At 70.6% G+C, this 56,333-nt stretch carries 50 protein-coding genes, 1 tRNA gene and 2 pseudogenes (2 of these 53 cut by a window edge); 24 read left to right on the top strand and 29 right to left on the bottom strand.

Annotation, left to right across the window (positions count from 1 at the left end; translation table 11 throughout):
- A protein-coding gene (locus tag DXZ73_RS35830; RefSeq protein ID WP_116215085.1) for a DeoR/GlpR family DNA-binding transcription regulator crosses the window boundary here: on the top strand, positions 1 to 538 show its 3' portion. The gene continues 308 nt to the left of window position 1, outside the view; 538 of the gene's 846 nt are visible here — the last part of the coding sequence; the start codon falls outside the window, past its left edge; the stop codon is at positions 536 to 538.
- A gap of 87 nt (positions 539 to 625) precedes the next feature.
- Positions 626 to 1,120, top strand: coding sequence for an SRPBCC family protein (locus tag DXZ73_RS35825; protein ID WP_116215084.1), 495 nt, complete (start codon positions 626 to 628; stop codon positions 1,118 to 1,120).
- 33 nt (positions 1,121 to 1,153) lie between these two features.
- On the opposite strand, the gene DXZ73_RS35820 is transcribed toward DXZ73_RS35825, so the two are convergent.
- Positions 1,154 to 2,302 carry a PLP-dependent cysteine synthase family protein gene (locus tag DXZ73_RS35820; RefSeq protein WP_275898624.1) on the bottom strand — a complete coding sequence of 383 codons (1,149 nt, stop codon included), beginning with the start codon at positions 2,300 to 2,302 and terminating at the stop codon, positions 1,154 to 1,156.
- A 147-nt stretch (positions 2,303 to 2,449) separates the two neighbouring features.
- Here DXZ73_RS35820 and DXZ73_RS35815 point away from each other — a divergent pair, with 147 nt between their 5' ends.
- Both DXZ73_RS35815 and DXZ73_RS35810 read left to right on the top strand, forming a co-directional pair.
- Positions 2,450 to 2,776, top strand: coding sequence for a hypothetical protein (locus DXZ73_RS35815; RefSeq protein ID WP_116215082.1), 327 nt, complete (start codon positions 2,450 to 2,452; stop codon positions 2,774 to 2,776).
- Between the two features lie 197 nt (positions 2,777 to 2,973).
- Positions 2,974 to 3,540 carry an ATP-binding protein gene (locus tag DXZ73_RS35810; RefSeq protein ID WP_116215081.1) on the top strand — a complete coding sequence of 189 codons (567 nt, stop codon included), beginning with the start codon at positions 2,974 to 2,976 and terminating at the stop codon, positions 3,538 to 3,540.
- 101 nt (positions 3,541 to 3,641) lie between these two features.
- Here DXZ73_RS35810 and DXZ73_RS35805 read toward each other — a convergent pair whose 3' ends face one another.
- Positions 3,642 to 3,932 (bottom strand): SHOCT domain-containing protein, encoded by a 291-nt coding sequence (locus DXZ73_RS35805; protein ID WP_116215080.1) that lies wholly within the window; start codon positions 3,930 to 3,932, stop codon positions 3,642 to 3,644.
- Positions 3,933 to 4,123: 191 nt separating this feature from the next.
- Positions 4,124 to 5,347, bottom strand: coding sequence for an ROK family protein (locus DXZ73_RS35800; protein ID WP_116215079.1), 1,224 nt, complete (start codon positions 5,345 to 5,347; stop codon positions 4,124 to 4,126).
- A 17-nt stretch (positions 5,348 to 5,364) separates the two neighbouring features.
- Between DXZ73_RS35800 and DXZ73_RS35795 the strand changes: the two are divergent.
- Together DXZ73_RS35795 and DXZ73_RS35790 are read left to right on the top strand one after the other, a co-directional pair.
- Positions 5,365 to 6,590, top strand: a pseudogene (locus DXZ73_RS35795) (MFS transporter).
- A 133-nt stretch (positions 6,591 to 6,723) separates the two neighbouring features.
- Entirely contained in the window at positions 6,724 to 7,617 is an 894-nt protein-coding gene (locus DXZ73_RS35790) for a DUF2797 domain-containing protein (protein ID WP_116216098.1), read from the top strand.
- A gap of 28 nt (positions 7,618 to 7,645) precedes the next feature.
- On the opposite strand, the pseudogene DXZ73_RS35785 reads toward DXZ73_RS35790, so the two are convergent.
- Positions 7,646 to 7,924 (bottom strand): annotated as a pseudogene (locus DXZ73_RS35785) (response regulator transcription factor); the annotation flags it as partial.
- A gap of 461 nt (positions 7,925 to 8,385) precedes the next feature.
- A complete protein-coding gene (locus DXZ73_RS35780; protein WP_116215078.1) occupies positions 8,386 to 9,117 on the bottom strand; it encodes a TetR/AcrR family transcriptional regulator in 732 nt (243 codons plus the stop codon).
- 136 nt (positions 9,118 to 9,253) lie between these two features.
- Between DXZ73_RS35780 and DXZ73_RS35775 the strand changes: the two genes are divergently transcribed.
- On the top strand, positions 9,254 to 9,718 hold the full coding sequence (locus DXZ73_RS35775) for a nitroreductase family deazaflavin-dependent oxidoreductase (protein ID WP_116215077.1): 465 nt from the start codon (positions 9,254 to 9,256) through the stop codon (positions 9,716 to 9,718).
- 106 nt (positions 9,719 to 9,824) lie between these two features.
- Here the strand turns inward: DXZ73_RS35775 and DXZ73_RS35770 are convergent, their stop codons facing one another.
- The gene (locus tag DXZ73_RS35770; RefSeq protein WP_205519297.1) at positions 9,825 to 11,072 is read right to left on the bottom strand and encodes a geranylgeranyl reductase family protein; all 1,248 of its coding nucleotides are present in this window, start codon (positions 11,070 to 11,072) and stop codon (positions 9,825 to 9,827) included.
- A gap of 175 nt (positions 11,073 to 11,247) precedes the next feature.
- Here DXZ73_RS35770 and DXZ73_RS35765 point away from each other — a divergent pair, with 175 nt between their 5' ends.
- Positions 11,248 to 12,639, top strand: a complete 1,392-nt coding sequence (locus tag DXZ73_RS35765; RefSeq protein ID WP_116215075.1) for a dipeptidase — start codon at positions 11,248 to 11,250, stop codon at positions 12,637 to 12,639.
- Positions 12,640 to 12,661: 22 nt separating this feature from the next.
- Here DXZ73_RS35765 and DXZ73_RS35760 read toward each other — a convergent pair whose 3' ends face one another.
- Positions 12,662 to 13,699: an NUDIX hydrolase gene (locus tag DXZ73_RS35760; protein WP_116215074.1), complete on the bottom strand. Its 1,038-nt coding sequence runs from the start codon at positions 13,697 to 13,699 to the stop codon at positions 12,662 to 12,664.
- Positions 13,700 to 13,981: 282 nt separating this feature from the next.
- Positions 13,982 to 14,947 (bottom strand): ROK family protein, encoded by a 966-nt coding sequence (locus tag DXZ73_RS35755; protein ID WP_116215073.1) that lies wholly within the window; start codon positions 14,945 to 14,947, stop codon positions 13,982 to 13,984.
- 190 nt (positions 14,948 to 15,137) lie between these two features.
- Between DXZ73_RS35755 and DXZ73_RS35750 the strand changes: the two genes are divergently transcribed.
- Entirely contained in the window at positions 15,138 to 16,127 is a 990-nt protein-coding gene (locus tag DXZ73_RS35750) for a LacI family DNA-binding transcriptional regulator (RefSeq protein WP_116216097.1), read from the top strand.
- 3 nt (positions 16,128 to 16,130) lie between these two features.
- On the opposite strand, the gene DXZ73_RS35745 is transcribed toward DXZ73_RS35750, so the two are convergent.
- The 6 genes from DXZ73_RS35745 to DXZ73_RS35725 all read right to left on the bottom strand — a co-directional run bounded on the left by DXZ73_RS35745 (position 16,131) and on the right by DXZ73_RS35725 (position 20,639).
- On the bottom strand, positions 16,131 to 17,405 hold the full coding sequence (locus tag DXZ73_RS35745; protein WP_116215072.1) for a DUF6986 family protein: 1,275 nt from the start codon (positions 17,403 to 17,405) through the stop codon (positions 16,131 to 16,133).
- A 160-nt stretch (positions 17,406 to 17,565) separates the two neighbouring features.
- Positions 17,566 to 18,528 carry an electron transfer flavoprotein subunit alpha/FixB family protein gene (locus DXZ73_RS35740; RefSeq protein WP_116215071.1) on the bottom strand — a complete coding sequence of 321 codons (963 nt, stop codon included), beginning with the start codon at positions 18,526 to 18,528 and terminating at the stop codon, positions 17,566 to 17,568.
- A gap of 118 nt (positions 18,529 to 18,646) precedes the next feature.
- Entirely contained in the window at positions 18,647 to 19,432 is a 786-nt protein-coding gene (locus tag DXZ73_RS35735) for an electron transfer flavoprotein subunit beta/FixA family protein (protein ID WP_116215070.1), read from the bottom strand.
- A 189-nt stretch (positions 19,433 to 19,621) separates the two neighbouring features.
- Positions 19,622 to 20,128, bottom strand: coding sequence for a flavin reductase family protein (locus tag DXZ73_RS35730; RefSeq protein ID WP_116215069.1), 507 nt, complete (start codon positions 20,126 to 20,128; stop codon positions 19,622 to 19,624).
- A 52-nt stretch (positions 20,129 to 20,180) separates the two neighbouring features.
- Complete coding sequence (locus DXZ73_RS40325; protein ID WP_338059166.1) at positions 20,181 to 20,261, bottom strand: putative leader peptide; 81 nt, start codon at positions 20,259 to 20,261, stop codon at positions 20,181 to 20,183.
- Positions 20,262 to 20,333: 72 nt separating this feature from the next.
- Positions 20,334 to 20,639 carry a TlpA family protein disulfide reductase gene (locus DXZ73_RS35725; RefSeq protein WP_116216096.1) on the bottom strand — a complete coding sequence of 102 codons (306 nt, stop codon included), beginning with the start codon at positions 20,637 to 20,639 and terminating at the stop codon, positions 20,334 to 20,336.
- Positions 20,640 to 21,012: 373 nt separating this feature from the next.
- On the opposite strand from DXZ73_RS35725, the gene DXZ73_RS35720 reads away from it, so the two are divergent.
- Entirely contained in the window at positions 21,013 to 21,741 is a 729-nt protein-coding gene (locus DXZ73_RS35720; RefSeq protein WP_116215068.1) for a lysophospholipid acyltransferase family protein, read from the top strand.
- A 117-nt stretch (positions 21,742 to 21,858) separates the two neighbouring features.
- Here DXZ73_RS35720 and DXZ73_RS35715 read toward each other — a convergent pair whose 3' ends face one another.
- Genes DXZ73_RS35715 through DXZ73_RS35705 form a run of 3 tightly spaced genes read right to left on the bottom strand, consistent with a single transcriptional unit; the run spans position 21,859 to position 25,114 of the window.
- Positions 21,859 to 22,950: a threonine aldolase family protein gene (locus DXZ73_RS35715; RefSeq protein ID WP_116215067.1), complete on the bottom strand. Its 1,092-nt coding sequence runs from the start codon at positions 22,948 to 22,950 to the stop codon at positions 21,859 to 21,861.
- The gene (locus DXZ73_RS35710) at positions 22,929 to 23,690 is read right to left on the bottom strand and encodes an SDR family oxidoreductase (protein ID WP_116216095.1); all 762 of its coding nucleotides are present in this window, start codon (positions 23,688 to 23,690) and stop codon (positions 22,929 to 22,931) included. Before DXZ73_RS35710 ends, DXZ73_RS35715 begins: the two co-directional genes overlap by 22 nt.
- Positions 23,691 to 23,716: 26 nt before the next feature.
- On the bottom strand, positions 23,717 to 25,114 hold the full coding sequence (locus DXZ73_RS35705) for a DUF6421 family protein (protein WP_116215066.1): 1,398 nt from the start codon (positions 25,112 to 25,114) through the stop codon (positions 23,717 to 23,719).
- Positions 25,115 to 25,453: 339 nt separating this feature from the next.
- Between DXZ73_RS35705 and DXZ73_RS35700 the strand changes: the two genes are divergently transcribed.
- Genes DXZ73_RS35700 through DXZ73_RS35690 form a run of 3 tightly spaced genes read left to right on the top strand, consistent with a single transcriptional unit; the run spans position 25,454 to position 28,127 of the window.
- Positions 25,454 to 26,425 (top strand): ABC transporter substrate-binding protein, encoded by a 972-nt coding sequence (locus tag DXZ73_RS35700; RefSeq protein ID WP_116215065.1) that lies wholly within the window; start codon positions 25,454 to 25,456, stop codon positions 26,423 to 26,425.
- 38 nt (positions 26,426 to 26,463) lie between these two features.
- Positions 26,464 to 27,366 (top strand): amino acid ABC transporter permease, encoded by a 903-nt coding sequence (locus DXZ73_RS35695; RefSeq protein WP_116216094.1) that lies wholly within the window; start codon positions 26,464 to 26,466, stop codon positions 27,364 to 27,366.
- Entirely contained in the window at positions 27,363 to 28,127 is a 765-nt protein-coding gene (locus DXZ73_RS35690) for an amino acid ABC transporter ATP-binding protein (protein WP_116215064.1), read from the top strand. Before DXZ73_RS35695 ends, DXZ73_RS35690 begins: the two co-directional genes overlap by 4 nt.
- Before the next feature lie 68 nt (positions 28,128 to 28,195).
- Here DXZ73_RS35690 and DXZ73_RS35685 read toward each other — a convergent pair whose 3' ends face one another.
- Positions 28,196 to 28,744: a GNAT family N-acetyltransferase gene (locus DXZ73_RS35685; RefSeq protein WP_116215063.1), complete on the bottom strand. Its 549-nt coding sequence runs from the start codon at positions 28,742 to 28,744 to the stop codon at positions 28,196 to 28,198.
- Positions 28,745 to 28,822: 78 nt separating this feature from the next.
- Here DXZ73_RS35685 and DXZ73_RS35680 point away from each other — a divergent pair, with 78 nt between their 5' ends.
- Together DXZ73_RS35680 and DXZ73_RS35675 are read left to right on the top strand one after the other, a co-directional pair.
- Positions 28,823 to 29,215, top strand: a complete 393-nt coding sequence (locus DXZ73_RS35680; RefSeq protein ID WP_116215062.1) for a VOC family protein — start codon at positions 28,823 to 28,825, stop codon at positions 29,213 to 29,215.
- Between the two features lie 723 nt (positions 29,216 to 29,938).
- Positions 29,939 to 30,292, top strand: a complete 354-nt coding sequence (locus tag DXZ73_RS35675) for a DUF805 domain-containing protein (protein ID WP_116215061.1) — start codon at positions 29,939 to 29,941, stop codon at positions 30,290 to 30,292.
- Positions 30,293 to 30,484: 192 nt separating this feature from the next.
- Here DXZ73_RS35675 and DXZ73_RS40720 read toward each other — a convergent pair whose 3' ends face one another.
- The 3 genes from DXZ73_RS40720 to DXZ73_RS35665 form a co-directional block, all read right to left on the bottom strand.
- Positions 30,485 to 30,754 (bottom strand): DUF6355 family natural product biosynthesis protein, encoded by a 270-nt coding sequence (locus tag DXZ73_RS40720; protein ID WP_425315894.1) that lies wholly within the window; start codon positions 30,752 to 30,754, stop codon positions 30,485 to 30,487.
- Positions 30,755 to 30,918: 164 nt separating this feature from the next.
- A complete protein-coding gene (locus DXZ73_RS35670; RefSeq protein WP_162890461.1) occupies positions 30,919 to 31,968 on the bottom strand; it encodes an AraC family transcriptional regulator in 1,050 nt (349 codons plus the stop codon).
- A 153-nt stretch (positions 31,969 to 32,121) separates the two neighbouring features.
- Positions 32,122 to 32,195 (bottom strand) — tRNA-Trp (locus DXZ73_RS35665).
- A gap of 247 nt (positions 32,196 to 32,442) precedes the next feature.
- On the opposite strand from DXZ73_RS35665, the gene DXZ73_RS35660 reads away from it, so the two are divergent.
- The 4 genes from DXZ73_RS35660 to DXZ73_RS35645 all read left to right on the top strand — a co-directional run bounded on the left by DXZ73_RS35660 (position 32,443) and on the right by DXZ73_RS35645 (position 35,306).
- Entirely contained in the window at positions 32,443 to 33,036 is a 594-nt protein-coding gene (locus tag DXZ73_RS35660; RefSeq protein WP_116215059.1) for a DUF5134 domain-containing protein, read from the top strand.
- A gap of 125 nt (positions 33,037 to 33,161) precedes the next feature.
- Positions 33,162 to 34,100 (top strand): M56 family metallopeptidase, encoded by a 939-nt coding sequence (locus DXZ73_RS35655; protein ID WP_116215058.1) that lies wholly within the window; start codon positions 33,162 to 33,164, stop codon positions 34,098 to 34,100.
- 69 nt (positions 34,101 to 34,169) lie between these two features.
- A complete protein-coding gene (locus DXZ73_RS35650) occupies positions 34,170 to 34,889 on the top strand; it encodes a phosphatase PAP2 family protein (protein ID WP_116215057.1) in 720 nt (239 codons plus the stop codon).
- 42 nt (positions 34,890 to 34,931) lie between these two features.
- Positions 34,932 to 35,306 (top strand): tetratricopeptide repeat protein, encoded by a 375-nt coding sequence (locus DXZ73_RS35645; RefSeq protein WP_116215056.1) that lies wholly within the window; start codon positions 34,932 to 34,934, stop codon positions 35,304 to 35,306.
- Here the strand turns inward: DXZ73_RS35645 and DXZ73_RS35640 are convergent.
- The gene (locus DXZ73_RS35640; protein ID WP_162890460.1) at positions 35,303 to 35,785 is read right to left on the bottom strand and encodes a secondary thiamine-phosphate synthase enzyme YjbQ; all 483 of its coding nucleotides are present in this window, start codon (positions 35,783 to 35,785) and stop codon (positions 35,303 to 35,305) included. The genes DXZ73_RS35645 and DXZ73_RS35640 overlap by 4 nt on opposite strands.
- 617 nt (positions 35,786 to 36,402) lie before the next feature.
- Between DXZ73_RS35640 and DXZ73_RS35635 the strand changes: the two genes are divergently transcribed.
- Positions 36,403 to 36,912, top strand: a complete 510-nt coding sequence (locus DXZ73_RS35635) for a hypothetical protein (protein WP_116215054.1) — start codon at positions 36,403 to 36,405, stop codon at positions 36,910 to 36,912.
- Positions 36,913 to 37,030: 118 nt separating this feature from the next.
- Positions 37,031 to 37,930 carry a hypothetical protein gene (locus DXZ73_RS35630; protein ID WP_116215053.1) on the top strand — a complete coding sequence of 300 codons (900 nt, stop codon included), beginning with the start codon at positions 37,031 to 37,033 and terminating at the stop codon, positions 37,928 to 37,930.
- On the opposite strand, the gene DXZ73_RS40185 is transcribed toward DXZ73_RS35630, so the two are convergent.
- The 4 genes from DXZ73_RS40185 to DXZ73_RS35605 all read right to left on the bottom strand — a co-directional run bounded on the left by DXZ73_RS40185 (position 37,927) and on the right by DXZ73_RS35605 (position 41,782).
- Complete coding sequence (locus DXZ73_RS40185) at positions 37,927 to 38,298, bottom strand: transposase (RefSeq protein WP_425315893.1); 372 nt, start codon at positions 38,296 to 38,298, stop codon at positions 37,927 to 37,929. The genes DXZ73_RS35630 and DXZ73_RS40185 overlap by 4 nt on opposite strands.
- A gap of 128 nt (positions 38,299 to 38,426) precedes the next feature.
- The gene (locus tag DXZ73_RS35615) at positions 38,427 to 38,795 is read right to left on the bottom strand and encodes a helix-turn-helix domain-containing protein (RefSeq protein ID WP_162890459.1); all 369 of its coding nucleotides are present in this window, start codon (positions 38,793 to 38,795) and stop codon (positions 38,427 to 38,429) included.
- Positions 38,796 to 38,946: 151 nt separating this feature from the next.
- A complete protein-coding gene (locus DXZ73_RS35610) occupies positions 38,947 to 39,483 on the bottom strand; it encodes a DUF4878 domain-containing protein (RefSeq protein ID WP_162890458.1) in 537 nt (178 codons plus the stop codon).
- Between the two features lie 196 nt (positions 39,484 to 39,679).
- Positions 39,680 to 41,782, bottom strand: a complete 2,103-nt coding sequence (locus tag DXZ73_RS35605; protein WP_116215050.1) for a tachylectin-related carbohydrate-binding protein — start codon at positions 41,780 to 41,782, stop codon at positions 39,680 to 39,682.
- Positions 41,783 to 42,220: 438 nt separating this feature from the next.
- On the opposite strand from DXZ73_RS35605, the gene DXZ73_RS35600 reads away from it, so the two are divergent.
- Both DXZ73_RS35600 and DXZ73_RS35595 read left to right on the top strand, forming a co-directional pair.
- The gene (locus DXZ73_RS35600; RefSeq protein WP_162890457.1) at positions 42,221 to 51,991 is read left to right on the top strand and encodes a DNRLRE domain-containing protein; all 9,771 of its coding nucleotides are present in this window, start codon (positions 42,221 to 42,223) and stop codon (positions 51,989 to 51,991) included.
- Positions 51,988 to 52,530 (top strand): HEAT repeat domain-containing protein, encoded by a 543-nt coding sequence (locus DXZ73_RS35595; protein WP_162890456.1) that lies wholly within the window; start codon positions 51,988 to 51,990, stop codon positions 52,528 to 52,530. The genes DXZ73_RS35600 and DXZ73_RS35595 overlap by 4 nt, the downstream gene beginning before the upstream one ends.
- A 138-nt stretch (positions 52,531 to 52,668) precedes the next feature.
- On the opposite strand, the gene DXZ73_RS38900 is transcribed toward DXZ73_RS35595, so the two are convergent.
- Complete coding sequence (locus DXZ73_RS38900; protein ID WP_205519296.1) at positions 52,669 to 53,007, bottom strand: hypothetical protein; 339 nt, start codon at positions 53,005 to 53,007, stop codon at positions 52,669 to 52,671.
- A gap of 206 nt (positions 53,008 to 53,213) precedes the next feature.
- Entirely contained in the window at positions 53,214 to 53,381 is a 168-nt protein-coding gene (locus DXZ73_RS40715) for a helix-turn-helix domain-containing protein (protein ID WP_425315939.1), read from the bottom strand.
- 602 nt (positions 53,382 to 53,983) lie between these two features.
- Between DXZ73_RS40715 and DXZ73_RS35580 the strand changes: the two genes are divergently transcribed.
- A complete protein-coding gene (locus tag DXZ73_RS35580) occupies positions 53,984 to 55,375 on the top strand; it encodes an IS1380 family transposase (RefSeq protein ID WP_116209103.1) in 1,392 nt (463 codons plus the stop codon).
- A 318-nt stretch (positions 55,376 to 55,693) separates the two neighbouring features.
- Here the strand turns inward: DXZ73_RS35580 and DXZ73_RS35575 are convergent, their stop codons facing one another.
- Positions 55,694 to 56,333, bottom strand: partial view of a pirin family protein gene (locus DXZ73_RS35575; RefSeq protein ID WP_116216093.1) — the 3' portion only. 326 nt of this gene lie beyond the right edge of the window; only the last 640 of its 966 coding nucleotides appear in the window; its start codon lies beyond the right edge, outside the window; its stop codon occupies positions 55,694 to 55,696.

Below are 56,333 nucleotides of genomic sequence, written 5' to 3'. Positions count from 1 at the left end.
AGCCCTGGCGGGCGGGACGACGGTGTTCGCCCTGGCCCAGCAGTTGGTGGAGGTCCCGGATCTGACGGTGGTGACGAATTCGGTGCGGGCGGCCGATGTGTTCCACAGCGCCCAGCGCACGATGACGGCCGCGGGGCCCTCGCCGCGTCCGGGTGCGGCGACGGTGGTGCTGACGGGCGGGGTCCGTACGCCGTCGGACACGCTGGTGGGGCCGGTGGCGGACGCGGCGATCCGCTCGCTGCACTTCGATGTGCTGTTCATCGGGGTGCACGGCATATCCGTGGAGGCGGGGCTGTCGACGCCGAATCTCGCGGAGGCGGAGACGAACCGGCACTTCGTGCGCTCCGCCCGGCGTGTCGTGGTGGTCGCGGACCACACCAAGTGGGGCACGGTGGGCCTGAGTTCCTTCGCCTCGCTGGAGGAGGTGGACGCGTTGGTCACGGACGCGGGGCTTCCCGCGGGGGCCCGTCGGGAGATCGCCGAGCGGCTGCCGGAGCTGGTGGTGGCCGAGAGTTCGCGGGGCAGCGCGGAGGCCTGAGGCCGGGCGGGGGGCGGCGCAGACATCCGGGGCCGCGGGGGTTAGGGTGTGCGGCGCGGTGGGCCGGTCGATCCGATGAGGTGCACGATGGCGCGCAGACTCCGCCCTGTGGGGCTCGACTTCGTGGCGGCAGCGCCGTTGCGGCTGGTGTTCGTCGCGCGCATGGCGGCGCCGCCCGAGCGGGTCCATGCCGCGCTGGCCGGGGATGTGCCGGGCTGGGCGCGGTGGTTCCGCGCGGTGACGGTGGCGCGGCGGGTGGAGCGGGCCGGGGGCGACGGCCGGGAGATCCGGCTGCTGGGTGGTGCGCGGTTCCTGGAGACGGTCCTGGCCGACGAGCCGTCCCGGCGTTACGCGTACCGCGTCGACGTCACGAACGCGCCGGGTGTCCGGGCCCTGCTGGAGGACTGGCAGTTGCTCCCCGCCGGTACGGGCACGGTCGTCCGGTGGATGGTGGCGGTAGACGGTCCCGCTCCGGTGCGTCTGGCGGTCGCGCTGGGGAGGCCGGGCCTCGGGCATGCGTTCCGTGACGCGGTGCGCAGCCTCGACCGGCGTCTCGCAGCCATGCACGGTGGTCGCACCTGAGCCCGGGCGCGGCCGCCGGGGCCGGTGTCCGGCTCAGTCCGGCCAGTGGCCGGAGCTCAGGAAGGTGTCGATGGCCCGGGCGTACGGGGTGATGTCCAGGCCCTGTTCGGCGAGCCAGGCGTCGGAGTAGTACTTGTCGAGGTAGCGCTCGCCGGGGTCGCAGATGAGGGTGACGACGCTGCCCCGCCGGCCCTGGTCCGCCATCTCGGCGACGATCTTGAGTGCGCTCCACAGCCCGGTGCCGGTGGAGCCGCCCGCCTTGCGGCCGATGGCCCGGTCGAGGGCGCGTACGGCGGCGACGCTCGCGGCGTCGGGGACCTTCATCATCCGGTCGATGGCGCCGGCCACGAAGCTGGGTTCCATGCGCGGCCGGCCGATGCCCTCGATGCGGGAGCCGCGGTCGCTGGTGGCGTGGGGGTCGCGGTTCTTCCAGCCGTCGAAGAAGCAGGAGTTCTCGGGGTCGGCGACGCAGATGCGGGTGTCGTGCTGCATGTAGCGCACATAGCGGGCGATGGTCGCGGAGGTGCCGCCGGTGCCCGCGGTGGCCACGATCCAGGTGGGCACAGGGTGGCGTTCGAGCCGGAGCTGGCTGTAGACGGATTCGGCGATGTTGTTGTTGCCGCGCCAGTCGGTGGCCCGTTCGGCGTAGGTGAACTGGTCCATGTAGTGGCCGCCGGTCTGCTCGGCGAGGGCGGCCGCTTCCTCGTACATCTTCCGCGGGTCGTCGACGAAGTGGCACCGCGCGCCGTGGAACTCGATCAGCCGGCACTTCTCGCGGCTGGTGGTGCGGGGCATGACGGCGATGAACGGGACGCCGACGAGCCCGGCGAAGTACGCCTCGGACACGGCCGTGGAGCCGCTGGACGCCTCGATGACGGGGGCCTCGGGGCGGATCCAGCCGTTGCACAGCCCGTAGAGGAAAAGGGATCGGGCGAGGCGGTGTTTGAGGCTGCCGGTGGGGTGGGTGGATTCGTCCTTCAGGTAGAGGTCGATCCCCCATTCGGGCGGCAGCGGGAAGCGCAGCAGGTGGGTGTCGGCGGAACGGTTCGCGTCGGCCTGGACCTTGCGGACGGCCTCGTTGAGCCAGGCGCGGTGGACGGGGTCGCTGCGGTCCACGTCGAGGGTGGGGGTGGGGGTGGGGGTGGCGGAACCGGGATCCGCGCCCGTCGCCCCGGGTTGCACGGTGCTGTTCACGGCGCTCCTCACGCAGTTCATCCGGGCCCATGCGGAGCACTCGGACGTTTCGATCATAATTGGGCACTGGTGCGTGAGCCGCCTCACAGGCAGACTGCCCACTGGGCACACGATTCAGCCGGGGAGGCGGTTGCCGTGGCGGAGCCGGAGTTCAACGCGACCGGGGTGCGGATCGAGCGCTCCCTGCGCTCTCTCACCCGGGCCGGCCAGGTGAAGATCAAGGACGGCAGGCTCGAATTGCTGACGAGCCATGGCAGGGAGATAGACAGCGCCCCCGTGGACTCGGTCCAGGCGGGCCGCCCGTGGTTCGCCCGGGACCGGGCGCGGGCGCGGGTGAACGGGACGCGTTACGTCCTGAGGCTGGGCGGCCGGGACCAGGCCGCCGAGGAGTCGGGGCCGTCCGCGGTGCGCCGCTTCCTGGAGGCGGTCCGCTCCGCCCGGGGTAGTGACGCGGGGGACTGACGGTCCAGAAGTTGCGCAAGTGACCGCCAGAGCCGACCCTTGACTCGTACCGGCATCACCGAGGGTTCATGGCCCGTTACGCTGTGGATCCTCACTGTCGATCGGTCCGGCAGCCGCCTTCGCCGGCCCGGCGCCCAGCGCGTTTCAGAACGCCTATCTGCATCAGGCTAGCCCTACTTCTTCAGGGAGTCGCAGCCGTGATCAGCCGACCGAACAAGCACTGCACCGTAGAGCTACAGGCTCTCCCGACGCGGATCGGCCAGGTCCGCAGAATCGTATCTGCGCAATTGCGCTACTGGCATCTCGACCCGCTCATCGACCCCGCCGCGCTCGGCGTCACCGAGCTGCTCACCAACGTTCACCAGCACGCGGAGCCGGACAAGCGCTGCACGGTCGAGATCGACCTCGTGCTGGACCAGCTGACGGTCTCGGTGCGCGACCACGACCCCCGGCTGCCGCGCATCGGCAGCGCGGACCCCGCCAGCACCCATGGCCGGGGCCTCGCCCTGATCGCAGCGGTCAGTGCCAGCTGGGGCGTGCAGGAACGTCACGACGGCGGCAAGGTCGTGTGGTTCACGCTCCCCGTGCCCGGCACCCCCGCGACCCGGCCGGTGCAGTCGGACCGGACGACGATCGCCTTCGAGCAGCCCGTCCTCGAACTGCCCGCGCTCCAGGCCCCGGTGCACCGGGAACCCGCCTTCGACGAGTCCCTGGTGGCCGTCCGGACGGTGCCGCTGCACGACCGCTCTCCCGTCCCCGGCTGACAGGACACAGACACTCACCCCAGCGGGAGCGGCAACTCGCTCGTCACCACGGAGATGGGCCGACCCGCCGCAGGAGGCGGCCGGACGCGTTCGCGCGGCCATCATGGTGTGCCGGACTTCCCACCGATGCCGAAGTGTTCCTCCAGGACGGACATCCGGCGCCAGTATTCGTCCTCGTCGATGTCCCCTGCCGCGAACCGGCGGCCCAGGACGGCCGTCGGCGAGTTCTCGGCCGCTGTCGGCCGGACGTGCCAGGGGGCGCGGCGGGCGCGCCACACGGTGCGGCGCAGCAGGGTGACGACGCCGACCACGACGACGGCCCAGACCAGCGGGAAGAAGAGGATCCAGGGGCCGGGCCCGCCGTCGGCCCAGGATTGCGCGAGGTTGTTCATGAGGGTTCAGCTCCTCGGTGGTGACGGTTCCTTGTCACCACCGAGCCTGCTCGCGGCGGGCGCGCGCGTCGTCGTACGGCCGACGGCCGCCGGCCTGCCTCGGGGGGAGTACGGGCGGCGGGCCGCGTACTCCCCCCGTTCGCGTTTTCGACCCTCCACGCGTGCGCGCACGCGCGTGGTCGTGCACAGGGTCAGTCGAGCGCCGCCAGGGGGTCGTCCAGCACGGGCTGCCAGGCCGCTTCCGCCGCGCCGATGAGGCTGTTGTGGTCGAGGGTGCAGGGCAGGATGGGCACGCTGCCGCTGCGGCCCCACAGGCTGCGGTCGGCGACGACGGCGCGGAGGCGCTCGGGGTCGGCGTCGAGGAGTTCGCGGTGGAGTCCGCCGAGGATGACGCGGTCGGGGTTGAGGATGTTGACCAGTCCGGCGAGCCCGAGGCCGAGCCGGTCGATGAGGAGCTCGGCGGCGGCGCGTACGGACGGGTCGGCGTACTCCGTGCGGAGCAGCTCGCGGGACTGCTGGAGCAGGGAGACCTCGGGGCCGGGCGCGCGGCCGGCCGCGGTGAGGAAGGCGAGCGGGTCCGCCTCGACGTCGAGGCAGCCTCGGCTGCCGCAGTGGCAGGGCATGCCAGCGGGGTTGACGGTGAGGTGGCCGACCTCCAGGGCGAGGCCCGAACTACCGGTGTGCAGCCGTCCGTCGAGGACGAGGGCGCCTCCGACACCGCGGTGGCCGGTGGCGACGCACAGCAGGTGCTCGGCGCCACGGCCGGCTCCGTGGCGGTGTTCGGCGAGGGCGGCGAGGTTGACGTCGTTGCCGGTGACACCGGTGGCGGGGGCTGATCCGGCGCCGGGGACGCCCGCCTTGGCGAGGGCCTCGGTGAAGAGGGTGCGGACCGGGGCGCCGGCCGGCCAGGACAGGTGCAGCGGGTTGAGTGCCGTGCCCTCCGGTTCTGCGACGGCCGAAGGGACGGCGAGTCCGGCGCCGAGGCAGCGGCGGCCCGTCGCGCGCAGCAGTCCGGCACCGGCCTCGACGACGGCGTCGATGATGTGCGACGGATCCGCGGGCACGGTCATGCAGCCGGGAGCGGTGGCGATCATCCGGCCGCCGAGCCCGACGAGGGCGGCCCGGAAGCCGTCGGCGTGGATCTGCGCGGCGAGGACGACGGGGCCGCCGGGGGCGATGGCGAGCCGGTGCGAGGGCCGCCCCTGGGAACCGGCGGCCGCGCCGGGCCGCGCGTCGACCTGGATCAGGCCGAGGGCCTCCAGCTCGGCGGCGACGGCGCCGGCGGTCGCGCGGGTCACGCCGAGTTCGGCGGTGAGGACGGCGCGCGTGGGGGCGCGGCCGGTGTGCACGAGCTCCAAGGCCGGGCCGAGGGCGCCGCGGCCCCGTTCCAAACGTGTTGTCCGAGTCTGGGTCACGCCCCTATTCTGACTTTGTGCCGACGCTGAACAAAATACGGACGGCCATTCGGGGCCGACAGGACCCGATACCCGTCGATCCCGCCCTCCGCAGCCTGCGTACCGCCCTGACCCTTTTCTTCGCCCTCGACGGCCTGCTCTTCGCCGGCTGGGTGGTCCGCATCCCCGCGATCAAGGAGCAGACCGGCGCTTCCGCGGGCGACCTCGGACTGGCCCTGCTCGGGGTGTCCGCCGGTGCGGTCGCCACCATGACCGTGACAGGCCGGCTGGGCTGTGCCACCGGTTCGGCAGCCACCCGGTGACGGTCGCCGCCGGGGTGCTCTTGTCCCTGGGGATCGCCCTGCCGCCGCTCACCCACTCGGCGCTCGCACTCGGGCTGGTGCTCCTCGTCTTCGGCGCGGCCTACGGCGGCATCAACGTCGCCATGAACAGCGCGGCCGTCGACCTCGTCGCGGCACTCCGCAGGCCCGTGATGCCCAGCTTCCACGCCGCGTTCAGCCTCGGCGGGATGCTGGGCGCGGGCCTGGGCGGGCTGGTCGCGGGGCAGCTGTCCGCCACCAGCCACCTGTTGCTCCTGACCGTGATCGGGCTGGTCGTCAGCGCGGCGGCGGGCCGTGCTCTCCTCGCTCACCCGGCACCGCGCGCCGAGCGGCGTGCCCCGGCGTCCGCGCCCGGCTCCGGCGCGGGGCGCGGACGCCGGCTGGTCGCCGTCTTCGGACTGATCGCGCTGTGCGACGCCTACGGCGAGGGCGCGCTCGCGGACTGGGGCGCGCTCCACCTCCAGCAGGACCTCGGCGCCCGGGCCGGCCTCGCGGCCGTCGGCTACTCCGTCTTCGCGCTCACCATGGCCCTCGGACGCCTCACGGGCACCGTGCTCCTCGAACGCCTCGGCCAGACCAGGACATTGGTCGCGGGGGGCGCGGCCGCCGCCGTGGGCATGCTGCTCGGCTCGCTGGCCCCGACGGTCTGGGCCGCCCTCGTGGGGTTCGCCGTCACCGGGTTCGGCCTCGCCAACATCTTCCCGGTCGCGATCGGCCGGGCCGGGGAACTGGCCGGTCCCGGCGGGGTCGCCACCGCCTCCACATTCGGCTACGGCGGCATGCTGCTCGGCCCTCCGGCGATCGGCTTCCTCGCGGACACCTGGTCCCTGCCGCTCGCCCTGACCACGGTCGCGGGCCTCGCGGGCACGGCGGCGGTGATCGCGTACGGGACGCGGAACGTGGTGCGGGCCGCCGCGCGGTAGCGGCGCGGGGCGTTGTCAGTGGTCGCTGACACAATCCGAAAGAGAGACATCCGGGCGCGCCGGACGGGTCTCGGAGGGTGCGGATGCCGTCAGGGAGCGACGTCCGCCCGGGAACGGAAAGGGCGGGGTGGGCATGGGCGAGGTGCGTGACGAGTGGCGGTGCGCCGGGCTGCGCTGGGCACCGTCCGGACCCTCGCTGGCCTGGCTGCATCCGGTCCATGGGATGCGCTCCTCGCCCCTGCCGCCCGGACGGCCGCTGGCGTTCACGACGGGCGGTGCGCGGCGGTGCGTCGGCGTGCGCAGAGGCGGTCGGCGCACCCCGTGCCCGACGGACGCGGAGGTGCCCGGCGCGGCGGTCTCGGCGCAGTGCCCGCAGTGCGCGCGGCTGGACCGTTCGCACTCCGTGGCCGCCGACACGGCCGTCGACGATCCCCGGCCGTACGACGTCTATCTGGCGTGGTTCGGGCCGCGGCTGATCAAGGTCGGTATCACCGCCGCCGAGCGCGAAGGCGTCCGGCTGCTCGAACAGGCCGCGCTGTCCTACGCGCTGCTCGGGCGCGGCCCGTTGATGGCCGCCCGCCGGGCGGAGGCCGTGCTGGGCGCGGCGCTCGCGGTACCTGACCGCTTTCCGTACGCGGCCAAGCGCGCCGCCCGCCACCCGGTGCCACCGCGCGAGCAGCGGACCGCGGAGCTGGCCGCGCTGCACGAGCGGGCGTGCGGTCTCGGCACCCTGCCGGAGTCCCTGGCCGTACGGGCCTTCGCGCCGGTGCACCACGACGAGGCGTTCCACCTGGACCGGATCGGCCCGGGTCACTGCCTGGTGGAGCTGTCCGCGGGGCGCACGATGACGGGCACGGTCGCCGCGGTGGCCGGACCGGATGTGTATCTGGAGGCGGCGGACGGACGGCTCCTGCTGGTGGATGCCCGGCAGCTCGCGGGCTGGCCGCTGCTGGCGGCGGCACCGGGGGCGAGGACGACGGTGTCGGTGCGCATACCGGATCCGGCCGGCCCGGAGTCGCTGTTCTGACGCCCGCCCGGCGTGCCCCACGGGCCGTTCAGCCCAGCCAGCCGGGGCGGACCAGTCCGGACTCATAGGCGAGAACGACCAATTGGGCCCGGTCCCGCGCCCCGAGCTTGACCATGGCGCGGCTGACGTGGGTCTTGGCGGTGAGGGGGCTGACGACGAGGCGGCGGGCGATCTCGTCATTGGACAGACCGATGCCGACGAGCGTCATCACCTCGCGCTCGCGGTCGGTCAGCTCCGACAGGCCGACGGCGGCCGAGGGTTCCTTGGAGCGGGCGGCGAATTCGGCGATGAGGCGGCGCGTCACGCCCCCAGTGGGCGATGAGGAGATGACCGGCCCACAGCAGGCCGACCGCGTACCAGGCGGCGCGGCGGTGACCGGCGACGATCGCGGTGAAGCAGGCGATGACGACACTGGCGAAGACGGGACCGTAGGGGTAGCCGCCACCGAGATGGAGCAGGGTGACGAGGGAGGTGCCGAAGACGGCGACGCGTGGGTGGCGGTGACGGATCAGCAGGAAGGCGGGCCCGGCGGTGAGCAGGACCCGGGCGAGGGAGTCGAGCGGCACCCTGCCGGGCTGGTCCAGCGCGGCGTAGTGCCCGCCGATCTGCTGGAGGGCCGCGACGGCGAGGGTGGAGCGCCAGGGCAGGCGCCGCGTCGAGCGGGCGAACCAGCGCTCCCAGGGCGATCCCGCGCCGCGCTCCCGCGCCCACGGCGCCCGTCCCTCACTGCCCATACGGCCAAGCTGGTCGGCGGTGGGGCGCGCGGCGTCAGCCGCGCGTGGTGACCGCGTCTGCTTCCTGGGGAGTAGTGAGCCCCACCTGGTGGGCCAGACCGCGGACGGCGTGCGCGAAGAACGCGTCGCGGGCCTCGACGACCTGATTGAACTGCCCGAAGAGTTCGAAGCCGATCAGCCCGAAGAGCTGGGCCCAGGCGGCGACGAGCGCGGCCGTCGTCGGCGCGGGGAGCCCCGGGGCGAACTCCGCGGCCAGCCGCTCGACGTCGGTGTGCACGGTGCGGGGCAGGGGGTCGACGGGCGGGACGGCGAGCCTGCCGTCGGCGTGGGCCTCGCGGGCGATGGACAGCAGGGCGAGCGCGACCCGGCCGGCGGGCTCGACGGTGGTCAGGGGGGCGGTGTAGCCGGGGACGGGCGATCCGTAGATCAGCGCGTACTCGTGCGGGTGGGCGAGGGCCCAGGTGCGGACGGCGCGGCAGACGGCCGTCCAGCGGACGGTCGGGTCGTCGCTGTCGGCGGTGGCGAGAGCGGTCTCGGCGGCGGCGCCCACCGCGTTGTACGCGTCGACGATGAGGGCGGTCAGCAGGTCGTCGCGGCTCGGGAAGTAGCGGTAGAGCGCGGAGGAGACCATGCCGAGCTCGCGGGCGACGGCGCGCAGGGACAGCTTGGCCGCGCCGTCCCGTGCGAGCTGGAGGCGCGCCTCGTCCTTGATCGCGGCGGTGATTTCGCTGCGGGCCCGCTCTCTGGCGCCTCTGATCGCACTCATGGGGCCAGTCTGCCAGCCGTCGGGAGCAACAGCCAGAAACGAGAGCAGTGCTCTTGCGCCGATGCGAAGAAGCGCGCACACTGATCTCAAGCGAGAGCACCGCTCTCACAATGGTCCGAGAGACCGGGGGTATCCCATGGCGCACTACATCAAGCCCGGACGGCTGGAAGCACGGCTCGTCAACGGCACCGTCGGCTGGCTGGCACGGCGGGGCCTGAGCCTGGCGGGGTCGGCGGAGCTGTCGGTACGGGGCCGCGGCAGCGGCGAGTGGCGGACGGTCCCGGTCAATCCGCTCGACGCGGAGGGAGGGCGCTTCCTCGTGTCCGCGCGTGGCGACGGGCAGTGGGTGCGCAATCTGCGGGCCGCGGGCGACGGGCGGCTCCGCGTCGGGCGCAGCACCTCGTCCTTCACCGCGGTGGAGGTGCCCGACGAGGAGAAAGTCCCGCTGCTGCGGGCCTACTTGAGCCGCTGGGGCTGGGAGGTCGGCCGGTTCTTCGACGGGGTGACCGCGAAGTCCCCCGACGAGGAGATCCGGCGGATCGCCCCACGGCACCCCGTCTTCCGCATAACGACGACGCCGGGGGTGGGCACACGGGGGTGAGCAGGGGGCGGGGGCGCACCCGGCACGCCGCCACGTGGAGGCGGACCGGTCCCGGTCCGCCGGGCAGACCGCGTCGGCCTGCCCGGCTCACACCCCGCGAGCGTCGTCAGCGGGCGGTCGGGGCCCCGGCGCGGTCGACCGAGGACAGAACGCGTCGCGCCATCGGGTGCGTGCGCACGATCTCGGCGAGCGTGGTCGTGCCACGGGTGATCCTCGCGAACGCCTGCCACGCCGGGCGGAAGCCCGTTATGGCGGCGTGGACGAGCCCGGGGCGCCGCTTGTAGAGGGCGAGCATCCGGCGCCCGACGCCCATCTCCACACCCAGGCCGGCCTTGATGGCGAAGGCGTAGTTGAGCGCCTGGCGACGGGCGTCGACCGCGTCCTGCGCCTCGCCGATGCGGACGGCCCACTCCCCCGCCAGACGGCCAGAGCGCAGGGCGAAGGAGATGCCCTCGCGGGTCCACGGCTCCAGCAGTCCCGCCGCGTCGCCGCACACGATCACCCGGCCGCGGGAGAGCGGCGAGTCGTCCGAGCGGCAGCGGGTCAGATGCCCGGAGGAGATGCTCGGTTCGAAGCCCGCCAGGCCGAGGCGGGCGATGAAGTCCTCCAGATAGCGCTTGGTGCCCGAGCCGTCGCCCCGCTCCGAGATCACACCGACCGTCAGGGTGTCGCCCTTGGGGAAGACCCAGCCGTAACTCCCGGGAATCGGCCCCCAGTCGATGAGCACCCGGCCCGCCCAGTCCTCGGCGACCGTCGGGGGCACCGGGATCTCGGCCTCCAGGCCGAGGTCGACCTGCTCCAGCTCGACCCCGACATGAGCCCCTATCCGCCCGGCGCTTCCGTCGGCGCCGACGACCGCGCGGGCCAGGACGGTCCGCCCGTCGCCGAGCACGACGGCGACGGTGCGCCGGTCGGGCACCGCGGGGCCGTGCTGCTCCACCCGGGAGACGGTCACGCCCGTGCGCACCTCGGCGCCCGCGTTCTTCGCGGCCTCGACCAGGCCGGCGTCGAACTCGGGCCGGTTGATGAGCCCGAAGAGCATCCGCTTGGAACGGCGGGTGCGCGAAAGCTTCCCGTTCAGAGAGAAGGTGACGGCATGCACACGCTCGCGCAGCGGCAGTTCGAAGCCCGGCGGCAGCGCGTCACGCGAGGGGCCGATGATGCCTCCGCCGCAGGTCTTGTAGCGCGGCAGTTCGGCCTTCTCCAGGAGCAGCACGCGGCGGCCCGCGGAAGCTGCCGCGTGGGCCGCCGAAGCCCCCGCGGGCCCCGCGCCCACCACCACGACGTCCCACACCGGCTCCTGGCCCTCGGCTGCGTCCCGCCCCGCGTCCTGGGCTGCGTTGTCGCTGCTCACCTGTGCTGTTACTCCCGCTCGATCACCGGTTACGGCTACCGTCCGCATCCTACGGCCCGCCGCTCGGCCGCCCTGCCGCGGGAAGGCCGCGGGCACGTCCGGCGGTGGCCGTGGGAGGATCAGCAGCGCAATCGCCTGTATGTACGGATAACGCCGCGCCCCCAAGGAGCGTTCCATGGAGCAGCCCTCGACCCGCCAGCACCGGCCGGCCCCGGCCGCGCTGGCGGCGACCGTCGCCTCACTGCAGTCCCGCGCCAGGGCCGAGCTGGCCGAGCTGGTGGCCTTCAAGTCGGTCGCGGACGAGGCCCAGTTCCCCCGCAGCGAGTGCGAGGCCGCGGCGAACTGGGTGGCCGACGCCCTGCGCGCCGAGGGCCTGGAGGATGTGGCCCTCCTCGACACCCCGGACGGCACCCAGTCCGTCTACGGCTGCCTGCCGGGCCCGGCGGGTGCCCCCACCGTGCTGCTCTACGCGCACTACGACGTGCAGCCGCCGCTGAACGAGGCCGCCTGGCTCTCGCCGCCGTTCGAGCTGACCGAGCGCGACGGGCGCTGGTACGGGCGCGGTGCCGCCGACTGCAAGGGCGGCGTGGTCATGCACCTCACCGCACTGCGGGCGCTGAAGGCGCACGGCGGTGTCCCGGTCACCGTGAAGGTGATCGTCGAGGGCTCGGAGGAGCAGGGCACCGGCGGCCTGGAGCGGTACGCGGAGGCGCACCCGGAGCTGCTGGCCGCCGACGCCGTCGTCATCGGCGACGCGGGCAACTTCCGGGTGGGCCTGCCGACCGTCACCGCCACGCTGCGCGGCCTGTCGAACCTGGTGGTCCAGGTCGACACGCTCGAGGGCAATCTGCACTCCGGCCAGTTCGGCGGGGCCGCGCCGGACGCGCTGGCGGCGCTGATCCGCATCCTGGACTCGCTGCGCGCGGAGGACGGCTCGACGGTCATCAACGGCCTGGACGCGGAGGCCCGCTGGGAGGGACTGCAGTATCCGGAAGAGGACTTCCGCAAGGACGCCAAGGTCCTCGACGGTGTACAGCTGATCGGCTCCGGCACGGTGGCCGACCGCGTCTGGGCGCGCCCGGCCGTCACGGTCCTGGGCATCGACTGCCCGTCCGTGGTCGGCGCCACGTCGTCCGTGCAGGCGAGCGCCAAGGCGCTGCTGAACCTGCGGGTCCCGCCGGGCACGGACGAGGCCACGGCCGCGAAGCTGCTGACCGCGCACCTGGTCGCGGCCGCGCCGTGGGGGGTGCGGGTCTCGGTCGAGCAGGTCGGCCACGGCCAGCCGTTCCGCGCCGACACCGAGAGCCCGGCGTACGCGTCGATGGCCGAGGCGATGCGCGTCGCCTACCCGGGCGAGGAGATGCAGATCTCCGGCATGGGCGGCTCGATCCCGCTGTGCAACACCCTCACCTCCCTCTACCCGGAGGCGGAGATGCTGCTGATCGGGCTGAGCGAGCCGGAGGCCCAGATCCACGCGGTGAACGAGAGCGTCTCCCCGGAGGAGCTGGAGCGGCTCTCCCTGACCGAGGCCCTCTTCCTCGTCAACTACGCGGCCGGCAAGCGCTGACGCCCTGGCGGACCATGGGCCGTCAGCCGACGGGGACGCCCGCTTCGAGATTGAGCGGGCGCCCCTGTTCTCGGGCGCGCAGCGCCCACCGGAGTCTGCTCAGCCGCACGGGCGGCAGCAGGGTCGCCGCCTCGCTCTCGGTGACGAAGCGCCAGCCGCGCAGTTCGGAGCCGGGCAGCAGGAGCCGGTGCGCCTCGGCCGCCGCCAGCCGTCCGCCGTCGAAGAGGAACCGCAGGCCGCCGTAGCCGGGCGGCTTCGGCGGCTCCCAGTCGACGACCAACAGCCTTGGCACCTCGGGGAGTTCGATGCCGATCTCCTCGGCCACCTCGCGCATCCCGGCGCGGGCGGGCGCCTCGCCCGGTTCGACCACCCCGCCGGGGAATTCCCAGCCCGGTTTGTAGGTGGGGTCGACGAGGAGCACCCGGTCCTCCTCGTCGAAGAGCAGCACCCCGGCGGCGAGGGTCTCGGCCGTGGGTTCAGGGGTCTGGACGATCTCGCAGGCGGCGGCGCTGCCGCCGCGTACGGCCTCCGCGACCTGCTCGGCGACCTGGCGCGGTGTCAGCCCGCCGGTGTCCACGGCGAAGGCGTCGGCGCGGAGCCAGGGCAGCGCCGCGTGGTAGGGGGCGATGTGGTCCAGCGCCCAGCGCCGGACGCTCTCGCTGCGCTCCGGGTCGTCCTCGTACTCCTCACGGTTCGCGATACGCGCCCGAAGTATCGTTTCGTCAACCGTCAGCAGCACATGCCGAACAGAGATGCGACGAGAGGCGAGGGCTCCGAAGATCTCATCCCGGTACTCCTGTCGCAGCAGGGTCATGGGGACCACGAGCACCCCGCCGACCTCGGCGAGCAGGGCCGCCGCCGCGTCCACGACCAGCCGCCGCCAGATCGGCAGGTCCTGGTAGTCGCCGACCTCGCCCATCCTCTTCGGCGGCACCAGATGGCGCAGGGCTCCGCCGATCACCTCAGGGTCGTAGAGGGTGCTGCCGGGAATCAGCTCGGTCAGCTCTCTCGCCGTGCTGGTCTTCCCCGTACTGAACGCGCCGTTCAGCCAGACGATCACGGTTCCCCCTTCTCCGTAGACCCCTGTGAAGTGCCCGGAACACCTTGCCACGGAAACGCGTGCGAGCGGCATGGTGCGGCGCCCGGCCCCCGGTCGGCCACTGAAGGCCGGATTCCGCCCGTTACGCACCCTCGGCCGCGCCGGTCAGTCCGGCCGCAGCCCACCGCCTCCCCGGTGTCACCACCGCGCCGGCCCGGCCGGGTTCACGCTTCGCACGGCCGGCCCGCGTCCCCGGCACCGCTTCCCGCGCATACCCCCGCGCCGGACTTCCACCCCTGGGTGTCAGCCTCTCGTGGGCGGCGTCCAGAGCCCCAGTTCCTGCGCCGCGGCGGCCGCCGCGCCCACCAGCCCCGCGTCGGAGCCGAGCCGGGCCGGGAGCACCTCGACCCCCGACGCGAAGGACAACGTCGCGTAGTCCCGCAGGCGCTCGCGGAGCGGGGCGAAGAGGACGTCCCCGGCCCCCGCGACACCGCCGCCTATGACCGCCACCTCGATCTCGACCAGGGTGGCCGTCGCCGCGATGCCGGCCGCGAGAGCCTGCGCGGCCCGTTCGAAGGAGGCGCGTGCCACCGCGTCCCCCGCGCGGGCGGCCGCCGCGACGGCGGCCGCGCTCCGGTCGCCGCCCGGGTCCGGACGCCAGCCCGTGTCGAGCGCGCGGCGGGCGATGTTGGGGCCGCTGGCGATGCGCTCCACGCAGCCGCGCGCCCCGCAGGGGCAGGCGTCGCCGTCGAGGTCGACGCTGATGTGCCCGATGTGGCCCGCGTTGCCCGTGGGTCCGGTGTGGAGGCGTCCGTTGAGGACCAGACCGCCGCCGACTCCGGTGGACACGACCATGCACAGGGCGTTGGCGCGGCCACGTGCGGCGCCCTGCCAGTGCTCGGCCGCGGTCATGGCGACACCGTCGCCCACCAGCACCACCGGCAGCCCACCCGCCCGCTCGCGCACCTCGGCGACCAGTGGGAAGGCGCGCCAGCCCGGCACGTTGACCGGGCTGACCGTGCCGCGGGAGGCGTCGACGGGGCCCGCGCTGCCGATGCCCACCGCCAGTACCCGCGGCCACTCGGCGGCGCGCACGAGTTCCTCCAGCACCTGCGCCACGGCACCCATCACCGTCGCGGCGTCCTCCCGTGCGGGCGTCGGCCGCTGGGCGCGGACGACCAGGCGCCCGCCGTCGTCCACCAGCGCTCCCGCGATCTTGGTGCCGCCGATGTCGAGAGCCGCGACGAGGCCGGAGCGATCGGTGTGCATTTGGTGCGGTATCTCCTGATCCACAAGCGGCGAAAGGGTGTGCGGACGCCAGTCTCCCCAGAGTTGACAACGTTGTCCAGGCTCTATGCTCGACGTCACCCCCACGCTTCGACGCCAGCCGTGACACACAAAGGAACGAGCCATCGTGGCCCAGACCAGCCCGCAGTACCGCTACGGCAACCGCCCGACCATGAAGGACGTGGCGGCGCGCGCGGGGGTGGGCCTCAAGACCGTCTCCCGGGTGGTGAACGGCGAGCCGGGCGTCACCCCGGACACCGAGCGGCGCGTGCAGGACGCGATCACCGCGCTCGGCTTCCGCCGCAACGACAGCGCCCGCATCCTCCGCAAGGGCCGTACGGCGTCCATCGGACTGGTTCTCGAGGATCTCGCCGACCCCTTCTACGCGCCGCTCAACCGCGCCGTCGAGGAGGTCGCCCGCGCCCACGGCGCCCTCCTCATCAACGGCTCAAGCGCCGAGGACCCCGACCGCGAGCGGGAGTTGGCGCTCGCCTTCTGCGCCCGCCGCGTCGACGGCCTGATCATCATTCCCGCGGGCGACGACCACCGCTATCTGGAACCCGAGATAGCGGCGGGCATCGCCACCGTCTTCGTGGACCGCCCGGCCGGGCGGACGGCCGCGGACGTCGTGCTCTCCGACAGCTTCGGCGGCGCCCGCGACGGCGTCGCCCACCTCGTCGCCCACGGCCACCGCCGCATCGGCTTCATCGGCGACCAGCCGCACATCCACACCGCCACCGAGCGGCTGCGCGGCTACCGCGCCGCCATGGGGGCCGCCGGGCTGCCCGTGGACGAGAGCTGGGTGTCGCTCGGCCCGACCGCCCCCGAGCGCGTCCGGGCGGCGGCGGAGGCCATGCTCTGCGGACCGCGGCCGGTGACCGCCCTGTTCGCGGGCAACAACCGTGTGACGGTCACCGCCGTGCGCGTCATCGCCGCGGCGGCCCGCCCGGTCGCCCTCGTCGGCTTCGACGACTTCGAGCTCGCCGACCTCCTCTCCCCCGGCGTCACCGTCGTCGCCCAGGACGCGGCGCGGCTCGGACGCACCGCGGCGGAGCGGCTGTTCCGCCGGCTGGACGGAGTGGTGGAGGCGCCGCGGCGGGTGGAGCTCCCCACCCGCCTGATCGTGCGCGGCTCCGGCGAACTGCCGCCCGCCGAGAGCTGATCGCTATCCTGCCCGGCCCGCCAGCAGGTCGAGGTCCACGCGCGTCAGCCCGGTCGGCCCGGTGACTTCGGCGCTGTCGATCGCTCCGCAGTCCAGCCCCCGCAGCAGATAGCCGCTGAGTGCCCTGGCCGTGGCGGGTTCATCCAGTACGGAGCCACCCACGCGTTGCATATATGCCGTCAGTCGCGCGGCAGCCTGTGCAAGCCCCTCGCGGTAGAAGGCATACACGGCCGCGTAGCGGGTCGGCAGATGGCCCGGATGCATGTCCCAGCCCTGGTAGTACGCACGCTCCAGTGCCCGGCGTACGAGCCCGTGGTGGAGCCGCCAGGCGTAGTGCACCTGTCGCGTCGGGCCGACGGGCAGGACGTTCGTCGAGCCGTCGGAGAGCCGGACCCCGGTGCCCGCGGCCGCGACCTGCATGACGGCCTTGGCGTGGTCGGCCACCGGGTGGTCGGGCGACTGTTGCGCCGCGCCCACCCCGCAGGAGGCGCTGTAGTCGAACGTGCCGTAGTGCAGCGAGGTCGCGCGGCCCCCGGCGGCGTCGATCATCCGGGCGACGGTGGCCCGGCCGTCGGCGCCCAGGACCGCCTGCGTGGTCTCGATCTGGATCTCGAAGCGGATCCGCCCGGCCGCGAGGCCCCGCGCCTTCTCGAACTCCTCGGCCAGCCGGACCATCGCCGTGACCTGCTCGGCGTAGGCGATCTTGGGGAGGGTGAGCACCAGCCCCGCGGGCAGCCCGCCCGCCTCCATCAGCCCGGTGAGGAAGATGTCGAGGGTGCGGATGCCCCGGTCGCGCACGGCCGCTTCCATGCACTTCATGCGGATGCCCATGTACGGGGCCGCCGTGCCGTTCTCGTACGCCCGCGCCACCAGCCGCGCCGCCCGCGCGGCGGCCGCGTCCTCCTCGGCGTCCGGGCGCGGCCCGTAGCCGTCCTCGAAGTCTATGCGCAGGTCCTCCACGGGCTCGCGCTCCAGCTTGGCCCGTACGCGCTCGTACACGGGTCCGGCGAGGCCGGCGGGTATCCCGAGGACGGCGGCGAGCGCGGCGGCGTCGGGGGCGTGGGCGTCGAGAGCCGCGAGCGCCTGATCGCCCCAGGAACGCACGGTGTCGGGGGCGAAGGCGTCGGCGGGGACATAGACCGTGTGGACGGGCTGACGGGTGCCCGGGTCACCGGGATAGCGGCGCGCGAGGTCGGCGTCGACGTCGGCCAGGGAGGCCCCGATGCGTCCCTTCAGCGCCTCGTCGAAGGTTGTCGCGACCGTCCGGTGCTGCCCCATGCGCCGCCCTCCACATTTCCGCTGACCGGAATTCCCTGTCCGTGCAGCGAAGTTAGCGACGGCCCGGCGGAAGGTCAACAGCCCAGCCGGAGATCTCGGCGCCGGAGACGCCGTGAGGCCCCGTACGCCTGCGCGTACGGGGCCTCACGGGTGGACGGGGTCAGCCCTTGCGGGACTTGACCTCCTCGGTGAGCTGCGGGACGACCTCGAAGAGGTCGCCGACCACGCCGTAGTCGACCAGGTCGAAGATCGGGGCCTCGGCGTCCTTGTTGATGGCGACGATCGTCTTCGAGGTCTGCATGCCGGCCCGGTGCTGGATCGCGCCGGAGATGCCCGCCGCGATGTACAGCTGCGGCGAGACCGACTTGCCGGTCTGGCCGACCTGGTTGGTGTGCGGGTACCAGCCGGCGTCGACGGCGGCGCGCGAGGCGCCGACGGCCGCGCCGAGCGAGTCGGCCAGGCCCTCGATCAGCGAGAAGTTCTCGGCGCCGTTGACACCACGGCCACCGGAGACCACGATCGCGGCCTCGGTCAGCTCGGGGCGGCCGGTCGACTCGCGCGGGGTGCGGGAGACGACCTTGGTGCCGGTCGACTTCTCGCCGAAGGAGACGGCGAGCTGCTCGACCGTACCGGCGGCCGCCGCGGCCTCCGGGGCGGCCGAGTTGGGCTTGACGGTGATGACCGGCGTGCCCTTGGTGACGCGCGACTTGGTGGAGTACGAGGCCGCGAAGACGGACTGCGTGGCCACCGGGCCCTCGGCACCGGCCTCCAGGTCGACGGCGTCGGTGATGATGCCCGAGCCGATGCGGACCGCGAGGCGGGCCGCGATCTCCTTGCCCTCCGCGGAGGACGGGACGAGCACGGCGACCGGGGAGACGGCCTTGTACGCGGCCTCCAGGGCGTCCACCTTGGGCGCGATGAGGTAGTCGGAGAACTCGGACGCGTCGGCCGTGAGGACCTTCACCGCGCCGTACTCGCCGAGCGTCTGCGCGGCGGCGTCGGCACCGGCGCCCAGGTGCACGGCGACGGGCTCGCCGATGCGGCGGGCGAGGGTGAGCAGTTCGAGGGTGGGCTTGCGGACGGCACCGTCCGCGTGGTCGACGTAGACGAGAACTTCAGCCATGGGATGGGACTCCTGCGCAGAAAAAGGGGCGGATGACGGTTCGTACGGGCTGACGGAAGCTCAGCCGCGGTGGGGACCGGGAGCCTTCGCGGACGCGCCGCGGGGTCCGGAGCCGCCGCTAGATGAACTTCTGGCCCGCGAGGAACCCGGCGAGCTGCTTGCCACCCTCGCCCTCGTCCTTGACCACGGTGCCGGCCGTGCGGGCCGGGCGCTCGGTGGCCTCGTCGACCTTGGTCCAGGCGCCTTCGAGACCGACCTCTTCCGCCTCGAGGCCGAGGTCGGTCAGGTCCAGGGACTCCACCGGCTTCTTCTTGGCGGCCATGATGCCCTTGAAGGACGGGTAACGGGCCTCGCCGGACTGGTCGGTGACGGACACGACGGCCGGGAGGGACGCCTCCAGCTGCTCGCTCGCGGCGTCGCCGTCACGGCGGCCGGTCACCTTGCCGTCGGCCACGGCGACCTCGGACAGCAGCGTCACCTGCGGCACGCCCAGGCGCTCGGCGAGCATGGCCGGGACCACGCCCATGCCACCGTCGGTGGAGGCCATGCCGGAGATGACCAGGTCGTAGCCCACGTGCTCGAGAGCCTTGGCCAGCACCAGCGACGTGCCCAGCGCGTCGGTGCCGTGCAGGTCGTCGTCCTCGACGTGGACGGCCTTGTGGGCGCCCATGGACAGCGCCTTGCGCAGCGCGTCCTTGGCGTCCTCGGGGCCCACGGTCAGCACGGTGATCTCGGCGTCGTCCGCCTCGTCGGCGATCTGCAGCGCCTGCTCGACCGCGTACTCGTCGAGCTCCGAGAGCAGGCCGTCCACGTCGTCACGGTCGACGGTCAGGTCTTCGGCGAAGTGCCGGTCGCCGGTGGCGTCGGGCACGTACTTCACACAGACAACGATCCTCAAGCTCACGCCGGCTCTCCTACTGCATCGTCTCTTCGTAGCTGCCTTGTGCAGGCAGCATAGGCGCCTTGTGGGGCGTATCCCGTTCGGACCGGGCAACGCCCCGAACGGAATGTTACTCGTCAGTACACCCAGCGCGTTCCACGAAAGCAAGGCACGTCAACTGTGATCTGGCCAACGCGGTCGAACAGGGACGTCTCAGTCCCGCAGACCGTTGAAGCGCCCCTGGTGGTAGACCAGCGGACGGCCCACTCCTTCGGGGTCGCCCGCGACGGCCTCCGCGAGCACCAGCCGGTGGTCCCCGGCGGGGACCCGGGCGACCACCCGGCACACCAGCCAGGCCAGGACGCCGTCGAGCAGCGGCACCCCTTCGGGGCCCGTCCGCCAGCTGGTGGGCGACGCGAAGCGGTCGGCGCCGCTGCGCGCGAAGGTGCCGGCCAGCTCCCGCTGGTGCTCGCCGAGTATGTGGACGCCGATGTGCTCGGCCTCGGCCAGCACGGGCCAGCTGGAGGAACCGGTGCCGACGCCGAAGGAGACGAGCGGTGGTTCGGCGGCGACGGAGGTGAGCGAGGTGGCGGTGAAGCCGACCGGGTGGGTGCCGTGCGCGGTGATCACGGCGACGCCCGAGGCGTGCCGGCGGAAGACGGAGCGGAGCAGTTCGGGAGTGGCGAGATGGGGCGTGCCGAGTCCGGGCGTGGCCGTCATCGATCTGTCCTTCTGGTGGAGGTCCAACCGGGGGCTGTACGGTCTCGGGTGCTCATCCCCCCGGACAGCGCGCACTGGCAGTCCGCAGCAGATCGACGTGCACGCGTCCGTAGAGAAGCAGTCCAGGCCACATAACGTCACACTGACGATCTGGCGTGTACACCGTCAAGTACGGCCGGGTAGATGGGAGATGGATCACGGTGCGTCATATCGCCGCGCCGAGCGCCACGATGACGTCGGCCTTGCGGGGCTGCCCGGCCGCCCGGCGCACGACTCGGCCGGACGCGTCGAGGACCAGCACGGTCGGGGTGGCGCTGATGCCCAGGGCCCGGACGAGACCGAGTCTCGCCTCCGCGTCGATCTCGACGTGCGCGACGCCCTCGACCATGGCCGCGACCTCCGCCAGAGTGCGCCTGGTCGCCCGGCACGGCTGGCAGAAGGCACTGGAGAACTGCAGGAGAGTGGCCCGCTCCCCCAGCTCCGCACCGAGCTCGGCGGCATCCAGCCGCATCACTTCGTCCCGCACCGGCACGCTCGCCCCTCCGCGGTCGTCCACGTCCACGGGGCCGCTGCGGACCCATGGTATTCCGCCGATTGCAGCGCCGCCGGGGCCGCAGAAATTTCCCGCCGCGCCCTCGAACGCGCCCCCGGCCGGCTCCCGCGGGGGTCTGCCCGGATCTGTCCGGGGTGCGCGGTGTACCTTCGGCGGTACCGGAAAGCGTCCCGCGCCGCGGGCCGACGTGACGAGAATCTCCTGGCCCGCGGGGCGTCCTCGCTGGTCCACGGGCCGGGCGATCAGGCACGATCGGCCGGGAGCCGAGAACCTACGGCCGCGTAACTTCAGCCGGGAGAACCCTCCCCAGGCCCAGAAGGATTTCCCCGATATGGCAGAACTCGTCTACCCCCCGGTGATCGGTGCCGCCCGCTCCATGTTCAAGGCGCTCGATCTGCGCTTCGACATCCAGGGCACCGAGCACGTGCCGCAGCGCGGCGGGGCGGTCCTGGTGAGCAACCACATCGGCTACCTCGACTTCATCTTCTGCGGGCTGGCCGCCCGGCCCGCCAAGCGGCTGGTGCGCTTCATGGCGAAGGAGTCCGTCTTCCGGCACAAGGTGTCGGGGCCGCTGATGCGCGCGATGAAGCACATCCCCGTGGACCGCGCGGCCGGCATGGACGCCTACAAGCACGCGCTGTCCGCGCTGCGCTCGGGCGAGATCATCGGCGTCTTCCCTGAGGCGACGATCTCCCAGTCGTTCACGCTGAAGAACTTCAAGTCGGGCGCGGCCCGGCTCGCCCAGGAGGCGGGCGTGCCGCTGCTCCCGATGGCGCTGTGGGGCACCCAGCGGCTGTGGACCAAGGGCCACAAGCGGGAGCTGGGCCGCAATCACATCCCGATCACCATGCGGGTGGGCGAGCCGATGGCCGCCGATCCGGCCGAGCACGCGGACACCGTCACCGAGCGGGTGCGGGGGCGTGTCCAGGAGCTGCTGGAGGCGGCTCAGCGGGCCTATCCGGTCCGCCCCAAGGGTCCGGACGACACCTGGTGGATCCCCGCCCACCTCGGCGGCACGGCGCCGACCCCGGCGGAGGCCGCGGCCCTCGAGCGGCGCTGACCGGCCGGATCGGGGCTCCCCTCGATCCGCTCCAAGATCGCGAAACGTAATGACGCGTCCGGCCGCGATGTCATTGACATTGCGGCCGGACGCATATCCATACGTGATCCTCTGCGCCTACTTCTGTTTGCCCATCTCCGCCGAGAGCGACGCGACAAAGGCGTCCACGTCGGCCTCGGTGGTGTCGAACGAGCACATCCAGCGGACGTCGCCGGCCGCCTCGTCCCAGAAGTAGAAGCGGTAGCTCTTCTGGAGGCGCTCGCTCACATCGTGCGGCAGCCGCGCGAAGATGGCGTTGGACTGCACCGGGTGCAGGACCTCCACGCCGTCGACCGTCCGTACGCCCTCGGCCAGGCGGGCGGCCATGGCGTTGGCGTGCGAGGCGCTGCGCAGCCAGAGATCCCCGGCGAGCAGGGCCTCGAACTGGGCGGAGACGAAGCGCATCTTGGACGCCAGCTGCATGGACAGCTTGCGCAGGTGCTTCATGGCCCGCACCGCGTCCGGGTTCAGCACGACGACGCACTCGCCGAACAGCATCCCGTTCTTGGTGCCGCCGAAGGACAGCAGGTCCACACCGGCGTCGGTCGTGAACGCCCGCAGCGGGACGCCGAGCGTCGCCGCGGCGTTGGCGATGCGCGCGCCGTCGAGGTGGACCTTCATGCCCCGCTCATGGGCGTGGTCGCAGATCTCCCGGATCTCCTCCGGCGTGTAGCAGGTGCCGAGTTCGGTGGTCTGGGCGATCGAGACGATCTGCGGCTGCGCCCGGTGCTCGTCGTCCCAGCCCCACGCCTCCCGGTCGATGAGCTCGGGGGTGAGCTTGCCGTGCTCGGTCGGCACGGTCAGCAGCTTGAGCCCGCCGACCCGCTCGGGCGCCCCGCCCTCGTCGACGTGGATGTGCGCCGTGGCAGCGCAGATCACCGCGCCCCACCGCTCCGTGGCCGCCTGGAGGGCGACCACGTTGGCGCCGGTGCCGTTGAAGACCGGGAACGCCTCGGCGGTCGGGCCGAAGTGACCGCGCATCACCTCCTGGAGGTGCGCGGTGTAGTCGTCCTCCCCATAGGCGACCTGGTGGCCGCCGTTGGCGAGGGCGAGGGCCGCCAGGATCTCGGGGTGCGCCCCGGCGTAGTTGTCGCTGGCGAAACCGCGCGACTCGGGGTCGTGCCGTCGTACGGCGTCGGTCGTCGCGGTCACGGTTGCGGAGTCAGCCACTGACGGGTTCCGTTCACTTCTTGGGCGGGCTTCTCCCAGATGCCGACGATGGCCTCGGCCAGGTCCTTGACGTCTGTGAATCCCGCGAACTTCGCGTTCGGGCGCTCGGCGCGCATGGCGTCGTGCACCAGGGCCTTGACCACCAGGATGGCGGCGGCGGCCTGGGGGCCGCTCTCGCCCCCCGCCTTGCGGAAGGCGTCGGCGAGCGCGAGCGTCCATGCCTCGGCGGCGGCCTTGGAGGCGGCGTACGCGGCGTTGCCCGCGGTGGGCTTGGAGGCACCGGCGGCGCTGACGAGCAGATAGCGGCCGTTGCCGCTGCGCTGGAGCGGGGCCTCGAAGGCGAGCGAGGTGTGCTGGACGGTACGGATGAGCAGCTTCTCCAGCAGCTCCCAGTCCGCCAGGTCGGTCTCGGCGAACGTCGCCGAGCCACGCCAGCCGCCCACCAGGTGCACCAGGCCGTCGACCCTGCCGAATTCCTTCTCGGTGCGGTCCACCCAGTTGCGGGTCGCCTCCAGGTCGAGCAGGTCCACGATGTCGCCGGTGACCGTGGCGCCCCCGTGGGCGTAGCGGGCGGCGTCGACGGCCTCGGCGAGCCGGGCCGCGTCCGCGTCGGAGGCGACGACCGTCGCCCCGGCCTCGGCCAGTCGCAGCAGGGTCGCGCGCCCGGCCGGTCCGGCCGCACCCGCCACCGCCACGACTGCGCCGTCCAGCCGGCCGTCGCCGTTCGTCGCTGTGCTCATGATCGTCGCCTCCTTCTCACGCTTGCTCACGCGGCCGCCTGCCCCTCGCTCGCCGCGGTGATCCCCTTGGTCGAGGCGATCACGCTGCGCAGCTTCTTGGCAAGGGCCTCGTAGAACATGCTGAGCGGGAACTCGTCCGGAAGCACGTCGTCCACGAGCTTGCGCGGGGGCTGGGTCAGGTCGAGGGCGTCGGGGCCCTTGGCCCACACGGAGCCGGGGTGCGGTGCGAGGTAGGTCGAGACCAGCTCGTAGGCGGCGAACCAGTGCACGAGCTTGGGGCGGTCGATCCCGTCGCGGTAGAGCTTCTCGATCTCGCCGCACAGCTGGTTGGTGACCTGCGGGGCGCGGTCCCAGTCGATGTGCAGGGTGTTGTCCGTCCAGCGTACGACGTCGTGCTGGTGGAGGTAGGCGAAGAGCAGCTGCCCGCCGAGGCCGTCGTAGTTGCGCACGCGCTCGCCGGTGACCGGGAAGCGGAACATCCGGTCGAAGAGGACGGCGTACTGCACGTCGCGGCCCTGGGAGTAGCCGTCGGCCTCCAGCTTCACGGCCTCCTTGAAGGCCGTGAGGTCGCAGCGCAGCTCCTCCAGGCCGTACATCCAGAACGGCTGCCGCTGCTTGATCATGAAGGGGTCGAACGGCAGGTCGCCGTGGCTGTGGGTGCGGTCGTGGACCATGTCCCACAGGACGAACGCCTGCTGGCAGCGGTGCTGGTCGCCGATCATCTCCTGGATGTCGGCGGGCAGCTCCAGGCCGAGCGTGGCGACGGCCGCCTCGGTGACCCGGCGGAAGCGGGCCGCCTCGCGGTCACAGAAGATGCCGCCCCAGGTGAAGCGCTCGGGGGCCTCGCGGACGGCGATGGTCTCCGGGAAGAGGACCGCGGAGTTCGTGTCGTAGCCGGCGGTGAAGTCCTCGAAGGTGATGCCGAGGAAGAGGGGGTTGTCGTAGCGGGTGCGCTCCAGCTCGGCGAGCCATTCCGGCCATACGACGCGCAGCACGACCGCTTCGAAATTGCGGTCGGGGTTGCCGTTCTGCGTGTACATCGGGAAGACGACGAGGTGCTGGAGGTCGTCGGCGCGCTGCGCGGCGGGCTGGAAGGCCAGCAGCGAGTCGAGGAAGTCGGGCACGGCGAACCCGCCGTCCGCCCAGCGGCGCAGGTCCGCGACGAGCGCCCGGTGGTACGCGGCGTCATGCGGCAGGAGCGCCGAGAGCTGCTCGACGGCCGTGACGACCCGGCCGATCTCGGCGCGGACGGCCTCACCCGGCGGTGCGCCCTCCGCTTCGAGGTCGATGGATCCGTCCGGGGACTGCCACGGCCGGATCGTTTCCACGGCGTCCTTGAGCGTGGCCCAAGCCGGGTGATCGATCACCCGGCCCACCGCCGTTTCGTCGGTCGCTATCGCCGTCGACGCAAGGATTTCCGTCATGACTGCCCCTCCTCAGGAGAACTTGGCGTTAAGACACCGTATCTGTGTGCGGTTCTTCAGCTCAAGGGGGACAGCCATAAATTATCCTGCCGACCCCCTGGTCGCGCCGCCGTTTTTCCTGTCGGCGTTCACTCGGGCGGTCTCAAGCGCCTCACGTCATCGTGTCCGGCGCATGCGGCCCGCTGCTTCCCTAGACCGGTTCCAGCCATTGGCGGGCGCTTCCTCATGGCTACCCGCCGGGGGCGCCAAGAATTCATGAATCGGCAACAGTCTTCCGCTATTCGGACGGTCCATGGCCTGACCTGGACAGATCCCATCGGGCACTGCCACGCTCCCGCCATGCCCGTCGCCAACCAGCGCACACGCCGCACGACTTCCCGTCCCGCCGCCCTCGCCGCCGCCCTCCGCGGCCGGCCCTCGGGCCCCGCCGCTCCCCGCCGCTCCGGCCGCCTGCCGCGCCTCGGTGCCGCCCTCGCCGTGCTGCTGACCGCGGCCGTCGCCTGTGCCCCGCAGGACGACGGCGACTCCGCGAAACCCTCCGCGGCGCCGCCCGCGGCCGCCTGCGCCAAGGGGCGGCTGGCGACCGAGGCCGCGGGCAAGCTGACCGTGGGCACCGACAAGCCCGCCTACGCCCCGTGGTTCCAGAACGACGATCCGGCCAGTGGCAAGGGCTTCGAGTCGGCCGTCGCCTACGCCGTCGCCGACCGGCTCGGCTACGCCGCATCCGACGTGGTCTGGCAGACCGTGCCCTTCAACTCGGCCGTCGCACCGGGGAAGAAGAGATTCGACTTCGACCTGAACCAGGTCTCCATCAGCGACGAGCGGCGCCGGGCGGTCGACTTCTCCTCGGGCTACTACGACGTGCGGCAGGCCGTCATCGCGCTCAAGAGCTCGCCCGCCGCCAAGGCCACAACGACCGACGCCCTCAAGCACGTGAAACTGGGCGCGCAGGTGGGCACGACGAGCCTGGACGTCGTCAACAGCGTCATCCGGCCCGACCGGCAGCCCGCCGTCTTCCAGAAGAACGACTACGCCAAGACCGCGCTGAAGAACGGCCAGGTGGACGCGATCGTCGTCGACCTGCCCACGGCCTTCTACATCACCTCCGCCGAGATCCAGGACGCGAAGATCGTCGGGCAGTTCGAGGCCACCGGCAGCCGGGCCGAGCAGTTCGGGCTCGTCCTCGACAAGGGAAGCAAGCTCACCGGCTGCGTCAGCGCCGCCGTCGACTCCCTGCGCAAGGACGGCACGCTCGCCCGCCTGGAGAAGACCTGGCTCTCCGAGGCCGTCGACGCGCCGGTGCTCAAGTGACGGCCGAGGACGCGGCGGCCGACGCGCCCCGGGACGCCCTGCGGAAGACGCCCGCGGGCCAGGACGGAACCGCTCAGGACGCCACCACCCAGGACGCATATATTCCTTCCGCACGACGTCTGGAGCGCGAACGGATCAAACGTGTGCGTGCGCGTCGGACCACCGCCATTGCCGCCGTCAGCACACTGGTCACCGGCACCGCGCTGTTCCTCGCAATCGTCAACTCCCCCGGCTGGTCACGCACCCGGGAGACCTTCTTCAACGCGCACTACGCCCGCGAGGCGCTGCCCAAGGTGCTCGACGGGCTGCTGCTCAACCTCCGGCTGCTGGCCGTCTGCGGGGCGGCGGTCCTCGTGCTCGGCCTGCTGATAGCGATCGCCCGTACGCTGCGCGGCCCGGTCTTCTTCCCCCTGCGGGCCCTCGCCACCGCCTACACCGACTTCTTCCGCGGCCTGCCGCTCGTCATCTGCCTCCTGATGGTCGTCTTCGGCGTGCCGGCACTGCGGCTGCAGGGCGTGACGACGGACCCGGTGCTGCTGGGCGGTACGGCGCTGGTGCTCACGTACTCGGCCTACGTCGCCGAGGTGTTCCGCGCGGGCATCGAGTCCGTGCACCCCAGCCAGCGGGCCGCCGCCCGCTCACTGGGGCTCTCCGGACCACAGACGCTGCGCCACGTCGTCCTGCCGCAGGCCGTGCGCCGTGTCGTCCCGCCGCTCCTGAACGACCTGGTCTCGCTCCAGAAGGACACCGGGCTCGTCTCCATCGCGGGCGCCGTCGACGCGGTCTACGCGGCGCAGATCGTCGCCGCCAAGAGCTTCAACTACACGCCCTACGTGGTCGCCGGGCTCGTCTTCGTGGCCCTCACCATCCCGATGACACGGTTCACGGACTGGATCACCGCGCGGATGGACCGCCGACGGGCCCAGGGAGGGATCGTATGAGCACCGCGGAACCGTCGGCGGCCGTGCTGCGGCTGGAGGCCGTACGCAAGACCTTCGGCCGCTCGGTCGTGCTGCGCGACGTCGACCTGGAGGTCGCCCCGCACACCGTGACCGCTCTGATCGGGGCATCCGGATCGGGCAAGTCGACCCTGCTGCGCTGCGCGAACCTCCTGGAGGAGATCGACGACGGCGCGATCTTCCTCGACGGCGAGGAGATCACCGACCCGCGCGTGGACCCGGACACGGTGCGCCGCCGGATCGGTGTGGTCTTCCAGGCCTACAACCTCTTCCCCCACATGACCGTGCTCGACAACATCACGCTCGCCCCGCGCAGGGTGCACGGTGTGCCGCGCGCCGAGGCCGAGGAGCGGGCGCGGGAGCTCCTGGAGCGGCTCGGCCTGGGCGGCAGGGCGGATGAGTACCCGGACCGGCTCAGCGGCGGCCAGCAGCAGCGTGTGGCGATCGTACGGGCCCTTGCGGGGCGGCCCCGGCTGCTGCTGCTCGACGAGATCACCGCCGCCCTCGACCCGGAACTGGTCGGTGAGGTGCTGGGCGTCGTGCGCGATCTCAAGGAGGAGGGCATGACCATGGTTCTCGCCACGCACGAGATGGGGTTCGCCCGGGACGTCGCCGACCAGGTGTGTTTCCTGGACGGCGGTGTGGTGCTGGAGCGCGGCACGCCCGCCGAGGTCTTCGGCGAGCCGCGGGAGGAGCGCACGCGGCGCTTCCTGCGGCGGCTGGTCGAGGCGGGCCGGCTGTAGCCGCGCGAGGAGCCGATGAGTAAGGGGCGTCGACCCGGGTCGACGCCCCTTACATCGCATCTGCCGCGTTACGGCAGTTCCTTGACGAGCAGCTCGAATTCGAGGTCGTCGCGCTGCGGGATGCCGAAGCGCTCGTCACCGTACGGGAAGGGGGACATCTGACCGGTGCGGCGGTAGCCGCGGCGCTCGTACCAGGCGATCAGGTCGTCACGCTGCCGGATGACGGTCATGTGCATCTCACGTGCGCCCCACTCGGCGCGCACGACCCGCTCGGCCTCGGCGATGACCACCTTGCCGAGCCCGGCGCCCTGCATCGTCGGACGGACCGCGAACATCCCGAAGTAGGCGTGCGTGCCCCGGTGTTCGAGCTGGCAGCAGGCGACGGTCTCGCCCTCGCACTCCACCACCAGAAGTCGGCTGTTCTCGTCCGTCACCACGGCCTTGACGCCCTCGGGGTCGGTCCGCTGGCCGTCCAGCAGATCCGCCTCGGTCGTCCACCCGGCACGGCTGTCGTCACCGCGGTAGGCCGACTCGACGAGCGCCACGAGGTCGGGCACGTCGGCGATGGTCGCTGCCCGGAAAACCGGCTCTGCGGTGCGGCTGCTGGCTGTCTCCATGGTCTCCGTGTGATCCTCTCCGTACGCTTTGGCTGCATACGAACACTAACCCGATCAGCTCTGCGTACAGTCGCGGTCATGGTGCATGTACTGAGCAGCAGGGTGCTACTGCGGCCCACCGATCCGGAGCGGTCCCGGGACTTCTACGGCCGGGCACTGGGGCTCGCGGTCTACCGGGAGTTCGGAACCGGCCCGGAGCGGGGCACGGTCTATTTCCTGGGCGGCGGGTTCCTGGAGGTCTCCGGCCGCGCCGACACGCCGCCGGGCCCCGGCCTGGAGCTGTGGTTCCAGGTCGCGGACGCGGCGGCGGCCCACGAGGAGTTCGTCCGCCAGGGCGTCGTGGTGCTGGAGCCGCCGGAGACCAGGCCCTGGGGGCTGGTCGAGATGTGGATCGCGGACCCGGACGGGGTGCGGATCGCGGTGGTGGAAGTCCCGGAGGGACACCCGATCCGCTACCGCCCGGGCGTCTGATGCCGTGACCGCGCAGGTCGGCCGTATCGGCGCACGCCGACGAGGGTGTGGTGCGCGATGTCATCCGCCTGCGCGGTCGTGGGGCGCCTCCGGTTCCCGGGGGTACCGGGGCGTAGTACCAGCCGTACGGCGGTTGGGCGATGACGGCGCTGTCGATCCCGGCCTGCCGGAAGACTGTCTCGACGGCGACGGCGCGACGGTAAGAAGGCGGTGCTCACCAAAGCCGAGTTGGAAGATCGGCTCCCCAGCCGGGCAAGAAGCTCATCGACGCCGACCTGGGATCCGCAGAGCATCGGAGACCCGGTCGGCCCCTACGTTGCGAAGGCGGGTGTGGTGGCCGTTTTCGCCGCCGTGGCGGCAGTCGTAGCCGCCGGCCTACGCGCAGGGGCACGCGGGTCTGGCTGCGGACTTGGTGCGCGGATCCACGGTGAAGGCCGCGCCGCTTCACGCTCGCGGGCCCGTCATCCCTTCCCGCAGGAACACGGCGGCTGGTGTTGCTGCGGGGGCACCGGCCTCAGCGAACCTGGCGCCGGGGATGGACCGCAGTTCCGCGCCCAGTTCCTCGGGAACCTCGACCACGTCGTCCTGTGCGGTCCACACGCGGCCGCTCGATGCGGCGCCAGGGTCCTGCGGGCCACGCGCCCCTCCAACATGATGTAGTTTTTACCTTGCCTTTACGTGTGAGAAACGGGCCCTTCGGGGCCCTTTGTTTTGGGAGACCCAGTGCACTGGTTCGTGGATGTACTCAAGAAATACGCGGTGTTCAGCGGCCGGGCGCGGCGCCAGGAGTACTGGATGTTCACCCTGATCAGTACCGTCATCAGCATCGTGCTGGCCATTGCTGACACCGTGCTCGGTACGGGCGAGATCATCGAGGCCGTGTACACCCTGGCCCTGCTCCTGCCCATGATTGCCGTCACTGTCCGGCGGCTGCACGACACCGATCGTTCGGGGTGGTGGTTCCTGATAGGTCTTGTACCGATCGTGGGCTGGATCGTCATGCTGGTGTTCATGTGCCTCGACAGCACGCCGGGCCACAACAACTACGGTTCCAGCCCCAAGCAGCCGACGTACTGAGCCTCGAAGGGCCTGCCGACGGCGCGGCCTTCCGCCGACCGTCGGTGCCACGCGCCGACTGTGCGCCGCATGCAGTGGGGTCACCAATGTGCTCCCGTCCCGAAAGCCGGGCGGGAGCACATTGACCGAGGTGATGTGCGATGCAATCCGAAGACCGAGTCGGATCAGCTTTCGGCGCCCGGAGAGGTCAAGTCAGCAGGTCCCACCCTTGTACCACGCGTACTTGATGACGGAGGTAGGGCCCAAGTAGGTCCGGTTGGGTCCGACGCACTGGTCGTATCCGCCGGCGTTTTGCCTTTCGACGCGGATCCAGATCGAGCTCCCGTCTCCGGTGCAGTGGTTGTAGTAGGCACGTCCCGATGCCCCGTCCGGGTCCCAGCCGCACGCACGCAGTCCGGCCGAGGGGCTCGAAATCTCCTGCGCTGCATGAGCCGTTGTGGCCACGCCACCGAGCGTGGCCATGGCGCATACGGCAACTGCGGCTCTTGCCCAACGTGATCGCATGAATTCCTCCTGGTCATCGACACTCAAGGGACCCCGGGAAGGATCCCGCCCTCGCATGGCACAAGGCAAGACGGCCCTTGCCGCGGACGCAAGATCAGTCTCATCCATACGAATTGACGAAGCTATCCAGAGACGACCGTGGCCGGTGACGCTTTCCGGATAGCGCCTGGCGCGGCTTCGTGCAGGACCTGCGAAGGCGTCATCCCGTAGACCCTCCGGTGCGCTTCCGCGAACCTGCTCAGGTGCGTGAACCCCCAGCGCAACGCCACGCTGGTGACGTTACCGCTCACCTCGCCATGAGCGATGGCCAGCAGGTCGTGGTGGGCTCGCTCCAATCGAATGCGGCGGAGGTAGCTGAGCGGAGTGGTACTCAGATGGGTGCGGAAGCCCATCCACAGAGCACGGACGCTGACCTTGACGGCATGGGCGATGTCGGCTACCGAGATCGGCTCGTGGGCATGCTCGGCGCAGAACGCAGTAGCTCTTCTTATGGCCGCAGAGGGCACCGCCGAGCCTTCGCGCAGAGAGCGGGCGAGCGTGTTCGGCTGCGTGTCGAGGAGGCCGTGGATCAGCAATTGCTCGAAGTGCCCCAGGGCCAGCGGGGACCGGGTCAGCAGGCCGGTTTCGGCAGCTTGGGCATAGGTCTGTGCGATGGCCAGCCATGCCTGGACCGGGTCGGCTTTCTCGTGAAAGGCCGACGAGAACCGAACGATCTCATTCGGAAGATCGCCGAGGCGTACAGCCAGGGCTTGCTCCATGGACCGACGGGAGATGTGGAGGATGCGGGTGAGACTGTCATCGCTCCAGGACATGGCCAGATGCTGACCTGGCCCGACGACGCTCAGCGGCGAGTCGAGTTCCTCGCCGTCCACCGTGACCACACCGGTGCCGGCCACGGGTATGTGCACATGGTAAAAGTCGGGTAACTCTCCGGGAACGACAGCGACATCCCTTCCGTATCCAAGTTCATATACGGAGATCCCTCTTCGCCAAATGCGCCGGAACTGGGCATCGGAAGCCTGACGGCGGCCCGTCACACGAAATCGATGAGGCGCGAATTCAGAACTGACCAACGCGTACAGCTCCGCGATATCACCCCCTTGGAAGAGAGTTGCGCCGTCGCTCCGAGTATCCGATTCGTCGGCCTTGGGCCGCTCAACGATGTTCGTCATGACGTGACGATACGGCTCTGACGGGGCAGTCGGTGTTCCCACCGTTCCCAACCGCTGAACCCGAAAACGGCGGCGGGGCTGTCGCATCCATCGCGACAGCCCCGCCCCACGCGTCCACGCAGGTCAGAAGCACTGAACCTGAGTGGCCATCAGCAGGGGCGACAGGATTCGAACCTGCGACTAGCGGGTTTGGAGTCCGCTGCTCTGGCCAGCTGAGCTACGCCCCTTCGGTGCCCTTACTCTCTCCCGAACAGGGCACCCGATGCAAGATCTTTTTTCTCTCCGGCCTTCGGGCGGCTGTCGCGCTCCTCCCGTGCGCCGGTCCACGGCTCCGGTGCGCCCCTGTGCCACCGCGCGTGCGCGGGCGTGCCGTGCGCCCCGAAGTGCTCCCCTTCTGCGCCCGTGCGCTCCCATGTGATGCAACTGGAGCGGGCATCCTCCGGGGGTAGGTCTGCCCGTTCGGGGAGGTGTGCAGTGCACGGACCGCCGCTCGTCGGCTGGCTGTTGGTGGTGCTGTGCGCCGCGACCGGCGCGTATTGCCTCACGAGGACGGGGGCGGGCACCGCGACGGAGGCCCGGGCCACAGGTGGTGACGCCCTGATGGGGCTGGGCATGGCGGTGATGGCCATACCGACCGCCGTCCTGAACACCCGCCCGTGGGGGGCTCCCGTGTTCGCGATCGTCTTCGGCGCGGCGGGGCTGCGCTCGCTCCTGGTGGCGCGCGGCCGCATGGAAGGACCGCATCTGCACCATCTCCACCACGCGGTCGGCGCGTTCGCGATGGTCTATATGGCGCTGGCGATGGCGGGTGCCCCAGCGAGCGGCCACTCCGGTCACGCCGGGACCGGGACCGGGCACGTCGAAGGGCATGTTCCCGCGGGAACACCACTGCTGACGGGCCTGCTGCTGGTGTATTTCGCGGTGTACGTCGTACGGACGGTGGCGGCGCTCGTTCCGGTGGTCGCCGTCACCTCCGGGGAGGCGGTCTGGCCGGGCCGCCCCAACCTCACCAACGCGTGCCGGCTGTCCATGGGCATCGGCATGCTGGCGATGCTGCTCACCCTCTGAGCCCGCCCCACGGATGCTCCGGAGGTCCGGCTGCCGGCCCGCGGGGCTTCTCCGGGGCCGTGGAATGCGTCACTTCACACCCGGGACCGTACCCGCGCGCGGCGTCGCGCTCATAGGCTGCCGCCATGATGGTCCCGCTCGTGCTGCTGGTCCTCGGTGGACTGGTCGCGGCGATGGCGCCGCGCTTGCTGACCCGTTCCGACTGGCCCGACCGTGAGCCCGTCGTGGCCCTGTGGGTATGGCAGTGCGCGGTGGCGGCCGTGCTGCTGTGCTGTGCCCTCGCCATGGCCCTGAGTGCGGCGGCGGCCTGGGAAGCGGTGCGCGGCCATGTGTTCGCGCCCGCGCCGCACGGGGTCGTGGAGGCGTACGGCCTCGCCTCGTACCGCCCATGGGCGGCCCCGCTGGCCGTGGCCCTGGGCTTCGGAGCGGTGTGGACCGCCGCGATGCTCACCCGCGAGATCCGCCTGGCGCGGGCCCGCCGTCGGCGGCGCCGCACCGATCTGCTCGTCCGCGCACCGCAGTTGCCCGGCGAGGTGCCGGGCGCGGACCGGCTCGTGGTGCTGGAGGGCGAGCGGCCGGACGCGTGGTGGCTGCGCGGCGGGACGGTTCCGCAGCTGGTCGTCACCACGGGCGCGCTGCGCCGGCTCTCGGACTCCCAGCTGGACGCGGTGCTGGCCCACGAGCAGGGGCACGCGCGGGCGCGGCACGACTGGCTGCTGCACTGCTCGTCGGCGCTGGCGACCGGATTCCCACAGGTGCCGGTGTTCGCGGCTTTCCGCGACCAGGTGCACCGTCTGGTCGAGCTGGCGGCCGATGACGCCGCCTCGCGGCGGTTCGGCCGGATGACGACGGCACTGGCCCTGGTCGAACTGAACGAGGACCGTGGCGTTTTCGGCCCTTGCCCGGCCCAGCTGTCCCAGGTGCCGGGCCGGGTGGACCGGTTGCTGGCGCCCGCGCCGCGCCTGACCGCGGCGCGGCGGCTCCGGCTGTCGGCGGCCGCGGCGCTGGTACCGGCGGTGCCGTTGCTGGTGACCTTCGTCCCCGGGCTGAGCGCGCTGGGGTAGGCCCCGGAACGGGATTTCGCCGGACGGAAAGGGTGGCGCCGCGGTCGGGGCTTCGGCGAGGATCCGGCCATGCACGTTCCGACGCGCCCCGCCGCGCCCGCCGTTCCGCCCCGCCTCACCCACACCGCTGGGAAGCGCGCCGGTGCCGTCCTCTGCGCCCTGTTCCTCGCACTGCTGGCGCTGGTCGCCTGTAAGTGGGGGCCGCTCGTATCCCTGGACCGGTGGGTCGCCGACGGGCTCCATCCGGTCGCCGTCGGGCACCACGGCTGGACGCGGTTCGTCCACTGGCTGTCGGACCGGTTGTGGGACCCGTGGACCATGCGTGCCGTCCTCGCAGTGGCCGCCCTGTGGCTGCTGCGGCGGCGCGAGTGGCTGCTCGTGGCCTGGGTCGCGGGGACCTCCGCCCTCGGGACGGCCGTGCAGCAGCTCCTCAAGGCCGCCGTCGACCGGGACCGCCCGCACTGGCCGGACCCGGTGGCCGTCGCGGGCTACCAGGCGTTCCCGTCGGGCCACGCGCTGACCGCCACCGTGACGTGCGGGCTGGTGGTGTGGCTGCTGTGGCTGCGCCGCGTACGCCCTGCGGGCATCCGTACCGCACTGGTGGTGGGGGCGGTGTCGGTGGTCGGGGTGGGCTTCACCCGGCTGTATCTCGGGGTGCACTGGCTGTCCGACGTGGTGGGCGGCTGCCTGCTGGGCGCGGCGCTCGTGGCGGGTTCGGCATGGGCGTACGACACGGTGGTGGTGCGGCCCGGCGAAGCGGGGGGCGGGCGGGAGGACACCCGGAAATAGTTCAAGCTTCATTTATGTTGGTGGGGGCGAAAGGAGCGATCCATGACCGCTTTCATCCCGTTCTCCCCCACCGCCGCCGTGCCGGCGTCGCCGCACCCGCTGGCCGACGAGTACGAGCGCGCGCAGCTCTTCTTCGAGGCGAAGGACTACGCCGAGGCCGCCCGCATCCTCGTGCCCGTCGTCGAGGCGGAACCGGGCCACCTGGCGGCCCGCCTGCTGCTCGCCCGGTCGTACTACCACTCCGCCCAGCTGAACCGGGCCGAGGCCGAGGCGCGTCGCGTCCTGGACCGCGCCCCCGCGGAGGCGTACGCGCATCTGCTGCTGGGGCGCACGCTGGAACGGCAGAACCGGGACGCCGAGGCGGCACCCCACCTCCGGCTGGCCGCCGCGATGAACGGTGAGTACGCCGGGAGCTAGGCGTGGGCCGTGGTGCCTGTCGCGGTCGGTGGCAGAGCGGTATGGACGCGGACGAGGAGCTCGCGGGTGCGCGGCCCGTCGAACTCCGCCAGCATGACCGCCTGCCACCGGCCCAGGTAGAGCGTGCCGGAGGTGATCGGGATGTTCAGCTCCGGGTGCGTGGCGACCATGGCGCGGGCGTGGGAGTGGCCGTTGTCGCGTTCGCCGTGGACCAGCCGTTCGGCGGGGGTGCGCAGCTTGTCGTGGGCGTAGTGGTGCTTGCCGCTGTGCGGTGCGATGCGCTCCAGCACTTCGCTCATGTCCAGGTCCAGCCCGCCGTCACGCTCGTTGACGACCAGGCCGCACGTGGTGTGGCCGCAGTAGATGTGCAGGGAGCCCTCGGCGGTGCCCGAGTCGGCGACGATCCGGCGCAGTTCACCGGTCAGGTCCACGACGCCTTCGGGACCGTCCACGGTCACGGCGAGGCGGGCGGATACCACGATCGAACTGTGCGGTGGCAGGACATCGCGCGATACCACGTCGACTCGGGTACCCGATACGGTCGTCATGGCGCCTCCAGAGGGGCGAGTGCTTCGGGGAACAGCCGTGTCCCTGTCAACCTAGGAAGCCCTGCCGGGCCGGGTAAGGGCCGTTCCGGCCAGCGGCCCGGGCGGCCGGTGGTGAACCGCTTCCACTGTCGGACGGTGATCGGGCGCCCGGTCCCCGGCTCCTGATACCGGACAAGGTCGTCCTGATCCGTCGTATCTCCGTCAGGAACCGTTCCAGTAGGACGAGTTGGCGCCCGTAGTCTGTTCTGCCCCGCGCATGCGGCGTCCCCCTTTGCCGTTCTTTCCCACGCAAACGTCACGCGTGTGCAACGCGCGTCCCAGAGCAGTCCCGTCGGCCTCCGCCCCTGCTGGTGACGGCCGGCGCGCGGTCCGGCCGGTCCGGCGAGCCGGCGGTCCGGCGCTCCGGTTGCCGCCGCCGGGATCCGGTCCGGTCGCCCTCAGATGTCCCAGCGGGTCCCGGAGGTGCCCAAGGGACGTTTGGGACGCTCATAACCGCTGGTCACAGGGCTAGCGTGCGATGACCTTCGATCCCGAGAAGAACCACGCCGATGAAGAGCGTGCTCGTCAAGAACCGCAGGCGCTTCGCCGCCGCCCTCACTGGGGCGGTGGCCGCCGCAGCGCTGTCCCTTGCCGCCCCCGCGTACGCCGAAGGGGACCCGACGGCCTTCTCGGACGCGAACGGCGACGACACCATCGAGTCACCCGACAGGTGCGACGGGCACCAGGACCGGTTCCGCTTCGCGTTCTACTACCACTCCGACTACAAGGGCGCGTTGGTGTTCGTCGGCCACCCCGTCTACGACCTGAAGTCCATCAACGTCGGCGCCGGCAACTCCTACCCGCCGCTGCGATTCTGCGAGGGCACCGGTGACGGTGCCGGGCAGCAGGTCGCCAACAACGCGGCGTCTGCTTACAACTGGTTCGACGGCTACTGCGCGAACATCTACTACAGCGCCGGGTACCGGGGCCCCAAGGACACCATCTCCAGCCGTAGCGGCGGCAATCTGAACAGCACCAGGAACAACAACCGGTCCATCAACTTCAACCACTGCTGGTAATCGCCGCCCAGGCCCTGGTCAACACTGCCGGGATTGGCGTCCAGTTGCGCACGAAGAGGAACGACGCATGCGAAGTGCCCATCGAAATGCCTGCCGGGCAGGCGCCGTTCTGGCCCTTATGGTCCTTGCGCTCTCGGGGTGTTCACAGGGCGAGGACACGCAGGCGCGACCCGCCCCCTCCCTCGGCCCCGGCGCCGACCCCTCGACCTGGACCCTGCCGATGCTCGCGTACCGGCCGACCCAGCAACAGGACAAGAGCATCGCCACCGCCGAGACCAGGCTGGTCCGGCAGTGCATGAAGGGGTTCGGGGTCGACTGGGAGCCCGAGCCCGACCTGCCGCAGATCGGCCCCAAGAACCTGCTCGACTGGCGCTACGGCATCCACGACCCGGAGCTCACCGCGAAGCGCGGCTACCAGCCCGACGCCGCGCAAGAGGCCCGCTACAGCGCCGCCGTACGCGACCGGTCCACCAGGCCCGCCCTGTCCGTCGACACACAGGTCGTCCTCGGCGGCACGGACATGCCCGCCGATGTGCTGGACCGGGCGAGCACCGAGGTCAGGCACGGCACGTCGGCGGGCCGGAAGCTGCCGCCCGGCGGCTGCTTCGGCGAGGCGCGCCGGAACCTGGGCAGCGCGACCCACGGCGTCTCCCCTCTCGTACAGAAGCTGACCAACGCGTCGTACGGGGAATCGCAGAACGACCCTCAGGTCAAGACCGTGTTCACCCGCTGGTCCGCCTGCATGCGGGCGAGGGGCTTCACCTACGCGGCTCCCATGGAAGCCAATGACAACCCCCGCTTCCGGCCTCACCCCGGGGGAATCGCACAGCTGGAGATCTCCACGGCCCTCGCCGACCTGACCTGCCGCGACACCTACAAGGTCGCCGAGGTGTGGCACGAGGCCGAGACCAGGATCCAGCGCGGGTACATCCAGCAGAACGCGGCCGCCCTGGCCGAGGACCGCCGAACCCTCCAGGGCGTCGTCCGCACGGCGAGCGAGGTCAACGCGCGCGCCTAAGCGATCTTGAGTAAGTCGGCTGTGGTTGTCAGGGCCGTCGCTCGTCGTGTCATCGCGCGGTCGACGGCGGTGTGCAGTTCCTGGGTGCTGGTGTAGGCGCGGACAGGCATGTCCTGGTATTTGACCGAGCGCCACACGCGCTCGATGCGGTTCAGCTCCGGAGATCTGGGAGGGAGGTAGAGCAGATGGACCCCGATGGCCTCCAGCTCGCCACACCGCCCTTTGAAGAGCTTTCCGTGGTGGATGGAGGCGTTGTCCAGCACGATGGTGCAGAGCCGGTGCCGTTTCCAGCCGGGCGGGGGCTGGGTGAGGCGGTTCGCGCCTCCGGGCAGCCGGGCGATGTGGGTGCAGACGAAGTCGAGGACCATCGGTGCGTCGATCCTGTGGTCGACAGCAGTTCGGGCTCGGGACCCGTCCCGTCCAGCGCGCCGAGCGTTTCCAGCGGAAGCCGTCCCGGTGCAGCCGTACGGACAGCCACGAGGATTCGAGGTCCACATCACGCTCGCGCCGCAGCCACTCGGCCAGTGCCGGCAGCGTCCAGGTGATCCCCTCGGCCGCCGCGGCGTCCGGCATCTCTTCCAGTGCGTCCAGATCCTCGCACGTCCAGCGTGGCGGACGGCCCCGCACGTGGCGCATCCGCCAGGGCCGCCAGGCCGCCGTCGGAGAACCGGTGCAGTGCCTTGCGCACGGTGACGACATGCCGGTCGACGACCGACGCGATCTCGGGTGCCGTCCAGCCCCGCACCGACAGACGCACACACTCCGGACGCATCCGCTCGTTCGTCGTCAGGTCCCGGGCCCGCAACCGCCGCCCCAGCTCCGCCTCCTGCTCCGACGAGAGCTCCACCCACAACGGTCCCGCCATGCCAACCCCCTCCTGGCATGACAGATACCCAAACCACATCACACATCACCAAGACCGCTTGGCACCGGCCGACCGTCGCATGGGACATTCGGCCCAGGTGGCGGCGGCACATCCTCAGGGTATGTCCCCGCCACCCGCTCATGCGGCCCGTTCAGTCCTCCAGCACCCGCCAGCGCCCGTCGACCCGCTCCACGATCACCGTGCTCTTCTTCGCGGCACTGCTCCCCGAGCTCACCTCGACCCGGGCGGTCCTGCCCTCGACCGTGGCCTCCCCCACGTCGATGCCGGCGACCCGGCCGCGGTCCTTGCGGCTCAACCGGTCGCCGATCTGGGCACGCATGGCTCCCGGGCAGCCGCCTTCCGCCTGGCCCATGGAGGTGGTCACGCGCGGGTGCAGCAGTTTGCACGCCTCGTTCATGTCACCGTCGGCGAGTGCGTCGATGTAGGCGATGACCAGTTTGCGGGCGCCCTTCCCGCCCGGCTGGGCGCCGGGGTCCTGGAACCACCACAGGTATGTGCCCCCGGCGACAGCCGACGCGAGCAGTACGGCCGATGCCACCAGCGTCGACAGTCGGCGCCGGCGTGACGACCACAGCCGGGTGCCCAGGTGGTGTGCGACCTGGGCCAGGCGCTGCCCGGTCGTCCGTGTCGTCTGTCCGGCAGGGGAGGATCCCAGCTGATCCGGCATGCTCTTCCGCTCCTCTTGGCCTGGCCGTTGAACCCGGCTGCACTCGGCCGGACTCGGCTGAACCCGGCACGTCTGATACGTCCGTGACACGGTCGGCCACATGCGGCCCGGGTGGCGGCGCCCGAGCCCCGCCACCCTCGTCGTCCTCACGCGGTCACGGCCCCGCCGCGAGGACTCGACAGCCCTTCGGGCAGGGCTACTTGGCCGCGGGCGCGGTCGGCTTCGCGCCGGACCTGGCCGTCGGGCCGCCGGTGAACAGCGACTCCGGCGCCGACTCCGGCGCGATGCTGCGCTTCATCCGGGTGTTCGGGGCCGCCATGGCCGCCGACCCGTTGGCCGGGGTGAGCCAGTACATGCGCTCCACGCCCTCGGTGTCGAGGAAGAAGACGCCCCAGCGGCCGTCGGCGAGCTGTACGGCCGACGGGTCGGTGGCGGCCTTCCCGGACCAGACCATGGCCCAGTTGCCGAAGGAGCCGTCAGGGCGCTGGGCGGAGTAGCGGATGTAGCCCTTGTCGTCGCGGACGAGGACACCGAGCGTCTTGTCCTTGTTGACGACGACCACGGGGGACCCGTCGGTCTTCACACCGGGGATCACGGCCCCGTCGCCGAAGAAGCCGTTGAGGGTCTTGCCGCCGGACGAACGGGCGGACTCGTTCGCCGCCCAGATCTCCCCGTCCTTGTTCCGGGCGAAGGCCATCATCCTGCCGTCCGCGCCACGGGCCGCGACGGGGGTGCCGGTGAGCCCGGTGACGTCGGAGACGCCCCATACCCACCAGCCGTTGCGCTGGTCATCGGCGCGGTTCACGCCGAGACGGCCCTGCTTGTCGATCCCCAGGACGAACGGACGGTCGCCCTCCCCGTCCACCGCGCTCGCCTGGCTCGCCCCGGCGAACGTCGCCTGCTCATAGCCGGCGGCCACGGGGGAATAGGCGTCCTGGGTCCGCCACGGGATGAAGTCCTCGCTGTTGGCGGCGCGCTGGTTCAAGTACCAGAGCTTGCCGTCGCGGCCGAAGGCGTGCACCGCCACCATGCCCTTGGAGTTGCGCAGGACGGTCGGGGCGGCGGCGAAGTTCCCGCCGAGGTCCGTGAGCGGGGACCAGGTCGCGCCCGGCTGGCGCTTGGTCATGTAGATGTGGCCGTCCTTGCCCAGGACGAAGGCCATCGGGGTGCCGTCCGCCTGCTCGGTGACGACGGGCTGGTCGACCATGTTCTGCGCGCCCGGCACGACGCTGTACACCACGGTGCCGATGTCGTTGATCTCACGCTGTGTGCCCTGGATGAGCCAGCCGCGCTCGTCGACGTAGAACTGCTGGATGAGCTGGTCCTTGCCCTGGCGCACGGCGGCGGGAATGCGGGGGCGCGGGGTGACGGGGGCCGGCTCCGGCTGCGCGGGAGCATGGCAGGCGTCCGTGCGCATGGCGATGCCCTGGAACACCTGGAAGCCCCACCCGCTCTTGCGGCGGCTGGTGTCCACCCAGGCGCCGGCGTTCTGGTCCCAGCGGTACCAGTAGAGCGTGCCGTCCTGATGCAGGGCGTAGAGGGTGCCACCACCGGCCGAGCGGATCTCCCGCAGGTTCTGCCAGCCGACCGCCCACGCAGGGACCTTCACGTCCAGCCACTGCTGCCGGTCGACGTCGTAGCGGTAGCGGTAGAGATCGCCGCCCTTGCGGGCGAAGATCAGACCGTCGCCCGCGGCGACGATGAGGTCGTACTCACCCCAGCCGTTCGGGTCGATGATGCGGCCGCGGCCGGGCAGGACCGCTCCCGTCTTCTGGTCGTACTGGTAGAAGCGCAGGGTGCCGTCGTCGAAGACGGCGAAGATGTTGCCGCGGTCGTCGACGGTGACGCGGTTGCGCCGGGCAGGGACGATGAAGGCACCCCAGCCGTCGTCGATCTTCTCGCCACGGTCGCGCTCCCAGCTGTTGGCGGCCGGATCGTAGCGGTAGCGGAAGAGGTTGCCCTCGGAGTTGATGCTGTAGAACCAGCCACCCGCCCCGCCGAGGGTGAGGCGAGGAGCCTGCCAGCCACCGCTGCCGATCTGCTTGTTGATCACGGGCCAGTTGAACGAACCGTTGGCCGGATCGGCGTGCGCGTAGTACTTCAGCGGGCCGTCGGTGGCCGCTCCGTACAGCTCGGTCTGCGGGCGGCAGCTCAGCTGGGTGGACGTGGCGGGCTTCTCCGGTATCGGGTCCGCCGAGGCGGTGGGCGCGCACACCAGCCCCAGGGGCAGAGCCGTGACGGCGGCCAGGGTCAGGGCTGCCGCGCGGGAGGCAGACGGACGGAAACGGCTCTTCGGCATGCGGGAGCGCTTTCATGACAGGGCGACAAGGGCCGGTCACGACCCGAGGTCCGGCCGAGAAGCAGGCCGGGCGACATGCATGTTAACCGCATCTTTACCTCCAACTGACGTGGGAATTACCCAGGATCCACCGACATTTCGGACAAAAGGCTACATGCGATGTCATGTGATACATGGAATTCAAGGTTCCGTGCTGGCAAGCCCAACTGTTCACCGCATCCACCTCAAGGTTTTGCAATATCGATCTTTATTCGGATACAACATCGACCGATGCCCGCCATCTGACTGGTTGTGGACATCTGCGGCAACCCCTGCCATTCGCGGGGGTTTAGTCGCGTTTCCGGACGATTCCCGATGTGGAGATTCTTCGTGATACCTGGCAGTCGGCGCGCCGGACCCGGTGCGCTCCGCCGCCGCGGTGTCTTCAGACATCGCGCCTTGTTCAGTCGACGGCCCGGCCTGCGCCGGGCCGTCGCGCTGACCGCAGCCATGCTGGTGTTCGCCGGCACTGCACCCTCCGAGGCCGTTGAACGGCCCGATTCCGGGCCCGGGCTGCCCGGCGTCAAGGGGCACACGAAACGCCCGGACGGCCAGCGCTGGGGCAGCGCCGCCGGACTGGACCACCTCGACGGCAGCGCCAAGCCCGTCAAGGCCGATGGCCCGCAGACGCTGCACGGCAAGTACGCCGTGGAACACCCGGACACCTCCGTCCCGGATGCCCACAACGAGGCCGAGGTCAAGGAGGCTCCGGCCAAGGACGTCAAGGGCTACGACCCCAAGAGCAGCACCGAAACCCCCGATAAACGGGATGAATTCCAGCGAACCTTCACCAACCAGGATGGTTCGCAGACCACTCAGTTCTCCAAGGAGCGGCTGAACTACCGGGCCGGGGACGGCAGCTGGCAGCCCATCGACGCCCGTCTGGTCCCCAGCGGCGACAAGGGCGCGGGCGGCTGGCGCAATGCCGCCGACAGCCTGGGCATCAGCCTCGCGGCCCGGGCCGACGCCAGGGACCTGGCCCGGCTCGTCGTGGACGGCGACCACGAGGTGTCCTTCGGCCTCGAGGGCGCCCAGCCCTCGGCCGGCCGCATCGAGGAGAAGAATCCTTCCGCCGTCACCTACCCCGACGTCCTCAAGGACGCCGACCTGGAGCTGATCTCCAGGCCCGGCGGTCTGAAGGAGGTCATGGTGCTGCGCTCGGCGAACGCCCCGCGCGGCTGGACCTTCCCGCTGCGGACCAAGGGACTGACGGCCTCCGTCGACAACGGCGACGTGGTCCTGAAGGACACGGGCGGCAAGGAGCGCGTCCGGATCCCGCACGGCTATATGGAGGACTCGAAGGTCAACCCCGAGTCCGGTGACGGCGCGATCTCGACCGGGGTCGACTACCGCATCGTCGAGCAGGGCGGCGGCCAGGCGCTGCGCGTGGAGCTCGACCGCGACTGGCTCTCCGCGCCCGGGCGTGCCTTCCCCGTGCGCGTCGACCCGCCCATGGTCGAGCCCGTCGGGGCTTCCTCCAGCATGTACGTGGAGAAGTCCGGCGGCAACAACTGGAGTTCGGCCTCCGAAGACACCCTGAAGCTGGGCTCGGTCACCGATGGCGGTACCACCAGCCAGGCCGCGACCTATCTGGCCTTCCCCGGCGTGGCGTCCAAGCTGCGCAATCACAAGATCTTCGGCGCCTCGCTCACCGTGCTGAACTACTGGTCGGCCTCTTGCCGCCCGCGCGAGGTGAACGTCCACCCGGTCACCGAGGCATGGACCGCGGGCAAGGGCCACACCTACCCCGGCCCCAAGTACGGTGCCAAGATCGCCGGTTCCTCCTTCGCGCACGGCTTCATCGCCGAGGGCGAGTCGAGCTCGGCGTGCCCGGCGGCCTGGGAGGCCATCGACCTCGGCACCAAGGGCCGCGACCTGGTCGAGGGCTGGACCGACGGCACCCGCCCGAACTACGGTCTGACGCTGCGCGGCTCGGACTCCGAGTCGATGAACTGGAAGAAGTTCTCCAGCACCAGCAGCTCCAACCCCCCGTCGCTGTACGTGACGCACACCCCGTACAACGCCAAGTACACGGTCGAGCGCTCCGCGCCGCAGCCGCCGGTCAGCCGCGGCACGGACGGCAAGGTCAAGATCAAGGTCACCAACCTCGGTGCCGAGACCTGGACGCCCAACACCTATGAACTGGGCTACCGGGCCTACAAGGACGGCAAGCTGGTCAAGCAGGCGGTCGCCGCTCAGCTGCCCAAGGACGTGCCCCGGGGTGCGAGCGTCTCCCTCGACGCCGTGGTCCACAAAGCGGACGCGGGCCAGTACCTCTTCGACTTCTCCATGGTCCGCAAGGGCAAGGCCGTCTTCACCGACGAGGGCATCCCGCCGGTGCGGCTGCAGCTGAACGTGGTGGCCATCCCGCCGGTCGTCGACGCCTTCCACCCGGCCAACGGCCACCAGTCCCAGACGCTCTCGCCCGAACTGTGGGCCAACGCCCGGGACATGGACAACACCGGCCAGAAGCTGCAGTACCGCTACGAGGTCTGCGAGGCCGGCAAGGACAACAAGCCCAAGGACTGCTTCTTCTCCGACTGGTCCCCCGACCGCAGCTGGGTCGTACCCGCCGGCAAGCTCTCCTGGTCCAAGACGTATCTGTGGCGCCCCTGGAGCAAGGACAACGCCGCCACCAGCCCCGAGCTGCCCTACACCACCTTCCTGACGACGGTCCCGCAGCCGGTCGTCACCTCGCACCTGGCCGGCTCGCCCTACGGCTCTTCCGACAAGCCCTTCGACCCGCAGGTCGGCAACTTCGCCACCTCGGCCGTCGACGCCTCGGTACCCACCGTCGGTCCGGACCTCACCGTGACCCGGACCTACAACAGCCTCGACCCGGTCACCGGCCGGATCTTCGGCGCCGGCTGGGCCTCGCGCCTCGACATGCGCGTGACCCCCGACGACGACGGCACCGGCAACGTCGTCATCGGCTACCCCGACGGGCAGCAGGTCCGTTTCGGCCGCAATGCCAACGGTTCCTTCGCGCCGCCGCAGGGCCGCGACGCCGTCTTCACATCCGTCAAGGACGGCGGCTGGGAGCTCACCGACAAGAACGGCGTGCGCTACGCCTTCCGCGCCGACGGTCGCCTCGCCCGGATCACGGACACGAGCGGCCTGACGCAGACGCTCACCTACGTGGACGGCAAGCTCGTCCAGGTCACCAACGACACCAGCAAGCGAAGCCTGTACTTCCAGTGGTCGGGCGCCCACGTCACCGCGGTCGGCACGGACCCGCTGGGCACCAAGCCGCTGACGTGGACGTACGAGTACGAGGGCGACAAGCTGACCAAGGTCTGCTCGCCCGAGAAGACCTGCACCACCTACGACTACACCGCCGGCTCGCACTACCGCAGCGTGGCCCTGGACTCCGGACCGTACGCCTACTGGCGCTTCGGCGAGGACTCCGGCGACGACGCCGTCAGCCAGGTCACCGTCAACCAGGGGAAGGACCAGGCACAGTACGTCGACGTCGGCCACGACGCGACCGGCCCGCTCAGCGGCACGGACGTGAACGCGGCGACGTTCAACGGTACCTCCTCGCGCGTCGGCCTGCCCGAGAACCTGCTGAACCTGCAGCGCAACCTCGCGGTCAGCATGTGGTTCCGCACCACCGGCAGCGGTGTACTGCTGAACTACCGCTCGGACAAGCACTCCGACTCCGCGGCCGGCTCCAGCGCCCCCGTGCTGTACGTGGGCGCCGACGGCAAGCTGCGCGGTCAGTTCCGCACCGGCGGCATCACGCCCATCACCGCCGCCGCACCCGTCAACGACGGTAACTGGCACCACGCCGTGCTCAGTTCGGACGGCGCGCGGCAGACCCTCTTCGTCGACGGCAGGAACAGCGGCAGCCTCGACGCGCCGGTCGACCACAGCATCCAGCGGTTCGCCGAGATCGGCACCGGCTGGGCGTACATGTGGCCGTCCGCTCCGTCCAAGGGCACCGCGTACTTCAAGGGCGACATCGGCGAGGTCGCCGTCCACCACAAGCCGCTCGGCACCGCGGCCGCGCAGTCGCTGTACGCGGCGCGCGCGCAGGCCGACCAGCTCGTCAAGGTGACGACGCCCAGCGGCCGTACCGCCGTCGAGGTCACGTACGACACGAACGTGGACCGCGTCGGCAAGCTGACCGACGTCAACGGCGGCCAGTGGAAGCTCGGCACCCCGGTCACGGGCCTGTGGGGCAAGGAGCTCATCCGCACCGTCCAGGTGACGGATCCGAAGGACCGCCGGCACTTCTACGACTACGACCCGCTCGCGGGCCGGCTGATCCGCTACGTCTCGCCGCTGCGCGACAGGCCCAAGGACGCCGAGAAGCCGAAGCCGAGCGTCTCCGCGTCGCCCGGTATCGCCGAGGGCGGCCTGTTCGAGGGCGGTGCGACGGGCACCGGCCAGCCCCCGGTCGACTACCCGGACCCCGAGTTCGTCGGTGGCGTCGTGAACGCCATGGGCGTGCGCGGCTTCGGCTACGACGAGCGGGGCATGCAGAACCACGTCGTGGACGAGAACGGCCACGCGCTCGACATGACGTACGACGGCCAGGGCAACGTCGCCACACGCACCAACTGCCGCGACAAGGGCGACTGCCAGACCACCTACTACAGCTACTGGTTCGACGAGAAGAACCCGGTCGATCCGCGCAACGGCAAGCTGACCGAGTCCCGTGACGCGCGGTCGAAGAACGCTTCGGACAACACCTACCGGACGACGTACTCCTACGACGCCCGGGGCGAGCTGACCGAGCAGACGGCGCCGGACGGCCGCAAGGCGGTCCGCACCTTCACCACGGGCAGCGAGCCGGCGTCCGACGGCAAGGGCACGATGCCCGCCGGGCTGCTGGCGTCGATGACCGACGCCAAGGGCAAGACGACCCGGTACGGCTACTCCGCCGGCGGTGATCTCGCCGAGACCACCGACCCGGCGGGGCTGACCACGCGCTACACGTACGACCGGCTGGGCCGCAAGCTCACCGAGACCGACGTCAGCGACTCCCAGCCGCAGGGCGTGACCGTCTCCTTCACCTACGACGGTGCCAACCGGGTGGTCACCACGACCAAGCCCGGAGTGAAGAACAAGGTCACGGACGTCACGCACACCCAGCGCACGACCGTCGAGTACGACAAGGACGGTCTGCAGACGCGCTCGGAGGTCACCGACCTCACCGGGGGCGACCCGGCGCGCGAGACCCGTACCGAGTACGACGACTCGGCGCGCCCGGTGCGGGTGACGGACGCCGAGGGCGCCGAGACCAGCTACGGCTACGACGTGCTGGGCAACCGGGTCTGGGAGGTCGACCCGAGCGGCACCCGGACGGAGACCGCCTACACGCCGCGCAACAGCGTCGCCGAGGTGCGAGTGCGGGACTGGAAGGGCGACCCGCAGGAAGCCCCCAAGGACGGCACGGACGGTCCGGGCGACGAAAAGGTCCTGGTGACCGACTCCTACGCCTACGACATGGCCGGCCGACTGACCAGGCACACCGACGCCATGGGCCGGACGCGGGCGTTCAGCTACTACGACGACGGCCTGCAGAAATCCGTGCGCGCGCTGGACGTGCCGCAGCCGGACGGCTCGACGCGGGACATCGAGCTGGAGCGCAACGAGTACGACGCGCTCGGCAGCGTCGTCCGCAGGACGACCGGCAACGGCTCGCTCGTCACCGAGTACGGCTACGACCTTTCCGGCCGTACGCAGAGCATCACCTCGGACCCGGGCAAGCTGGACCGCAAGGTCGCCTACAGCTACGACGACGCGGACAACGTGACCCGTGTCGTACACACCGGCCGGTCCTCCAACATCCCGTTCAGCAGCAGCAATTCCGAGATCGTCGACTACACGTACGACGCTGTCGGCCGTGAGCTGAGCGAGACCACCCAGAACGGCAAGCAGCGTCTGACGACCACCTTCCAGTGGGATCAGCGCGGTCTGCTGCTCGCCGAGACCGAGCCGCGCGGCAACGCCGAGGGCGCGAAGCCGGAGGACTACACCACTACCTACGCCTATGACGCGCTGGGCCGCCGGATCTCGGTGACCGAGCCGGCAGCGGACGTGGAGACCGGGCAGGAGGGCGACGCCGGCAAGCCGGTGAAGACCCGTCCGACCACGGTCACCGGCTACAACGTCTTCGACGAGGCCACGCAGTCCAAGGACCCGCAGGGCAGGCTGACCTCGGTCGACTTCAACAAGGCCGGACAGCCGACGACGAGCGCGTCCCCGTCGTACACCCCGCCGGGCGCCTCGGAGCCGATCACCCCGATCAGCCGCAACGAGTACGACTCGGCGGGCCGTATCACCGCAACCACTGACGCGCTCGGCAACACCAAGCGCTTCCGCTACGACCAGCTGGGCCGAATGGTGCAGCGGGAGGAGCCGCGCACTTCGAAGCTGCTGGGTCTGGTGACCGAGCCGGGCAAGACCGTGCCGTCGGGCGCGGGCGCCGTGTGGTCGTACACCTACAGCCGCACCGGCGAACAGCTCACGGAGACCGACCCGACGGGCGCGCGTACCGAGAGCACCTATGACGGTCTGGGCCGGTCGGCGACGACGACGCAGGTGGAGCGGAAGTCCGGGCAGACCCGGTACTTCACGTCCACCTTCACCTACGACGACGCCGACCGCATGGTCGCACAGACCACGCCCTCCGGTGAGACGACGCGCTACGCCTACGACGCGCTGGGGCAGTTGACCGGCACTGAGGACCCGGCGGGTGTGAAGACCCGTACCGGCTACGACATGTCCGGTCGCGTCATCAGCAACTCCGACGCGCTGGGCCGTCAGGTGCGGCAGACCTACGACCAGGCGGGCCGGATGACCGGCCAGCTGTGGCTGGACAAGGACGACAACCCGCTGCGCGACCGCAGCTTCCGCTACGACGCCGCGGGCAACCTCGTCTCCTCCACCGACGCCAAGGGCAAGACCACCGGCTTCACCTTCGACGCGCAGAATCAGCTCGTCCAGCAGATGGAGCCGGTCGCCTCCGGCAAGACGATCACCACAACCTTCGGTTACGACGCGAACGGCAACCGCACGCGTTACACCGACGGCCGCGGCAACACCACCCGCTACACCTTCAACGCCCTCGGCCTGCCCGAGTCGACGATCGAACCGCAGACGAAGGAGTACCCGACCGCCACCGACCGCACCTGGACCACGAGCTACGACGCCGCCGGCAACCCGGTCAAGCTGACCGAGCCCGGCAAGGTCGAGCACCTGCGCACGTACGACCCGTCGGGTCTGCTGCTGCGCGAGACCGGCAGCGGCGCGGAGGTCTCCACCCCGGACCGCGTCTACGCGTACGACGCCAACGGCCGCATGGTCTCCGCCACCGCGCCGAAGGGCGTGAACACCTACGAGTACGACGACCGCGGTCTGCTGACCGCGGCCCGTGGCGGCTCCGGTGACGCGACCTTCGGCTACGACGAGGACGGGCGCCTGCTCACCCGCGTCGACGCCGCCGGCACCGCGGTGTTCGGCTACGAGAAGGGGCGGCTGAAGTCCGTCAAGGACGCCCAGTCGCAGCAGCTGTTCAGCTACCGCTACGACAAGACCGGCGCCCTGGAAGGCATCGACTCCCCCGGCGTCGACCGCAGCTTCGGCTACGACGCGCTGGGCCGTCAGACCTCGGATGTCACCAAGTCCGTGGGGTCGGGGACGGTGCTGGCCACGGCCGAGTACCGCTTCGACGACAACGACCGCCTGATATCGAAGAAAACGACCGGTACCGCTGACGCGGGCGAGCAGAAGTACGGCTACGACGACGCCGGACGTCTGACCTCCTGGACCGACAGGGCCGGCAAGACCACCGCCTACGGGTGGGACGACTCCGGCAACCGCGTCCAGTCGGGCGACCGCAGGGCCGCGTACGACGCACGCAACCAGCTCATGTCGGACGGCGACTCGACCTACACCTACTCCCCGCGGGGCACCCGCAAGACGTCGTCCACGTCGGGTCTGGTGGAGGAGAGCCGCTTCGACGCCTTCGGCCAGCTGGCCAAGCAGGGCGAGACGTCGTACGAGTACGACGCCTTCGGCCGCCTCGTCGACCGCGACGGCACCCAGCACACCTACTCGGGTCTGGGTGACGACGTCGTCACCGACGGGCGCGGTGTCTACAGCCGCGGTCTGACCGGCGAGCTGATCTCCGTCACCCAGGGCGGCACGACCCGCCTGGCGATGGACGACCGTCACGGCGATGTCGTCGGCACCGTCGACGCGAAGGACACCGACCCGAAGTCGCTGGCTTCGTCGGCCGGCTTCGACCCGTTCGGCAGGACGACGGCGACGGCCGGTGAGCAGGTCTCCATCGGCTACCAGGGCGACTGGACCGACCCGAAGACCCAGCAGGTCAGCATGGCCGCACGCTGGTACGACTCCGGAACGGGCTCCTTCACGTCACGTGACAGCTACGCACTCGACCCGACCCCGTCCGTGGAAGCGAACCGCTACACGTACGGCAACGCGGATCCGCTGAACCACACGGACCCGACGGGCCACTGGCCCAAGTGGATCAAGAAGGCGGCGAGCAAGGTCTCGTCCGGTGCCAAGTGGGTGGGCAACAAGGTCTCGTCCGGCGCCAAGTGGGTCGCCGACAAGGTCTCATCCGGTGCCAAGTGGGTCGCCGACAAGGTCGTGTCCGGCGCGAGATGGGTCGGCAACCAGATCTCGTCCGGCGTCAGCTGGGTGTCCAGCAAGATCTCGTCCGGTGCCCGGTGGCTCGGCAACAAGATCTCGTCCGGTGCCAACTACGTACGCAACCAGTCCACCCGGGTCTACAAGTCCGCGGCGCAGATCTACCGCGAGAGCAAGCAGTACATCAGCGACAAGGCACGCGCCGCGAAGAAGTACATCGCGACGCACAACCCGATTCCCGTGCTGGCCCAGGCACTTCGCCCGGTCTACGCCGGCATGAAGACGGCCGTACAGATCGCGGTCAATATCCCGGCGGCAATCGTCCAGGAGACCAAGCACTTCGTCCAGGACGTGGCCAAGGTCGCCACCGAGGTCGCGAAGATCGTGGCCGATGTGAGCGCCCAGATGGTCTCGGCCGTCGACACGGCGATCACGGCGGTGTCCGAGTTCGCCCAGACCGCCGCGCCGTATCTGAAGGCGGGGCTGGAGTTCGCCGCCGAGGTCACCGGCGTCAACGACGCGATCAAATGCGCGACCAAGGGTGACGTCGAGGCATGCCTGTGGACGGCGGTCACGGTCGCGAGCGTCTTCGTTCCGGGGTCCACGGCGGCCGTGCGCGGGGCCAAGGCCGCGCGGATGGCCGGAAAGGTGGAGCACTTCGCCAAGGGCAGCAAGGCGGCCGAGAAGGTCGAGGAAGCTGCTGGGACCGCCTGCAAGATCAACAGCTTCACCCCGGAAACCCTGGTGGTGATGGCCGACGGAACGACAAAGCCGATCAAGGACATCCAGATCGGTGAAAAGGTCCTTGCGACAGACCCGACAACGGGCAGAACCGAAGCCCGTCCGGTGGAAGACGTCATCGTCGGCAACGGCGAGAAGCACCTCGTACGCCTCACCATCGACACCGACGGCGACAAGGGCGACGCTACCGACACCATCACCGCGACCGAAGGCCACCCGTTCTGGCTGGAGGACCAGCACACCTGGGTAAAGGCCAACGAGATCAAGCCGGGCGCGCTTCTGCGCACTTCAGCCGGTACATGGGTCAAGGTTCTCGCGACGCGGGCCTGGACCGCCGTCCAGCAGGTGTTCAACCTCTCGGTCGGCGGGATCCACACGTACTATGTGCAGGCAGGGGCCGCTCCGGTCCTGGCACACAACAACTGCGACGGCGAATCCTTCTATCGCGCAATGAGCGAGAAGGAATTCAACCAGCTGGGGCCGAACGGTGAGATCACTGTCAAGGGTACGGAGAATTTTGTCACTCAGTCCCGTGACTACCTTGAGGGCCTGAGAGGCAGGACCGCCAGAAAGGGAGGCAGGAATGCCGAAAAATACACCATTCTGGTCCGTTTTGAAATGCAATCAGGGACCCGCGATGCATTGATTTCGGCAGGCAAGACCCCTGGCGAAATCGGCAAGGACATCAACGCCGTGCACCTGAAGTCGGAACGTGGCGCCGACACCTTCGGCTTGAGGCCCGGGTCAGTCGGAGTGTTCAATTCAAGAATCACCAAATTCGGAAGGGTGAACGACTGGTGACCTTCTCCGAACATGAAATCCATCGAGCTGATCTGGTGGAATCGCTCGTGGACGGGTTCCTCACAGAGGCGGATGCCAGGTCCATCACAGACCGGCACCCCGAGATCATCGACGCCATTGTTCCCTGGATTCGCGAAGCGGCTCGTACAGGAAACTGGCCCAGGGTTGAAAAGTTCGCCAACTTGGCCGCCTCTCTGCGGGTGGTCGGCCTTGGTATGGCCCTGCAAGAGATCCTTGATTCAGATGCTCTGGGATACAACGCAGAAGATCTCGTCGATATCTTGGGAGAGATCCAGGAGGCAGACGCAGCAGCCTGCCTGCTTCGCGTGGCAGAACGCTCAGTCAGCAAGGATGCACCAGCGTACTGGCTGTGCCAAAAAGTGATCTCCTCCCTGGGTGAGATCGGCACACCGGAGGCATTCGAACTGACTCGCCAGATGACCGCCCCGCCATGGCCTGACGCTGTCCGATGGCATGCGGCTGCCGAGCTGGGAATCGAAGAGGAACTCGGGTTCGATGAGGATCGAATGTTGGGATAGCGTGTCACATTCCCAACCCTTGTCGGGTTCCGTGCGATGGAATATCCCGATGACTGGATTCCGAAAAATCTGCCGATAGCGTCATCAAAATGAAGCCCCCGCCAGGTACTGCCTGGCGGGGGCTTCCGCGTGAAGCGACTACCGGCGGGGCCCGGCCGTGCCCGACCGCTCCGCCCCCTCCGAGGCCGGCGGCGGAGACCCCGCCCTGTCATCGTCCCGCCCGGCAACAATCGCCGAGAAGAGATGGTTCTCCAGCAATGAGTCGAGGTGACACAGCGAGCCCTCGGCCAGGTGCCGCTGGCCGGCCCTCCACTCAGCGGCGTACTCCCCGAACCGCATCCCCCCGTACTTCGCGATCCGCTCCGCCCTCGCCTGGTTCCGGGGAGCCGCCTTCTTCTCGTTGTAGACATCCGCCAGCCGCCCGATGGCCGCGTCCTGGGTCGCGAACCCGGACTCCTCCACCTGCCTCCCCGACACAGCCCGATACCTGACCTTGTAACAGGTGCGGACACTTCGACCACCTCTACTGAGGGTGCTCACACTCCTTGAAAAACGAACCCATACCCCGTGGCAAAGACTTGATCGCCATGTGCAGTAATGCCTACAAGTTCAGAAGAGGGATCTGTGATGAAATTCAATGCCGGAGGCGGCAAACCTGGATGGCAGACCTTCTAGTCCACCGCTTATCCTCTTTGCTGCTTGATCCAAGCTTGAACCTCCGACACCTTGAACTGAATCTTCGCGTTGCGTCCCGCGCCAAACTTGTAGGGAATCAGGCCGACTTGGGGAGCATTTCTGTACATCCACGCCACGGACATGTTGAGATACTCGGCCGCCTGCTTTACATTCATGAACCGTGTTGACATGGCCAGTCATTTCCTTAGTGCAGGGCCTGCACTGCATAGCACCCCAAGCAGGCTCGGAAATTAAATGTGCGGAAATGCTGCACGTGGGCAGCTTCGGCCCGACTTGGGCACCGAAAACGCTGTTCAGGCAGTGGGAGCAAGGTTGCGTATGGGGCAGGAGCCAGAGGGCGCGTGCTGAAGCGCACCGGAGGCCGCCTGCGCCAGCTTCGTCTCCGGGTCGGCTGCCGTCGCTAGCGCCAGGGGTGGCTCATTGTGGCCCTTGCACAACTAGACCTCTCCGCAGTCGACCCCTCCAGCGTTGCGAAGTCGCCCATTACACCCGCCTTCACGCGTGCCTGCCGACAGTGGCGGCATGCCCTCCAGCCAGATCATCGCGAGAGTGCTCGATCGCCGGATGCGGCACTGGGCAAGATTCTGACACACTGTCAGAAAAGTCAGCATTGGGTCAGCATCAGGATGACTAAGCCTTGATCCACCGCCGGACGCCTTGTGGATAACGTCTTGGAAAACAAGAAAGTGCCTTGTGACCTGCAATGATGGGAGTTCTTCAGGCTTCCAGCACGCATAATCAGCAAGGCACTTCCGAGATGCAAGTTTCCCACACGCCAGCGGCGGTCTCCGCCGTGTTCGATGACCCGAATCTGATCGCGCATGCCGGGCTGGTCCCGGTGATGCGACTGGCCGGGCGGTGCGGTCTGCCCCGGCTGGTGACGGAGAAGGTGAGGCTGACCGGGGCGAAGAACGGCGCGGGTGCGGCGGCGGACGCCAAGGTCACCAGCATCGTGGCCGGCATGGCCGCAGGGGCCGACAGCATCGACGACCTGGGCGCGCTGCGCCACGGCGCGATGCCGACCGTGTTCCGAGGGATCCGTGCCCCGTCCACCCTGGGCACCTTCCTCCGCTCCTTCACCCATGGCCATGCCCTCCAACTCCACGCTGTCCACCGCAGGTTCCTCGCGGAACTGGCCGCGCACACCCCGCTGCTGCCCGGCTCCGACGAGAAGGCATTCATCGATGTCGATTCCACCCACAAACGCGTCTACGGCCGGGCCAAGCAGGGTGCCGAGTACGGCCGGTTCAAAGGCATCCGCACCCTGCACCCCCTGCTCGCCACGATCTGCACCCCCGCCTCCCGGCCGGTGATCGCCACCGTGCGGATGCGCCGCGGCAAAGCCGCCGACTCCCGCGGCGCCCCGAAACTCGTCAGCGAGGCCCTGGCCACCGCCGTCGAGGCCGGCTGCACCGGCATGCGCATCCTGCGCGCGGACTCGCAGTTCTACAACGCCGGTGTCATCGCCGCCTGCCGCCGGGCCGGCGCCCACTTCTCGGTCACCACCGGCATGAACCCCTCCATCAAACGGGCCATCCACAGCATCCCCGACACCGCCTGGCAGCAGATCACCTACCCGACCGCAGTGCCCGACCCGGAGACCGGCGACCTCATCCCGGACGCCGAAGTCGCCGAGATACCCGTCTACGCCGCCTTCGTCAGCCGCAGGAAAGCCTCGCGGGTCACGGCCCGGCTGATCGTGCGCCGGGTCCGTGACCTCGCCAAACCCGCCACCGTGGGCGAGCAGGGCGAGTTGTTCCCCGTCTGGCGCTACCACCCGTTCTTCACCGACAATCCCGCCCGGACCCTCCAGGCCGAGCAAGAACACCGCCACCACGCCGTCGTCGAACAGGTCATCGCCGACAGCAAAGCCTCCGCCCTGGCCCACCTGCCCTCGGGACACTTCCATGCCAACTCCGCCTGGCTGACCCTGTGGGCGATGACCTGCAACCTGCTGCGGGCGGCCGGCGCACTGGCCTCCGCCTTCCACGCCAAGGCCACCACCGCCACTCTCCGCACCCACCTGGTCCAGGTTCCGGCCCGGATCGCCCGCTCCGCACGACGCATCACCCTGCACCTGCCGCACAACTGGCCCTGGCAGCATGCCTGGACACACCTCTTCGACACCGTCCACGGCCCACCCGGCTGACACGACCAGCCCCTACCCGACCCGCCCACCGCCAGGGCCCAACCGGAACCGAACCCGTGGAAAAGCTGGGCAGACCAGCGACTACAACCTGCCCATGCCCAACCACCGACCTCAAACCGGCTCGAAACCGGTCACAAGATCACTCCCCAAACCACGTCGGTGGATCAGGGCTAAGGGTGTCCACAGATGGCCAAGCTTTGGAGGCAGGTCGTCCCTGATTCGGCTGTCGAGCTACGGGGCACTCGGCCCGGCTCGACGAGGAGCCGGGCCGAAGTACCGTGGTGACCGAACACCTTGTCCCGAGAGTGTTCGCCCAGCTCAGCGCAACCGCCCTCGCGGCTTCATGGGCACCGGCGGCAGCTGGGGAGCGGGCAGTCGGGCGCCGCCGTAGCCCTTCACCTCGCCGAAGCGGGAGCCCTCCGTCCAGTCGCTCCGGGCCTGCTCGATCTCCTCCTGCGAACGGCCCACGAAATTCCACCACATGAGGATCTCCTCCTCGAAGGGCTCGCCGCCCAGCAGCATCAGGCCCGCGTCCGACTCGCCGCGCAGCGGCAGCTCGGTGCGTCCGCAGCCGAGGTACAGCATCGTTCCCGGGGTGACCGGAACGCCGTCGACATGGGCCTCGCCCGACATGGAGAGCACGGCGTACTCGAAGTCGGGGTCGAGCGGCAGGCTCGCCTCGGTGCCGTGGGCGAGTGCCAGGTCGGCGCCGACGATCGGGCTGTAGGCGGTGCCGGGCGAGAGGGCGCCGTCGAGCTCGCCCAGGATCACCGTCGCGGTGAAGCCCGGTGCGGTGACCGTCGGCAGGTTCGCGTGGTGCTCGAAGTGCGGCTCCACGTTCCGGTGCGCGTCGGGCAGGGCGACCCAGAGCTGCGCGCCGTGCAGGTAGCGCGCGTGAGGTTTCGGGCTCTCCTCCGAGTGGGAGATCGCCCGGCCCGACGTCATCAGGCCGAGCTCG

This window comes from Streptoverticillium olivoreticuli subsp. olivoreticuli, from assembly GCF_003391135.1.
In the GTDB taxonomy this organism is placed as follows: Bacteria; Actinomycetota; Actinomycetes; order Streptomycetales; family Streptomycetaceae; genus Streptomyces; species Streptomyces blastmyceticus.
This window is presented reverse-complemented; position numbering and strand designations above follow the sequence as displayed.

Excerpts from the sequence above, each read along its gene's own strand:
- DXZ73_RS35825 (WP_116215084.1), top strand. The coding sequence starts at position 626 with ATGGCGCGCAGACTCCGCCCTGTGGGGCTCGACTTCGTGGCGGCAGCG.
- DXZ73_RS35805 (WP_116215080.1), bottom strand. The coding sequence starts at position 3,932 with ATGAACAACCTCGCGCAATCCTGGGCCGACGGCGGGCCCGGCCCCTGG.
- DXZ73_RS35790 (WP_116216098.1), top strand. The coding sequence starts at position 6,724 with ATGGGCGAGGTGCGTGACGAGTGGCGGTGCGCCGGGCTGCGCTGGGCA.
- DXZ73_RS35780 (WP_116215078.1), bottom strand. The coding sequence starts at position 9,117 with ATGAGTGCGATCAGAGGCGCCAGAGAGCGGGCCCGCAGCGAAATCACC.
- DXZ73_RS35775 (WP_116215077.1), top strand. The coding sequence starts at position 9,254 with ATGGCGCACTACATCAAGCCCGGACGGCTGGAAGCACGGCTCGTCAAC.
- DXZ73_RS35765 (WP_116215075.1), top strand. The coding sequence starts at position 11,248 with ATGGAGCAGCCCTCGACCCGCCAGCACCGGCCGGCCCCGGCCGCGCTG.
- DXZ73_RS35755 (WP_116215073.1), bottom strand. The coding sequence starts at position 14,947 with ATGCACACCGATCGCTCCGGCCTCGTCGCGGCTCTCGACATCGGCGGC.
- DXZ73_RS35750 (WP_116216097.1), top strand. The coding sequence starts at position 15,138 with ATGAAGGACGTGGCGGCGCGCGCGGGGGTGGGCCTCAAGACCGTCTCC.
- DXZ73_RS35745 (WP_116215072.1), bottom strand. The coding sequence starts at position 17,405 with ATGGGGCAGCACCGGACGGTCGCGACAACCTTCGACGAGGCGCTGAAG.
- DXZ73_RS35740 (WP_116215071.1), bottom strand. The coding sequence starts at position 18,528 with ATGGCTGAAGTTCTCGTCTACGTCGACCACGCGGACGGTGCCGTCCGC.
- DXZ73_RS35730 (WP_116215069.1), bottom strand. The coding sequence starts at position 20,128 with ATGACGGCCACGCCCGGACTCGGCACGCCCCATCTCGCCACTCCCGAA.
- DXZ73_RS40325 (WP_338059166.1), bottom strand. The coding sequence starts at position 20,261 with ATGTGGCCTGGACTGCTTCTCTACGGACGCGTGCACGTCGATCTGCTG.
- DXZ73_RS35725 (WP_116216096.1), bottom strand. The coding sequence starts at position 20,639 with ATGCGGCTGGATGCCGCCGAGCTCGGTGCGGAGCTGGGGGAGCGGGCC.
- DXZ73_RS35720 (WP_116215068.1), top strand. The coding sequence starts at position 21,013 with ATGGCAGAACTCGTCTACCCCCCGGTGATCGGTGCCGCCCGCTCCATG.
- DXZ73_RS35710 (WP_116216095.1), bottom strand. The coding sequence starts at position 23,690 with ATGAGCACAGCGACGAACGGCGACGGCCGGCTGGACGGCGCAGTCGTG.
- DXZ73_RS35705 (WP_116215066.1), bottom strand. The coding sequence starts at position 25,114 with ATGACGGAAATCCTTGCGTCGACGGCGATAGCGACCGACGAAACGGCG.
- DXZ73_RS35700 (WP_116215065.1), top strand. The coding sequence starts at position 25,454 with ATGCCCGTCGCCAACCAGCGCACACGCCGCACGACTTCCCGTCCCGCC.
- DXZ73_RS35690 (WP_116215064.1), top strand. The coding sequence starts at position 27,363 with ATGAGCACCGCGGAACCGTCGGCGGCCGTGCTGCGGCTGGAGGCCGTA.
- DXZ73_RS35685 (WP_116215063.1), bottom strand. The coding sequence starts at position 28,744 with ATGGAGACAGCCAGCAGCCGCACCGCAGAGCCGGTTTTCCGGGCAGCG.
- DXZ73_RS35680 (WP_116215062.1), top strand. The coding sequence starts at position 28,823 with ATGGTGCATGTACTGAGCAGCAGGGTGCTACTGCGGCCCACCGATCCG.
- DXZ73_RS40720 (WP_425315894.1), bottom strand. The coding sequence starts at position 30,754 with ATGGCCACGCTCGGTGGCGTGGCCACAACGGCTCATGCAGCGCAGGAG.
- DXZ73_RS35670 (WP_162890461.1), bottom strand. The coding sequence starts at position 31,968 with ATGACGAACATCGTTGAGCGGCCCAAGGCCGACGAATCGGATACTCGG.
- DXZ73_RS35655 (WP_116215058.1), top strand. The coding sequence starts at position 33,162 with ATGATGGTCCCGCTCGTGCTGCTGGTCCTCGGTGGACTGGTCGCGGCG.
- DXZ73_RS35650 (WP_116215057.1), top strand. The coding sequence starts at position 34,170 with ATGCACGTTCCGACGCGCCCCGCCGCGCCCGCCGTTCCGCCCCGCCTC.
- DXZ73_RS35645 (WP_116215056.1), top strand. The coding sequence starts at position 34,932 with ATGACCGCTTTCATCCCGTTCTCCCCCACCGCCGCCGTGCCGGCGTCG.
- DXZ73_RS35635 (WP_116215054.1), top strand. The coding sequence starts at position 36,403 with ATGAAGAGCGTGCTCGTCAAGAACCGCAGGCGCTTCGCCGCCGCCCTC.
- DXZ73_RS35630 (WP_116215053.1), top strand. The coding sequence starts at position 37,031 with ATGGTCCTTGCGCTCTCGGGGTGTTCACAGGGCGAGGACACGCAGGCG.
- DXZ73_RS40185 (WP_425315893.1), bottom strand. The coding sequence starts at position 38,298 with ATGGTCCTCGACTTCGTCTGCACCCACATCGCCCGGCTGCCCGGAGGC.
- DXZ73_RS35615 (WP_162890459.1), bottom strand. The coding sequence starts at position 38,795 with ATGGCGGGACCGTTGTGGGTGGAGCTCTCGTCGGAGCAGGAGGCGGAG.
- DXZ73_RS35610 (WP_162890458.1), bottom strand. The coding sequence starts at position 39,483 with ATGCCGGATCAGCTGGGATCCTCCCCTGCCGGACAGACGACACGGACG.
- DXZ73_RS35605 (WP_116215050.1), bottom strand. The coding sequence starts at position 41,782 with ATGCCGAAGAGCCGTTTCCGTCCGTCTGCCTCCCGCGCGGCAGCCCTG.
- DXZ73_RS40715 (WP_425315939.1), bottom strand. The coding sequence starts at position 53,381 with ATGAATGTAAAGCAGGCGGCCGAGTATCTCAACATGTCCGTGGCGTGG.
- DXZ73_RS35580 (WP_116209103.1), top strand. The coding sequence starts at position 53,984 with ATGCAAGTTTCCCACACGCCAGCGGCGGTCTCCGCCGTGTTCGATGAC.